This is a genomic window from Streptomyces sp. NPDC016851 (assembly GCF_055562795.1).
Map to the genome: position 1 here is coordinate 168294 of NZ_JBVHEP010000013.1, position 57671 is coordinate 225964.

Genomic DNA, 57671 nt, shown 5'->3' on the forward strand with positions numbered 1-57671 from the left:
CCCTCGACCTGCTTGGCGCCGAGCCCTCCCTTCAAGAGCGTCTTGCGAAGGTCGTCATCGCTGATCTCCACGGCCTCGACCGACCTGCCGGTGGACTCCGAGACGATCTCCGCCACCTGCGCGAAGGTGAGGTCGCAGGGCCCGTGGACAGCCTGTGTCCGCCGGCCTGACCAGCCTTCGTTGAGCAACCTGGCAGCGGCGACGTCTCCGATGTCGCGCGGGTCGACCCAGGGCATCGAGTAGTCGAGCGGGAACGTCGTGGCCAGGACGCCCTGTTTGAGCTGGTCGAGACTCAGCAGGAGATTCGAGAAGAAGTACCCGCAACGCAAATGGGTGACTGCGACCTCCAGCCTGTCGAGCTGCTCCTCGGTCCGGGCGAGTCCGTCGATCTCACCGACGCCGTGGCGCTTCTCGGCGCCCACGCTGCTCAGGAAGACCGTCCGGCCGATGCCGTTGTGCTGGATGGCACGTACGGCGTTGCCCCCCAGCGAGGCATACGCCTCGACCGGGTCCGGGTCAGGGGTCGGGGGGTTGACCCAGAACAGCGCGTCGACGCCTTTGGTGGCCTCTACGACCGCGTCGAGGTCACGCTGATCGCATGGCACGGCGCGGACCTTCCCGGAGACCTCCGGGCTCAGCTTGGAGGGGTCCCGGAGCAACAGCGTGGGCCGGACTCCTGCCTGGATCAGCAGCTCGGTGACGCGTGATCCCACCTTGCCGGTCGGTGTGGTGACGGCAATGTGCATGACGGTTCTCCTCTCCTCCACATTTGGAGCGGTCTTGACGCCGCTCGGCCGTAACGGCAGCGTCATCGCGCTCCACAACGGCCGGCCGCCCTGCATCGCTGCTCCGGAACGCACTGCCCGCGCGCCGACGCGATCGATCCCGCGTGGAGCTCACGATGGAATGCGTCACCGAACTTCTCGACGAACTCGGAGATGATGTCGTCCTGGTCCCTGCGCAGGTCCCGGCTCTCGCACAGCGAGTCGAGCGCCGAGCTCAGCTCGCGAGAGGTCCGCTGGGCGGCGTCGTAGGGCATGGTGGTGAACGCCACCAGCTGGTAGAGGGGCTTGTACAGCTCCGGGTACAGCTCGTGCAGCCGCCTCTCCAGCGCGCGGCGTTCGAGGAAGGACGAGTCGGCCACATGCGCCGAGAGTTCCTCCAGATTGCGCAGCGACAGTTCCGCCAGCGCGTGACCCGCCGGGACCCGCGATCGGCTGTACTCCTCGACGACGTCCTCCACCACGGCGGCACTCTCGTCGCGGGCCGCGGACCCTGCTCGCTCCAACAGCCCCGCCAGCGTGGCCGCGTCCTCGAAGCTGCAGTTGATGCCCTGCCCGAAGAACGGGACGACGACGTGCGCCGCGTCCCCGACCAGCACCGCACGCCCGTGATGGTAGGGAGCGCAGCTGACGATCCGGAGCCTGCCGGGTATGCGCGTCATCAGTTCCCGGCCGGCCTCGCTCATCCGGTCGAACACGTCGGGAAACTCCGTGGCGCAGTAGGCGCGGACCGCGTCGGGCGACGACAGGCCCGAGAACCGCCGCCGCGGACCGTCGTGTGCCAACGGCTTGAACAGGCTCGTGGTGAAGGTCCGGTCCCGATTCGGTTGGGCCTGCAGGAAATGGTCGCCCCGCGGCCACAGGTGCATGCCGGTCGGGTCGGCGTCCTGATACTCCATCGTGATCTCGGCGTAGCCGTGGTCGATGGTGTCCTGGGTCACCCACATGTCGTCGGGGTACGCGCGGGCGAGCGCTTCGCGCACCGCGCTGTTCGCCCCGTCGCAGCCCACCACCAGACCGGCGGTCACCCATGCGGTGCCGCCGCCGCGATCCTGCATCAGGGCGGCCGGACGCGCGGGGTCCACGTCGACGCACCTCTGCCCGTAGTGGATCCGGGCGCCCGCCCGCAGCGCCTGGTCCCGCAGGATGTCCTGAAGGATCCGGCGCGGGATGGACAGCAGGTGATGCGAGTCAGCAGTGCCGTAGGGCTGCGTGGAGATCGCGCCGTCACGGTGGTGGATGATCCGCTTGTCGAGCACCAGACCCTGCAGATAGAGACGACGTCTGGCCGACCGGGGCAGGCAGTCGAGCCCACGCGAGGTAAGGGTGAGGTTGAAGGAGTTGCCGGACCCCGGCTCGTCCAACGCCTCCTCGCGCTCGAAGACATCCACTTCCACGCCCTGCTGCCGCAGCAGTGTGGCCAGTGCGCAACCGACCGGGCCGGCACCGACAATCGCCACGGCGCGCCCGTCCCACTCAGGCATCCTGCTCCTCCAACGGTGCCGGGCTCGCCGACGGAACCACGCCGGCCGCACGGAAGTACTCGAACATGCGCTGAATCCATTTCGTATCCGCCGGTGGGAAGGGACATCCCACGTCGGCGAGGGCGCGACGGGATTTCCGGTCGTCGAACGAGATGTCGCCGAGGCGCATCACGCCCTCGCGCATGAGGGGCACCAACGGCCCAAGCCCCCGTTCCTGGCCGTCGGCCTCGACGCGTCGCTCCAGTGCGGCCATCCACTCGGCGGGCGGGACCGGACGCAGCACGTACCCCTCCGCGCGGATCGCCTCGAGGATCTCCGACCAGGCGAGCCCGTGCCGGTGGAACAGATGCCAGTTCTCGTTGTCCGCCTGGTCCTCGGACAACCGGACGATCGCCCTCGCCACGTGGTCCACGGGGAGCAGGTCGACGGCCGGCATCCCGGCGATGTCCTCCGGGTAGCAGCCGAGGACCGCGAATCCCCGCATCTGGAGCCAGAAGAAGTCGTCGTGCCGGCAGGCTCCGGTGCGGCTGTGCCCGCCGACGCGACCGACGCGGTGCACCGTGACCGGCAGGCCGAACTCCCGCGCCCGCAGCGCCAGGTGCTCGGCGACCCACTTGCTCTGCGAGTATCCGATCCCCAGCGACGCGGGGTCGCCGGGCACCGCATGCTCCTCGACCAGGCCCACCGTGGAGTCCGGTGGGAAGACGCCGAGGGTCGAGACCACCCGCAGGGGAGTGCGGTTGACCCCGCAGAATTCGAGCAGCCGCCGCATGCCGTCGACGTTCGTGTGTTTCACGGTGCGGTACGGGACGACGAAGTTGATGTGGGCGGCCGCGTGATAGACCTCGCTCACCCTGCGCGCCCAGGCCTCGTACTCCTCCCCGAGGCCGAGCCGGGGCCGGGACAGATCGCCGGGGCAGATCTCCACCTCGTCGATCCTGGAGGTGTCGAGCGCGAACTTCCGGAACGTCGCGCGGAGCCGCTCGCGCCCCTTCTCCTGGCTGGGAGCACGGATCAGGCAGGCAACGCGGTGGCCGGTGCGCTGCAGCTCATCGAGGAGATGGCTGCCGAGGAACCCGGTCGCACCGGTGAGCAGGACCGTGCCGTCCACCGGCCGGCGCCGCTCCCCCACGACGAGGTCTCGCAGGCGGGCCTCCTCGCGCAGGTCCGGCAGGCCGTCGGCCCGGCCGTTGCCAAGGCTGCGCACCATGCCGCGCACGGTCGGCGTACTCAGGAGCGCCGAGAGCGCGACGTCCGTGCCGAAACGCTCCTTGGCCAGCCGGTGCAGCCGGGCGGCGAGCAAGGAGTGCCCGCCCTGCTCGAAGAAGTCGAGGTCCGGTGCGGCGGGCCGGTGCCCCAGCACCTGGGTCCACAGCTCGGTCATCGCTTCCTCGGCATCGCTGAGGACCGCACCCGGCCCGGCCGCACCCCCGTCGCGGGAATCCGTCGGGGGGTCGGCTTTCAGCAACGCCTTCAGCGCCCGACGGTCGGTCTTCCCGTTCGGCGTCAGCGGCAAGACGCCGACGCGTGTGACCGTCCGAGGGATCATGTAGCCGGGCAGGACGGCACCGAGGCGCACCCGCCAGTCCGGCGGGAGCGGCGCGTCGCTCTGCGCGAACGCGTGCAGGACATGGTCACCACCCGCGGGAACGACGATCACCGCCGCCGCGTCCACGTCCAGCTCCCGCTCCAGCGCGGCCTCGACCTCACCCGGCTCGACGCGGTACCCGCGGATCTTGACCTGATCGTCCCCCCGCCCGTGGAAGTGCAGACGCCCGTCCGCCGCCAGCACGACAACGTCCCCGGTGCGGTACATCCGCTGCCCCGGGACGAACGGATCGGGGACCATGGCCCGGCTCGTCTTATCGGGCAGGCCGATGTACCCGGGCGAGACGACCGGTCCCGCCACGCACAGTTCCCCCTCGACTCCGAAAGGGGCACGCTGGGCCGCGTCGGCGTCACTGAGCACGTACGCGTCCACACCCGCGACCACCCGGCCGATCGACGGGAGGGTGGGCCACGTGTCGGGGTCCGCCGGGAGACGGTCCTCACTGCACAGGTGCGCCTCGGACGGGCCGTACGCGTTGATCAGCCGGGCCTCCGGGTTCCGCCGGAACATCTCGCGCAGGTCGTCGGTCACCACCAGGCGCTCGCCGGTGACGTACACCTCGCGCAGGTCCGGCAGGCGCCTCGCGGACGACCTCAGGACGGCGGCGAGCTCACGGAGGGCGACGTAGGGGAAGTACGCCCGCTCGACGCGCTGTCCGGCCATGAACGCGGCCAGCTGCTCGAAGTCGGTGCGCGCACCGGCCGGCGGGATGATGAGGGTGCCTCCGGTGCACAGGGTCCCGAAGACCTCCAGAGTGAACACGTCGAACGCCGGCGGCATGTACTGCAGGGTCCGCATTCGGCGGCCCGAGGAGAGGATCTCCTGGTTGCGGACCAGATTGGCCAGCGTGATCTCGGGCAGCGTGACGCCCTTGGGACGTCCCGTCGACCCGGAGGTGTAGACGATGTACGCCGCGTCCCCCGGCGTCTTCCGCTCCCCTGCGGGAACCGTTTTCTCCCGTCCGGCCCCGGGCATCTCGACGACCTCAAGGCCCTCAGGCAGCTCCACACCCGCCATGTCGATCCCGGCCGCGCGCACCAGGATCTTCGCGCCGCAGTCGTGCAGGGCGAACCTCAGCCGCTCCGGCGGATGGTCGGCGTCGAGCACGACGTAGCTGCCGCCGGCGCGGAGGATGCCGAGGATCGACACCACGAGGTCGGTACCCGGAGGCATCAGCACCGCGACGGGGGCACCGTCACGCACTCCCCGTTCCGCGAGTCCCGCCGCCACCGCCTCGGCCAGCCGTGCCAGCTCGGCGTAGTCCGTCCTCACGCCGTCCGTCACGACCGCCGGATCATCCGGTGTCGCCTCGGCGCTCGCGGTGAACAGCTCCGCCGTCAGCTCGGTGCCCAGCTCCGGCGCGCCGGCCCGACGGGCGCAGAACCGGGCGATCGCCCGCTCCTCCTCCTCACCGGTCCAGCGCAGGTCGTGGACCCGCGTGTCCGCGTCGTTCAGCACGCTCTCGACCAGCGTCCCCAGGCGCTGGGCCAGATACTCGGTGAAGCGCTCGCCGTCGTCCGCGGCCGTCGTGTGCTCGACGTTCAGCGTGTAGTGGTCCGGCGTCTCGTCCACCATGATCGCCAGATCGTATTTCGCTCCTCCTGGCACGTGCTCCCAGGTGTCCGCGCCCCACTCGCGCAGATCCAGTCGGCGGGAACCGGACGGCATCACGGTGATCATGGCGTTGAAGAGGTCGCCGGTACCGCCCACACCGGCGCCGGACGCACGCACGCCGCCCACCACCGTCTCCAGTGGGGTGTGCCGGTGCCGGAGGGCGTCGAGGATCTCCTTCTTCACGCCGCAGAGCACCTCGCGCGCGGTCATGCCGGCGCTCAGCCGGTGCCGGAGCACCACGGTGTTGGTGAGGTGCCCGAGGACCTCGGCTTCTTCGCTGTCCCGCAAGGTGACCGGGATACCGAGGAGGACGTCGTCCTGGCGAGTCTGCCGGTGCAGCAGCACGAAGCCGAGGGCGACGAAGAACATGCTGGTGGTGAGGGACTCGGCGCGGCAGAACTCGTCCACCCGCGCCGACAGCCCCTCGTCGAGGACGAGCTGTCGGGTCACGTGGCGCGCAGGGCCCTCACCCGGCAGGCCGATCGGCGGCGGGACCGGCGCGTTCGCCAGCTTGTCCCGCCAGTAGTCCGGTATCCCCTCGTTCGCCCACCGCTCGGACCAGCGTGCGTAGGACTCGACGGCCTGGCGCCGCGCCGGCACGAACGGCTCGTGACCCCCTGCCAGCGCGGTGTAGGCGGCTTCGAGCCGGCGAAGGTAGGGCTTGAAGGACATGCCGTCGAAAACGGTGTGGTGGATGTTGAACACCAGCGCACTGCGGCCCTGGGCTGCGAGGCGGAGGTGCCGCACCCGCGCGAGAGGCCCGGCGGACAGGTCGAAGGTGGTCCCCGCGACCTCCGCCACCTGCTCGGCCACCCAGTCGTCGGGGGCGGGACCGGCGTAGTCGCGCATGTCGACGAGCGGTTCGAGCTCCTCGTGCACGACCTGGCTCAGCTCACCGTCGGCGTTCATCTCGAATGTGGTGCGCAGCGCGGAGTGGGCCCGGTGCACGGCTCGTAGCGCCTCGAGGAGCACGGCATGGTCCAGCGACGTCTGCAGGCGCAGCAGCAGGGGCTGGTTGTACGCCGTGGGATCCGCGCCGTGGACGCTCGCGAACCACATGCCGGACTGGGCGGGCGAGGCGGGGAAGTGCGCTGCCCCGGTCGCCGGTCGCTTGCTCGGAGCGGTCATGTCATTCCCGGCCTCGCTTGGTGCGGATCAGATCGGCGACCCCCCGCACGGTTCCGGCCTCGACGATCTCGTCGGGTGCCAGGGCGGCTCCCACCACGTCCTCCAGCCGGGCGCCGAGGTCGATCAGGTGCAGCGATGTGACCCCGCTTTCGAGCAGACCGTCGTCCGGGCCGATCTCCTCGCCATCGCGCACGTCACGCAGTGTGGAGGCGACGACGGCGGCGAGCCGGTCCTGCGTCGCCTCGCCGCGGGATCGGCCGGTGGCGCGGGCCGCGAGCCGCGACGCGAGCTCCTTGCGGTCGATCTTGCCGTTCGCGTTGAGGGGGAAGGCGTCGAGGACGAGCACCGCCGACGGGACCATGTAGTCGGGCAGGCGCCCCCGCAGGTCCTTCAGCAGATCCCGCTCCACCAGGTCATGGCCGAGCGCGGGCACGCACCACAGCGCGAGCCGGTCCGCTGCCCCGTCGCTGGGCACGGCCTGCACCACCGCCCGCTCGACGCCGGGCACCGTCTCGGCGGCCAGCTCCACGTGCCGCGGCTCGACGCGGAACCCTCGGACCTTCACCATCTGGTCCGTGCGGCCGGCCAGCACCAGTTCGCCGTCCCCGGTCAGCTTGGCCAGGTCACCGGTGCGCAGCAGCCGTCGGCCCTCATGCCAGACGAACTTGCGCTCCGTGGACTCGGGATCACCGTGGTACCCCAGCGCGAGGCCGTCGCCCGCGATGCACAGCTCGCCTATCTCGCCGGGCGGGCATTCGTCGAGCGACTCCGTCCGCACCGACACATCGACTTTCGGCACCGGACGCCCGATCGGGATCTCGGCGGTGGAGAGATCCTCCGGAGTGACCCGGTGCAGTGCGGTCATCGCGGAGTTCTCCGTGCACCCGTAGGCGTTGAACAGGTCACCGTCGTCCATGACCGCAAGCGCACGCTCGACGTGCCGCGTGCAGGGGAAGTCACCGCTGACGATCACCGATCGGACCCGGGCGACGACCTCCGGATGGTGCTCGACGAGCAGGTTGAACAGATCCATGGAGAGGTTGAGCACCGAGATCCGTTCGCGTTCCACCATCCGCGCGAGAACGCCGAGCTGGGGCACGTCCTGCGGGGTGACGGTGAGCCGGCCGCCCCGCAGCAGGCAGATCCAGATGTCGGTGGTCGAGGCGGCGAAGGTCGGCTGCGCGAGTTGCAGGAACCGTTCCTCCGGCCTCGGCGTGAAACCGGAGAGGTGTCGGGAGAGCCGTGCGATGCCCCGATGGGGGACAACGACGCCCTTGGGGTCGCCGGTCGAGCCCGAGGAGAACAGGACGAACGCGGGCGCGTCCGCATTCACCCCGCACCGCACCGGTTCGCCGGACGCCGCCATGGCCGAGGAGAGCAGGTCGTCGAGCGGGACGCGTGCCCCGGTCCGGATGCCGTCGGCCGCTTCGGACCCCGTTATCGTCAGGGACGGCTCGGCGATGCGGCACATCCGTGCCTTGTGGTCGGCTGGGTGGCGGGGGTTGAACGGGAGCACCACGAGGCCGGCCTTGAGGACACCGAGGAAGACCTGGAAGGTCGCAAGGCCGCGGTCGAAGTGCACCCCGACACGGTCGCCGGGGGAGAGACCGCGGTCGCGCAGCACGCGCGCTATCCGATTGGTGTGGATGTCCAGTTCGGCGTACGTCAGTGTCGTCCCGCCGTCGGAGATCGCCTCGCGCTCGGCGTGCTCCCGCGCTGTCCGTTGGAAGGCGTCGATGATCGTCTCGGTGGTGGCCTCGACCGGGTCGGCATCGTCCGTCGCCACGGTCCGGAGCGGCGCGGCGGTCCCTGGGTGTGTCATCGCGTGAAGTCACCGTTCCCATTCTCGGAGGGATTCCTGCAAGCCCAGATGGACCAGGCTGACGCGGCCGAACGGCGTCGCCGGGTCAGCCAGATCCAGCGGCAGGTCGAAGTGGTCCCGGCCGGGTACCGTCCGCGCGGTCACCGGGACTCCGAAGGAGGCGAGGTAGGCCGCGTACGCGTCTTGCTGGCGCAGGTATGTCACTGTTTCGTGCTCGCCGACCGCGAGCAGGACCGCGGCGCACCGTGGGGCGGGCATCCCCAGCGGACTGCACTCGCGGGCGAGGTCGGGTGTCAGCCCGACAGCGTCGTTGACGTAGGTCCGCGGGATCTCGCTGAGGTCGTACAGACCGCTCATCAGGCATACGCTGCGGACGCGCGGGGCCGTGTGGTGCGCGAGCGCCGCCGCGAGCAGGTGCGCCCCCGCGCTGCTGCCTGCCGCATGGATCCGGTCCGGGTCGATCCCGTACCGCGGTCCGTTCTCGGCGAGCCAGGACAGGGCTGTCCGCACCGAAGCGATCATGTCGGGCACGGTACGGGCCGGTGCGAGGCCGTAGGACACCGCGACGTAGGCACACCCGTGCGCCACGGTGTGCTCGGCCGCGAAGCAGGCGTCCTCGATGCCGGACTCCTGCCAATGACCGCCGTGCACGAAGACCAGCGCCGGCGTCCCGGCCGCCTTCGTGGAGGGCGGGACGGCGGGAAACAGGTGACAGCGCTCGTCGGAAGCAGGACCGTACGGCTCCGCTTCCCGCACGTCCAGTCGCGCCCGGGCGAGGTCGCTCCGCGTCCGGTACCGCCGCAACGACCCGGCCGGGTCGCGTGCGACGGAGCTCGGCGCGTACTCCCGGTCGAGCGGGCTCGGCTGCTCATGCATCGGGCTTGCGCCCCTCGAGGACACCGTGCGGTGTCCAGCCCTCGTTGTAGATGCGCGTGATGTCCGTGAACCCGGCGGTGGCGAGCCACTCCTCGTGATCACGCCACGGGTAGATCGTCGACTCCTCGAACGGCAGCACGGTGAAGTACACGTTGTCCAGCGCGGTATACAGGGGGCCGGCGCCGTCGTCGTCGGCGAACGCGTTGAACACGACCACCCGGCCACCGGGGCGCAGCGCCTCGAAGGCCCGTGAGAGCAGCGTCATGTTCTGCTCCGGCGACCAGAGCACGAGCTGGTGGGCGAACAGCACGAGGTCGTACCCCTGGGGCATCGGCTCGGCGAACATGTCGCCGGCCACAACGTCGATCCGGTCACTGAGCCCGGCGGCCTCGACGTTGTCGCGGCCCAGCTCGACGGGGCCCTCCAGGTCGTCGAACACCGTCACCTTCAGATGCGGGTGGGCTCGCGTCAGGGCGATCGCGTCGACCGCGTCGCCGCCGCCGACGGCCAGGACATCGGTCACCTCGCTGTAGTCCACCTGATGCAGCAGCACCGGGTTCGACAGTTCCGACCAGGAGCGTATGCCGCGGTAGAACCGGTTCTCCAGCTCCGGGTTCTCCTCAAGCCTGGTGTAGAGATCGCGTCCCGAGCCGGGCAGGTGCTTGAGGCCCAGGTTCTTGCCCGTCCGCAGCGACTCGGCGTACTCCTGCGCGGGCAGGTAGGTCAGCCGCTGCTGGAAATCGATGATGCCGCGCAGGTGCGGCCACATGCCGTCGTCGATCGCGGCGCGGACCGTCTCGCTCGGCGCGTACCGGTCACCGGTGCGCTCGATGAGGCCGAGCGCCGTGGTGCCCATGAGCAGTGCGCGCGCGGACTTGGCGGGCAGCCCCAGACCCGTGGCGACCTCGTCGGCACTGGAGGGGCCGTTCAACGTCAGGTACTCGAACAACTGCAGTTCGGACGCCGCTCGTAGCTGCTGGAAAGCAGCGAACCCGAACAGCACCGGGACCAGCGAACTGAGGTCGGCCGGCTTCGTCATCACGCAGCTCCCCACAGACTGGCGTCGTTCCTTCATCCGATTCCTCCGACGGTCGTGTTCTGGCCACGTGCCGTGCCGCACCTAAAGTCGGGTACGGAAGGTCCACAGCTCCGGGAAGAACCGGTGCTCGTTGATCTTCCGGAGCCAGGCCGCACCGTCGCTGCCTCCCGTTCCGCTCTTGCCGCCGAGCATCCGCTCGACGACGAGCAGATGGGTGGCGCGCCAGTGCGAGAACTGGTAGGCGACCTCCAGCAGGCACTCCGCCAGCCGGTGCAGCTCGGGGTACCGGTGCGGATCCCGGTAGACCTCCAGCCAGACGTCCTCGACGAGTTGGTCCGGCTCGTGCTGTTGCTCCGGTGGCCTCTCCAGGCAGTGGGCGGGAATCGCGAACCCCTGCCGCGCCAGGTACCGCAGCGTGGCGTCGTACAGGGACGGTTTGGACAGCTCGTCACGCAGGGTCTCGGGGCCATCGGCGTACGCCGATGCCACATGGCCGGGCGGCCGGTTGCCCATCGCGAACTCCAGGCCGCGATAGGCGAACGACTGCATGCCGGAGGCGTCGTCGAGCACGTGCCGGAAGGCCACGAACTCATCGACCGACATGCCGTTCATCGATTCCCAGCAGGCCACGAGAACCCTCTGCGTACGGACCGCTCGCCTCAGCGCCACGCAGACACCGGCGACATCATCCTTGTCCAGCAGGTGCCTGGCCTGGTCGAGGTCGTCGGCCACCGCGCGGAACAGCAGCTCCTTGACATGGCCGATCAGGATGAAGTTCAGCTCGCCTCGGGCCCCGCTGCGCGGACGCTGAAGCTCGTGCAGCTCGTCCGCGCGGGTGTAGACGACGTACTCGGGTGCATGCGTCATTGCACTTCCTTCACTGTGTGGCCAAGTTCGCGGACCGCGCGCCGCACCTGCTCGTGCGTGACGTACAGCGGAGCGAAGGCGAAGCGGATCAGGTCGGGAGGCCGGGAGTCGACGAGCACACCGCGGTCGGCGAGCTCCTCCTCCACGCCCTCGGCGTCGGGGATCCGCAGCGCGAAGTGCCCGCCACGGCGGTCCGGGTCCCGCGGTGAGACGAGTCGCCCCATCAGGTCGGGACGGCTCGACTCAAGGCATTCCAGGAAGAGTTCGGCAAGCTCCTGGCTTCGTCGGCGCAGCTCGTGGATCCCCACGTCGATCAGCGGGTCGAGGGCGTGGTTCAGGGCGACGAGGCTGAGGACCGGGGGTGTACCCGTACGCCCCCGGTCGATGCCGGGAGCCGGCTCGAACGCGGGTCCCATGGCGAAGGGCCGGGTGTGCCCGTGCCACCCCGACAGCGGGAGGTCCACCGTCGAATGCAGGCGGGAGGCGACATAGAGGAAAGCCGGCGCTCCCGGGCCGCCGCCCACGTACTTGTAGCCGCATCCGACGGCGAAGTCGACGTCGTTGGCGTCCAGGTCGACCGGCAGCACGCCCGTCGCATGGCTGAGGTCCCACACCGCGACCGCTCCGACGGCGTGGCACAGCGCGGTGGTCGGCCCGATCTCGCGTCGCTCTCCCGTACGGAAGTCCACGGGCGCGGCGACCACAGCCGCCACCCGCGCACCGTTCGCACGCAGGAAGGAATCGAGGCCCTCTCCCGAGTCGACGACGAGTTCGCGCCCCAGAAGCCGGGCCACCGAGCCGGCGATGTACAGGTCGGTGGGGAAGGACGTGGCCTCAACGAGCAGCACGGGCCGCTCCTCGCGCAGCCGGCACGCGGCAACCAGCGCGTTGAACAGGGTCGTGGACGTCGTCTCCCCCGCGACCACGACTTGTCCGGGCGCCGCACCGAGCAGGGTCGCGAGCTTGTCTCCGATCGTCCGCGGCAGGTCGAACCAGCCCTCGCGGAACCATCCCTGCACCTGCTGGGGGGTCCATTGACCGCGCACGACGTTCTCCAACTCGCGGAGCAGACCCTCGCGCGGTGGACCCAGCGAGTTCCCGTTGAGGTGCACCTTGCCGTCGGTGGCGAACCCGCGTGCGCGGGCGCTGAACGGGCCGAGATCGTCAGCACGCCGTGCCTCGTCCCGCTGGAGGCGCCCGTGCGCAAGCGGCATGGCCGTCCCGAGCTCGGAATGTGCCGTCATGCCGCACCCGCCTTCCGCTCGCAGTCGATCCGGACCCGCGCCGTGACCCGTATTCGCGCCATGCCGTCCCGCACCGAGCCGGTGCAGCGCAGGACCGCCTCGGTACCGTGCCGCGTCACTTGGCGGACCGTCACCGGCCCACCACGGTCGTCGGAGGCGATCTGCAGCGCCGTGAGGCCCAGAGCGGAGGCCGCCGGGAGGCAACCGGGATCCTCGGGGAGGCCGAACCCAGGGGCGAAAACGCGTGCCAGCACCTCCCTGCGGTCCGGGTCCCATCGGAAGAGCGTGAGATCGGTGAGGCCCAGGTCCGCCATCCGCGCGGCGTTGGGAGCGGGCAGCGTCCGCGGATCGTCAAAGACGCGCAGCACGGTGAACCCCCTGCCGACCCCGCTGGCGCGGGGCGTGCCTTCGTAGGAGCTGAACACGGTGGGATCGGCCGGGATTTCGTGGTCCACGACCGGCCCGGTGAACGGCACTTCGACCTCGTGGCCATCGGTCCTCAGCCACTGGCACCCGGCGTCGTCCGTCCGGCCGACCTCACCCGGGTCGAGATACCCCCTGCCGACCAGGAGGGCGGCCACACCGGCCAGCGAGTGAGTGCCGAACGGCGTCTCGCCACCGGTGTTGAAGATCCGCGTCGCGAAGGTCCGCTCCGTCCGGGAACACGCGCTGACCAGCGCGCTCTCGCACGAGTCGTCGGTCGTGCGCGCATGCGCGGCGGCGTGCGCGACCGCGTCGGCGTCACACGGTCCGTCCGGGACGAGCACATCGAGCGCGCTGCCGCGTGAGGAGGCCGTGCCGAACATGTCCACCCTTGTCACGTGCATCGTTCGCCCCGCAACTGCCTGGCGGCGAAATCGACGATGACCTGCTCGTCGCCCTGGTAGGGCGGTTCGGGGCGGGGCCAGTGCACGACGAGGTCGGTGAAGCCGGCCTCCTCCAGCTCGCCGGCGGCGTCCTCGTAGGCGGCCACGGACCCGGTGATACCGCCCACCGACGCGTCGGCCACGAACAGCCGGCTCAGCGTGGCGGGGTCTCGTCCCTCGCGCTCGCACGCCGCGTCGACGCGGCTCAGCTGCTCCCGCAGGATCGGCATGACCTCTCGCAGCGGCCTCATGCCGAAGTCGGCGGGCGGGCCTGATGTGACCCAGTACTGCCCGAAGCGCGCGGCCAGCGTGATGCCCTTCGGCCCGGTCGCCGCCACCGCGAACGGCAGCCGCCGTCCGTCCTCGGCCCGTGGGCGGAAGTTCACCCCGGACGCCGTGTACCAGGCCGATGCCTCGTCCACGGTGCCGCGGACCAGCAGGGAGTCGAGCATGCGGATGAACGCGTCGAACCGGTCGGCACTCTCCTGCGGGCGCGGCGCCGCCCTTCCGAGAATGCTCGCGTCGTACCCGGGCGCACCGGCACCCAGCCCGCAGATCAGACGTCCTTCGCACACGTCATCGACACTCACGAGGTCCTTCGCGAGCACCACGGGGTGCCGGAAGTTCGGTGTGGCCACCAAGACGCCGAGTCCGATGGAGCGGGTGACCGTCGCCGCGGCGGTGAGCGTGGGAATCGCGCCGTACCACCGGCGATCGGCCAGCCAGCGCCACATCAGGTGGTCATAGGTCCAGGCGTGGTCGTACCCGAGCTGCTCCACGCCCTGCCACCGCTCGGCCGCCACCTTCCATTCGTGCTCGGGAAGCAGCACGATGCCGTGCCTCATGCGCCCGCCCCCTGGAGCTGCTGTTTGGCGACCCGTCGGGTCGCCTCGTCGAGAGTGCGGAGCACGCGGGGAACCAGTGTCATCGCGCGTCCGCCGGACGGCCCGGTGACGACGGGATGATGGTGCCCGTCGACATTCGGGTACAAGCCGTTGTGCGCCAGGTCCGCGCCCACGTCCGCGACGCGCGCGCGGAGAGGACGGATGAACTGAACGCGGCTGATCGGGCGACGCACCGTGAGAAAGAAGTTGTCGTACAGCTCCTCTTTCTCGCGGGACACGGTCGAACTCGCCGTCTGCGCGGATTGCTGAAGCAGTGAGCGCCCGTTCGGCACGAGATGGTCGGCGATGTAGTCGTGGGTGGCGGCATTCCTCGCCACGGCCTCGGTGAGGGATGCGCACAACGGGTCGTCCTGCCAGGGCAACTTGCGCCGGAAGATCTGGCGGACCGGCCGGTAATCCGGCGCCCAGGTGCCGCTGAAGGCCGGGTGCTGCAACGACATACGGCGCCGGATATGACTGTGGTAGTGAGCTCGGGGCACCGTTGACGAATAGAGCAGCATCGCACTGTACGCGTCCACGCAGACGGCCAGGGAATCCAGCTCCGGAGCGCTCGGCACGTTGTCGCGGTGGCACCCGATGATGTCGTACATCGCACGCCATAAGGCGAACGAGATCTGATGCCCTGTAATCCATCGGTACCAGAAGAGCCGCTCCGGATCGACCGGGTGCACACCGAAGACGCTGTATTCCGGGATGCCCGGCTCCACGCTGTCGTCGTCGAGGATCTCCTCGTTCGACGGCTCGAACCCCTGACCTGGCGCCGGCAAGAACAAGGGTCGCAACTGCAGCGCGGGGAGGTCGATCTGGCCCGGTCCTGTCAGCCGCCCGTGTACGTCGTTCATGTCGCTGCACCCGAAAAGTAGATGAACTCCAACTCAAGACCGCTGGGGTCCAGGACGTAGAGACTCTGCATCCCGTCCTCGTCGGTCACGATGTCCGACGGCGGCTCGTCCCGCCTCCACTGGATGTCGTGCCGCTCCCGGGCCTGCCACCAGCGCTTCCGGAGCTCGACGAGGTCCTCGTGGCGGTCTACGGTGATCCCGATGTGCTGGAACTGGTAGCCGAGCGGGTCGGGCCCTTCCCGGGTGTGCCCAGCCCGGTCGAAGACGTGCAGCCGCAGGTCCCCCACCTTCAGCTCGACGAGCTTCTCGATCCCCGGGAGACGCGAATGCGTGAGGGGCGAAAACGCGCTGAGCGACCATTCCACCGTCGCCTCCAGGAACTCCTCATACCACCTGGTCGTGGACTCCACATCATCGGTCTGAATGGCGACATGGTGAATTCTCGGCGCGATGGCAAACGCGTTCATCGGAGCCCTTTCGTCCCGGAGATTCGACCGGCGTATCGCTCAAGTACTGGAAAGTCTCCACAGCTGACGGCGTCACGGCAATCAGAGGATCCTCAAGACACTTACAAGTCGCTGTCAGGCGATATCGCCCCACGCCGTTCCGGGCGAATGTCTCGCTGACCTGCACAAAGCCATCGGGCGGCCGTCGCTCGGAAGGCACGCAAGCTGGCTGGTTCCGCACACGGGCACTGAGCACTGGACACCCGGGGCCGATCGCGCTGACCACTGGAAATAAGGCGCCACACGCGGCCGATATGCAACTTAAGGAAGCCCTGACAGTATCTTTAGAAGATTTTCAGATCTCCAGCGGCAAGCCACGCTACAATGGCTGACAAGGAACAAATTCCACCGAGGCAGTTACCGGGGAATCCGATGTTCTTGATGATAATTCCGAGGCCGATATGCCACCGTATTGATTTCTGGGACTGCTCAGGAACCGAACCGATATCTCAGGTCAGGAGACGAGGCAATGACCCGCTTGGATTCCGCCGGGAGCGCCGCAACCACGGGATACGACCCGGCCGAGCGGTTCGGAGCCGTCCCTGCGCTGGACGGCGAGCTCTTGACCGACGGGGCGACCCGGCAGGCCTACGCCACCGACCTGGGCAACATCACCACGAACACACCCTGTGCCGTGCTCCGGCCCCGCTCGGCAGGGGATGTCGCGAAGATGATCCGCTTCTGCCGTGCACACGGGATCACGGTCTCTGTCCGGGGGCGCGCGAGCACGACCCTCGGCCAGACCCTCTCCGACGGCCTGCTCATCGACACGCGCTCCCTGGACCGGATCCACTCGATCGGTCCTGATGTCGCCGAAGTCGATGCGGGCGTGGCCTGGAAGGACCTGGTCAACGCCGCGTTCGGGAGCACCCCGCGACGGACGCCGCCGGTGATCACCGCATACACCTCGCTGAGCGTGGGAGGCACGCTCTCGGTCGGCGGTCTCGGCGGGCTCGTCGGCGCGCTGCGCACCGGGCTCCAGGGCGACCACGTGCGCGAACTCGAGGTCGTGACCGGAGCCGGCGACATCGAGCGCTGCTCCGCCGACCACAAGACCGATCTGTTCGACGCGGTCCTCGGCGGCCTCGGCCAGTGCGGTGTGATCACCAAGGCCGAAGTCGAACTCGTGCCGGCGAAGGAGCGTGCCCGGACCTACCTGTTGGGCTACACCGACAACGCCGCGTTCTTCAGCGACATGCGCACACTCGTCGAACGGCCGTGCATCGACCACGTCTACGCGACGCTCCAGCCGCCGGGAGCCGAGACGACCCACCAGCTGTACGCGACCGTCCTCTACGACCCCGCCGATCCGCCGCGCGACGAGGAGGCCCTCACCGGGCTGACCGCCACGCCGAGCATCGACGACACCACCTACCCCGACTACGTCTTCACGATCGACCGCTTCGTCAGCCAACTGCGGGACACCGTCGAATGGGACCGGCTCACCAAGCCGTGGTACGACGTGTGGCTGCCCGGCAACGCCATGGAGAACTACGTCGCCGAGGTGCACCCGACACTCACCGAGCGCGACATCGGGCCGTACGGGATCAGCCTCATCTACCCGCAGCGGCGCTCGCACCTGACGAGGCCGCACCCACCGCGGCCGGAGCCGGACGGCTCGCCGTGGGTGTACGTCCTCGACGTCAACACCACCGCCCCTTCCCCTGAGACGGATCCGGGCTTCGTCGAGGAGATGCTCGACCGCAACGACCGTTGGTTCGCCCGGGCCCGCGACCACTACGGCGCGGTGCTCTACCCGATCGGCTCGATGCGGTTCACAGCGCAGGACTGGCGCACGCACTTCGGTGACACGTGGCCCGCCTTTCACGCGGCGAAGGACCGCTACGACCCCGATGCCCTTCTCGGCACGGGGCTGGGCATCTTCCCCAAGGGCTTGCCCGGAAAGAGCTGAACCGGCCGAGGCCGTTGCTTCGCGGCCTCCACGTCAATCGAAGCAGTTGGGAGTAGCTGCATGCTGCCGTCCAAGCCGGAACTCCACGGTTCCGTCGGTGCCGTCGCCAGCACCCATTGGCTCGCGTCGTCCGCGGCCATGGGCATCCTCACCAGCGGCGGCAACGCCTTCGACGCCGCTGCCGCTGCCGGATTCGTCCTTCAGGTGGTGGAACCCCACTTCAACGGCCCCGGCGGTGACGTGTCCCTCGTGGTGCACCGGGCCGGGCGCGACGACGTCCAGGAGATCTGCGGCCAGGGCCCGATGCCCCGGGCCGCGAGCATCGACGCGTTCGGCCGGCTCGGCTTGAGCAGCATCCCGGGCTCCGGGCTCCTGCCCGCTTGCGTGCCGGGCGCGTTCGGTGGATGGATGAGGCTGCTGCGCGAGTTCGGGACCATGCGACTGGCCGACGTCCTCGCACCAGCGATCGGCTACGCGGAGAAGGGCTTTCCCCTGCTTCCCGAGACCGCGCTGGCCATCTCCACGCTCGCCCCACTGTTCCGCGAGGAGTGGCCCGGATCCGGCGAGACCTACCTGACCAGCGGCCCCTCCCCCGCCGCCGGCAGCCGGTTCCGCAACCCCACGCTCGCCCGCACCTACCAGCGTCTGCTCAAGACCGCCGAGTCCGCCTCCTCGGACCGCGAAGCCCAGATCGAGGCCGCCCATCACGCCTTCTACCAGGGCTTCGTGGCGCAGGAGATCTCCGACTTCCTCGCATCCGGGCCCATGCTCGACGCGACCGGCGGACGCAACAGCGGGCTGCTCACGGGCGAGGACCTCGCCGGCTGGGAGCCGACCGTAGCGAACGCGCCGAGCCGTGCGTACGGCCCGTACCGGGTCTTCAAGCCCGGTCCCTGGTCACAGGGCCCGGTGTTCCTCCAGCAACTCGCGCTGCTGGAGGGATTCGACCTGCGGGAGATGGGGCAGGGCAGCGCCGACTACCTGCACACCACGGTGGAGTGCACGAAGCTCGCGATGTCCGACCGGGAGGCGTGGTACGGCGACCCCGCCTTCACCGACGTACCGCTCGACACCCTGCTCAGCGAGGACTACACCCTGCGACGACGCGCCATGGTCGGGAACTTGGCCGCGCTGACCCTCCGGCCGGGGGCCCCCGACGGCCGCACACCGTTCATCCCGCCCCTGCCCACACAGGACGACGCCGAGCCCGACTCGGAGCTCATGTCCCAACTGCGCAACGGGCTTCCGACGATTCTCCGGGCCACGACCGCGAAGGCCGACACGTGCACGGTCACCGTGGCCGACCAGCACGGCAACATGGTGGCGGCGACGCCCAGCGGCGGATGGATGAAGAGCTCGCCGGCCATCGGCAGCCTCGGTTTCCCGCTCGGCACCCGCGGTCAGTCCATGTACCTCGTGGAGGGGCACCCGAATTCGCTGGAGCCCGGCAAGCGGCCGCGGACGACCCTCAGCCCCACCCTCGTGCTCCGGGAGGGACGTCCCTTCCTCGCCTTCGGCACACCGGGCGGCGACCGGCAGGACCAGTGGACGCTGCAGTTCTTCCTCAACGCGGTCGAGTTCGGGCTCGACCTCCAGCAGTCGACCGAGACCACCGCATTCCACACCGACCAGGTCCCCGCGTCGTTCACGCCGCACGCGTACCGCCCCGGGGTGCTGGTCATCGAGGAGACCTGCGATCCGCAAACGGTCGAAGCGCTCAGCAGGCGCGGCCACGAAGTGGAACTCGTGCCCGCCTACTCGCTCGGACGGATCTGCACGGCCGGGTTCACCCCGGACGGGGAGTTCGTCCGTGCGGCCGCCAGCCCACGCGGCAGGCACGCCTACGCCGTGAGCACCTAGCTACCGACACCGACCGACCCGTGAGAGGACGAGGGCCCGTGACACTCACCAAGAGCACGCCGCCGATCGTCGAACTGCAGGACGCGGAACAGCGGAGGGAATGGCAGAAGTTCACGCTGTCCGACCTGCCCGAGATGATCAGCGCCATGCACGTCTGCCACGCGGTGCAGGCGCTGTCCGCCACCCCCCTGCTGGAGCGGCTGCGCAGCGGACCACGACAGCCCGGAAATGGCCTGCTGGCCGGGCTCGACCCGGATATCGGAACCGGCTTCCTGCGCTACCTCACCGGGCGGGGCATCCTCGAAATGCGGGGTGAGGAGTACTTCCTGACCCAGCTCGGGGAGTGCCTCACCACCGATGTCTCACTGGCCAGGCTCGGGGTCTACGTCGAGGCCTACGGCCAAGTCACCAGCCGAATCGGCGAGTTGCTCACCGGTGAGGCCATCTACGGCAAGGACGTCGTCCGCGACGGCGGGGCGCTCGGAGCACACTGTGCCACGCTGTTCTCCTTCTTCCACACCCCCACCGTGCTGCGGGCCATCCAGGGACGGAACGTCAGGCGCATGCTCGACGTCGGCTGCGGCGGCGGGCAACTGATCGTGGACGCCTGCCTGCGCGATGCGTCGCTGACCGGCATCGGCATCGACAACTCCCCGGACGCCATCGCCTGGGCGAACGACCTGGCCAGGCGATCCGGAGTGGCCGACCGGGTCGAGTTCGTCGTCGGGGACGCCTTCGCGCCCGACACCTGGCCGGCCGTCTGCGCCGAGGCCGACGGCCTGTGCATGATGAGCGCACTCCACGAGCACTTCCGGCACGGCGAGCAGGCCGTCGTGGACCTGCTGGACGAGATCTCGACGAGGTTCCCCCATCTGAAGACCCTGCTGATCGGGGAGCCGGAGCTGCGCTTCGACGGCCGGGAGAACGACGACGACTTCTTCCTGATCCACGTGCTGAGCGGACAGGGACTCCCCCGCGACCGGTCCGCCTGGTTCGACGTCTTCGAAAAGTCCCGCCTTGAGTGCCGCCAGGTCTACACACGGCCCGACGCCGGCCCCCGGATCTGCTTCTACGACCTCGTGGCGCCACCGAGCTGAGGCCGACGCCGCAGCCAACCACCGCGGGCGGGACGGGGCGACGCGGCCGCGGCGGTGGCCCTTGCCGGCCCCCTGCGCGCACGCCCCCGGATCAACACTCACACCCTCTGGAGGGATCCAGACGTGACCACAGCAACGACGTCGAGCTCGATACCCGAGAGCGACGTGGAACTCTTCTCCACCGCGGCACTGACGGACCCCTACCCTCACTACGCGGCGTTGCGCGGCCTGGGGCCCGCCGTCTATCTGAGCGAGTACGACCTCTACGGTCTCTTCCGCTACGAACACGTCCGCCCGGCGCTCGTCGACTGGGAGCGGTTCAGCTCGGCCGAGGGCATCGCGATGAACCCGACCGCGAACGAAGCCATGGAAGGGTCGCTCCTGGGCATGGACCCGCCGCGGCAGCGCAAGGTCCGCACGGTCTTCGCCGACGCCCTCCGGCCGCAGTACGTCCGCAAGGTCGCCGACGGCCTTGAGCAACTCGCGGGTCAGCTCGTCGACGGCCTCGTGCGGCGAGAGGAGTTCGACGGTGTCAGGGACTTCGCGCGTACGCTGCCGGTGGGCATCGTGCTCGACCTCATCGGGTTCCCCCGCGACGAACAACGCGAGGAGATCCTCGACTGGGCCCTCAGCGCGTTCAACGCCATGGGCCCCTACAGCGACCACCAGGCCTCATCGCTGCCCGACGTACAGGCGCTCGCGCAGTACCTCACCGCCAAGGCGACGCCCGGGAAACTGCTCCCCGACAGCTTCGGCCAGATCGTCTGGGAAGCCGTCGACCGCGGCGATATCACCGAGAACGAGGCGTTGATGACCATGAGCGCCTACGCGTGCGCCGGAATGGACACGACCATCGCTGGTATCGCCAGCACCCTGTGGCTGCTGGCGCGGAACCCGGACGAGTGGGCCAAGGTCCGCCAGGACCCCGCAACCGTCCCCGGAGCGTTCCTCGAAGGCCTGCGCATGGAGGCGCCGATACAGTCCTTCACGCGTGTGACCACGTGCGACGTGGACCTCGACGGCGTGACGATCCCCGCGGGGTCCAGGGTGGTGCTCTCCTACGGCTCGGCCAACCGGGACGAGCGCCACTACCCCGACCCCGACCGCTTCCGCGTGCGCCGTAATCCATCGGACAGCGTTGCCTTCGGCTTCGGCGTCCACAACTGCCCCGGGCGGGTGCTGGCCACGATGGAAGCGCACGCCCTGTTCAACGCGCTCGCCGCACGGGCCGAGAAGATCGACCTCGCCGGTGAGCCCGTCCGCACCCCGAACAACATCATCCGGGGCCTGGAACTCCTGCCGTTGCGCGTCACCTGACGCCGGCGATGTCCGGCGGGCGTTTCGTCTGCCACCGAAAACCTCCGAGTTCATTGCGCGTACGTCAGAGGAGAACACGATGTGCGGAACCACCGGCTGGATCGACTACTACCGCGATCTCACCACCGAGGGCCCGGTCCTGCAGAAGATGGTGGACACCCTGGCCCCGCGCGGGCCGGACGGCGAGGGCATATGGCTGAGCAGCCACGTGGCCCTGGGCCACCGGCGCAAGGGGGTGATGGACCCCCGCAACGGCGCCCAACCCATGGTCACGCCGGAGACGACACCCGACGGAAGGCCGCTGGCCGCGATCAGCTACACGGGCGAGGTGTTCAACTTTCTCGATCTCCGCGAGGAACTCAAGGGGCTCGGTCACCCGTTCCTGACCCGCTGCGACACCGAGGTGGTGCTCCGGGCCTACCTTGAGTGGGGACCGGACTTCGTGCAGCGGCTGAACGGAATGTTCGCCTTCGCGATCTGGGACGGTCGTACCGACGAGGTACTGCTGTACCGGGACCGCCTGGGCATGAAACCGCTCTTCTACTACCCGACCGGCAACGGCTTGCTCTTCGGATCCGAGCCCAAGGCGATCCTCGCCCACCCGGAGAGCAAGGCGGTACTGTCGCTGGACGGGCTGCGAGATCTCCTCTCCTTCCTCCGAGTTCCGGGCCAGACACCCCTGAAGGGCATGTACGAGGTACGGCCCGGCCATCTTCTCCGGGTCCGCAAGGGGCACCGCTCGGAAGAGAAGTACTGGGAACTGCAGTCCCGGGAGCACACCGACGACCAGCCGACGACCATCCGGACGGTACGTGAGCTGCTGGAAGACATCGTCACCCGGCAGATGGTGGCGGACGTCCCGCTGTGCACCCTGCTCTCCGGAGGGCTGGACTCCAGCGCGCTGACCGCCCTGGGACAGCACATCGTCGACCCCGCCGGGAAGCAGCGTCTCCGGAGCTTCTCCGTGGACTTCGTCGGCCAGGTCGAGAACTTCGTGCCGGAGCCGCAACGCGCGGACCCGGACGCGCCCTTCGTGGCAGAGCTGGCACGGCACGCCGGAACCGACCACCGGGAGATCGTCCTGGACACTCCCGATCTCGCCGCCTCGCACGTACTGAGCGCGACGTGGAAGGCCCTGGAACTGCCCTACGGCATCGGGGACCACGGCCCCTCGATCTACCTGCTGTTCCGGGCGATCCGCGACGAGTGCTCCGTCGTTTTGTCGGGCGAGGGCGCCGACGAGTCTTTCGGCGGACTGTTGTGGTTCCACGACGAGCGGGCTGTGCAGGCGGACACCTTCCCGTGGCACGCACTCGGCGAGAAGACCGTCGAGGAGCAGTCCACCGCGTTCCTCAACCGCGACCTGGTCAAGGAGCTGAGGCTTACGGAGTACATCGCCGATCAGTACCGGACGGCCCTCGCCGAGGTTCCGCATCTGCCGGGCGAGACCGGAATGGAGCGGCGGATGCGGACCGCGACCTATCTGAACCTGACCCGGTTCATGCCCATCTGCCTGGACCGCAAGGACCGGCTCAGCATGGCCAACGGCGTCGAGGAGCGCCTCCCGTTCCTCGACCACCGCCTGGTCGAGTACGTCTTCAACGTGCCCTGGTCGCTGAGGACCTTCGACGGTCGCGAGAAGAGTCTGCTGCGCGCGGCGACCAGGGACCTCCTCCCCCGCTCGATCGTCGAGCGCCGCAAAGCCCCGTACCCGTCCACCCTGGACGCAGGCTACGACCGCGCGATACGCCGGAAACTGAAGAGCATCGTCGCGGAACCGAACTCCCCGGCGCTGCCGCTGTTCGACCGGGACCTGGTGCACGAGGCGCTCGGCGCGCCGTGCGACGAGCCGTCGTCGATGGCGAAGCGGGCGCTCCAGGACGAAACCCCCGTGCGGCTCAACTTCTGGCTGGAGTCCTGCGACGTGAGCCTCGACCTGACGGGTTGAGCCCCCGGACCACGGGTTCTCCCCTCGCCCGAGGACCATCCGGCCAAGCATCATCCGACAAGCAAGGAGTGCTGATGAGCACGTCGGACTCCCACCCGGCCACGGTGGGCTGGTTCGAGATCACTGCCACCGACCCGTCCCGCAGCCAGCAGTTCTACCAGGAGCTCTTCGGCTGGAGTTTCCACTCGTTCGGCAGCGACGACTCGTACCGTACGATCACCGCACCCGGTGCCGCAACGAGCATGGGGGCGCTGCGCGGCGGCGGCCGGGACACGCTGTGCATCAGCGTCGTGTGCTCCGACGCGGCAGCGGAGGTCCGCCGCCTGGAGCCGCTCGGCGCCGCGCTCGCCGAGCCCCCCGAGCGCACACCTGCGGGCGACATCCACGCGGTGGTCATCGATGTGCGAGGGAACCGGCTCGGGCTGTTCGAGCCCGCCGCGCGGCGCGATCCGGCCGCCGCGCGCGACGCCGCCCCCGTGCTGAACGCCACGGCCTTCTTCGAGATCGGGACCACCGACCTCGCCGCGACGCAGGAGTTCTACGAGAAGGCGTTCGGCTGGACCACCGAACGCGACACGGCGGCCGAAGGCGTGGCGTACTACGGCGTTCTGCCGCCCGGGGCCACCGGTGAGATCGGCGGTGTTCTCGACGGCACGGCCGACTACGCGATCCCCGGGGTACGCGTCGCCGACGTCCCGGCTCTGCTGAAGCGCGCCGAGGCGGCCGGAGCACGCCGGGTGATGGGCCCCCTCTCGGATGCGAACGGGGTGGTGGTCGGACAGTTCCTCGATCCCTTCGGCAACCGGTGGAGCACGTTCACCCTGCCGACGGCCGAGTGAAGCCGGCTCATGGAAGAGACATAGTCATGCCTTTTGCCGTGTACGTGCTGGGTGTCGCGATCTTCACCCTCAACACCACCGAGATCATGGTGGCCGGGCTGATCCCAGGGATCTCGTCCGAGTTCGGCGTCTCCGTCGCGGCGGTCGGGTACCTGATCTCGATCTTCGCCGTGGGAATGGTCGTCGGCGGCCCGTCCCTGACCATCGCGATGCGCAAGCTGCCGCCGAAGCGGTCACTGATCTGGCTGCTCGTCGTCTTCGTCATCGGCCAGACGATCGCGGCGATCGCCCCGGACTACTGGGTGCTCGCGGTGGCACGCGTGGTGACGGCGCTGGCCGCGTCCGCCTTCTTCGGCGTGGCCGCCGCGGTCTGCGTGCAGCTCGTCGGCGCCGAGCGCCGCGGACGGGCGATGTCGGTCCTCTACGGCGGCCTCACCATCGCCCAAGTCGTCAGCCTGCCCGCCGCGTCACTCATCGAGCAGCACCTCGGGTGGCGGGCGAGCTTCTGGATCGTCGGCGCCCTGGCCCTCGTGTGCATCGTCGCGGTCGTGCTGAAGGTGCCAGGCCGCGAGGAGGCCCAGACCCTCGACCTGCCGACGGAGATCCAGGCTCTGCGCAGCGGACGGCTGTGGGGCGCGTATGCGACCAACGCCCTCGTCATCGGGGCGGCCGTGACCGGCTTCACCTACCTGTCGCCGATCTTCACCGATGCCGGCGGCTTCTCGCGGTCGACCGTTCCCGTGCTGTTCGCCTTGTACGGGCTGGCCACCGTGGTGGGCAACGCCGTCGTGGGGCGGTACGCGGACCGCTACACTAGGCCGGTCCTCGTCGGCGGGCTCACCGCGCTGACCCTCGTGCTGGCCGGCTTCGCGCTGACGCTCACCCACCAGGTGCCGGTGATCGTCGCCACCGTCCTTCTCGGCCTGATCGGGCTGCCTCTCAACCCGGCGATGGCCACTCGCGTCATGGCGTTGTCCAACAACGGCGCCCTGGTGAACTCCCTCAACGGGTCCGCGATCAACGTGGGCGTGGCCATCGGCCCCTGGCTCGGCGGCCTCGGGATCAGCGCCGGGCACGGTCTGTCCGCGCCGCTGTGGAGCGGCGCGGTCATGGCCTTCCTCGGGCTGCTCACCCTCATCCCCGATTTCCTCAAGCGCACCGGGGCTCCTCACGAAGGACGCCAGGAAGTCCGCGTGACGCCATGAGCCGCATGCCGTCCACCCCCATGCCCCGGCGACCCCGACGAAAGGGACGACAGTGTCCTGGCCGACTCAGCACGACACAAGGACCGCCTTCGACAAAGGTCTCCCGCCACTCGACGGCATCGATCACGTCGTCATCGTGGGTGCGGGTCTGGCCGGCCTCGGCGCCGCTCACGAGCTGACCAAGCGGGGCATCCGCGTCACGGTGCTGGAGGCGTCCGGCCATCCGGGTGGCCGGACCAGGACCCTGCGCGCCTCGTTCGCCGACGGTCTCCAAGCCGAGGCCGGCGCCATGACGGTGACGAACCAGTGCGACGACTACACCGTGCACTATCTGCGCGAGATGGGCGTCGAGACGGAACCGAGCGACCTCGTCGGCACGGACTTCTCGTACTACCGCAACGGCACGCGGATCCGGCCGGATCAGACGGCGGAACACGCCGCCCTCCTGGGCCTGCACCCGGACGAGCGGGAGCTGACCGTCGAGGAGATGGTGGCCAGGTACGTCACGCAGCCGAACAAGGACATCGGCCCGGAGGTCCTGGCCCCGGTCTGGAGCCCGTCGCCGCGGCTGCTGGAGCTCGACCAACTCTCGGTGCGCGAGGTGCTCGAGGCCCGGGGCGCCTCCGCCGCCGCGATCAGCCTGATCGAGCCGTACTTCCTGGAGATGCGCGGGAACGAGCTGGGAACCGCGTCGGCCATGTCGTGGGCACGCTACGAGTCGGGCCCCTGGTCCCTGTCAGCCCCCGGTGCCGACTGGCGCAAGATCAAGGGCGGTACGGACATGCTGGCCCGGGCCCTGGCCGACAGGGTCGCGGATCATGTCTTCTACCGGGCCCCTGTGGTGCGGATCGCGCAGGACGACCACGAGGCGCGGGTGACCTTCCTCGACCGCAACCGGCTCCAGACGCTCACCGCGGACCGCGTCATCGTCACCGCGCCCTTCGCGGGCATACGCCACATCAACCTGGGGATGGCCCGCCTGTCCCCGGAGAAGCACGCGGCCATGCGCCGGATGCGGTACGTGTCGGCCACCCGCGTCTTCCTTCAGATGCGCAGGCAGTTCTGGCCGGAGAAACAGCTGATGCTGTCCACCGACGGCCCGGTCCGCACCGTGCGTGACGCCATGCCGCGGCGGCCGGCGGGACGGAAGATTGTCGAGTGCTGGTTCAGTGGTTGGTCCGCTCAGGCGGTGGCGAGCATGGGCCCGGAGGAGCGCGTCGATTTCGCGCTCGACGAGGTCGAGCCGCTTCTCCCCGGCACGCGCGCGAACTTCGAACTCGGCACGTCCTTCTCCTGGGACAACGAACGCTACATAGGAGGCGCGTACGTGCTTCCGGAGCTGGGCCACCACGCGTTGATGGAGCACGCACGGCGCCCGGAGGGACGGATCCACTTCGCCGGCGAGCACACCTCCTACGAGCCCAATGGAGGGTCCATGAACTACGCGCTGGAGTCCGCCGTCCGGGTTCTCCTCGAACTGTCGGGCTCGTGATGTCGTGCGCCGAAGGGACGGCAGGCCGGTCACTGACGGCCGAGGCGGGCGCCGAACTGCCGCAACAGGTCGCGGAATTCCGCGGGCTCCTCGACGCGGAAGTCGACGTCGAGGAAGGCGAGACGCGGCAGGAGCCACTGCCAGGATTCGAGCATGAGGACGGCCTGGGTCCCGCCTCCTGCGGCCGCCGTGAGGTCGATGTCCTCATGCGCGAACGCGTCCGCCACCTCCGTCATGGGGGCGTCGATCGTCACCACCACACGCTGCCGGTTTCTGTTGATGCTCTGGCGGAGGTAGTCGACGCCGGTCCCCGCGGGCAGCGTGCGCGGTGCGAACGTCCTGGTCTGCGCCTGGAGTTCACAGAGGCGGTCGATGCGGAACACGCGCCAGTCCTCCTTGTCGGTGTCCCATCCCAGCAGGTACCACCTCATGAGCAGGTGGATCTGGCGATAGGGCTCGACCCTGCGCGAGGTGGCCGTCCCGTTCGCGCCGACGTAGCGGAAGGTCACCACGCGGGCGTGCGTGATCGCTTCGGCGAGCGTGCTCATCGTCTCCGCGCTGATGCTCGGTGTCGGCGTCGGTGTCGTCTCCAGGCTGGTGCGCAGCGCGGCCACGCGGGGGCGCAGTCGCTTGGGCAGGTACTGATCGACTTTGCCGTACGCACGGATCGCCGCGTCGTCGACGCTGCCCCCACGCGCGTTGCCGGTCGCGCCGAGGGCGGCCAGGCCCAGCAGGGTCGCGATCGCCTCGTCGTCGTCGAGCAGCAGCGGGGGCATGGTCCGCCCGGCCGTGAGCCGGTAGTAGCCGCCCGGGCCCGGCTGCGTCTCGACCGGGTATCCGTAGCCGCGGAGCCGGTTGATGTCACGCCGCAGGGTGCGCGGGGGGACGTCCAGCCGGGCCGCCAGCTCCTCGCCCGTGAACGTCTTGCCCGACTGCAGCACGACCAGCAGAGCGAGGATGCGTTGCAGGACGTCGGCCATGAACGCATCGTCGCAGACAGTCGCGGCCACTTTCCGTCCACATCTCACGTTACGGTCCTGAATATGTCCAACCGAGAGATCCGGATCACGCGAGCCCGTACCCACAACCTGCAAGACCTCGACGTGGCCGTGCCCCGCTCACAAGTCGTGGTCTTCGTCGGCGTGTCGGGCTCGGGCAAGTCGTCGCTGGTGTTCGACACGATCGCAGCGGAGGCGGGCTACCAACTGCACGAGACGTTCCCGCCCTACATCCGCAACCGGCTGCCGAAGTGGACCCGCCCCGAGGTCGGCGAGATCCAGGGGCTCTCCCCGGTGGTGGTGATCGACCAGCGGCGTCTGGGCGGTAACGCCCGCTCCACGGTCGGCACGATCACGGACACCTGGACCTACCTCCGGCTGCTGTTCTCCCGGGTGAGCACACCGCACGTCGGCGAGTCCAGCCACTTCTCCTTCAACGACCCGGCCGGCATGTGCCCCACCTGCTCGGGCATCGGCGAGGTCGTAGCCAGCTCCGTCGACCGCTTCATCGACCCGGACAGGTCGCTGCGCGAGGGCGCCGTCCTGCTGCCCGGGTTCGCCGTCGACGGTTACTGGTACAAGAACTTCGCCGACATCGGCGTCTTCGACGTCGACAAGCCGCTGCGCCACTGGAGCCGGACCGAACGGGACGCGCTGCTGTACGGCATCGGGTCCGCCGGGTCGCTGGCGAACCGGCTTCCCAAGGGCTACCAGGGCATCGTCGAGCGGTTCGAGCGCATCTACCTGCGTACCTCCGACGACATGAACGACCGCAAGAAGGAAACCCTCGCCAAATTCACCCGTTCCGAGGTGTGCCCGGACTGCTGCGGGGACCGTCTCAACAAGGAGAGCCGGGCGGCCAAGGTGCTCGGCCACACCATCGGCGAGATGGCGCGGTTGGAGGTCGATGAGCTCGCGGAGCTGGTGCAGGGCGTGACCGACGCAACCGTGGCACCGGTGGTGGCCGCGCTGACGGAACGGCTCCAGGCGATGATCACCATCGGGCTCGGCTATCTCCACCTCGGCCGCGCCACCACGACGCTCTCGGGTGGCGAGTCCCAGCGGATCAAGACCGTCAAGCACCTGGGCAGCAGCCTCACCGAGATGCTCTACGTATTCGACGAACCCACCGTCGGGCTGCACGCCCACGACATCTCCTCCATGACCGAGCTGCTCAAGCAGCTCCGGGACAAGGGCAACAGCGTCCTCGTGGTCGAGCACGACCCCGCCGTCATGGCCATCGCCGACCAGATCATCGAGGTCGGGCCCCTCGCGGGCGCGCACGGCGGAACGCTCGTCTACCAGGGCAGCTTCCGTGGCCTCCGCAAGGCCGGCACCGCCACGGCGGCGGCGCTGTCAGAGCGCCGGCCCATCAAGGACGATCCGCGGACGCCGCGGGGACACATCACCGTGGCCAACGCCACGCGCAACAACCTCAAGAACCTGACCGTGGACATTCCAACGGGCGTGACAACCGTGCTCACCGGCGTGGCCGGCTCCGGGAAGTCCAGTCTCGCGAGCGAACTCGTCGCCCAGCACGACGCGGTCGTGATCGACCAGAAGCAGGTCAGCACCAACCGCCGCTCGACCCCCATCACCTACACCGGGATCGCGGCCCCCATCCGTAAGGTTTTCGCACGCCACAACCAGGTCCCAGCCGGCCTGTTCAGCGCCAACTCCGAGGGCGCCTGCCCCGAGTGCAAGGGCCTCGGGATCGTCTCCACCGACCTGGCGTTCATGGAGGATCAGGAAACGGTCTGCGAAACCTGCCAGGGGCGCCGGTTCACGCCCGAGGTCCTGGAGTACCGGGTCGACGGGCTGTCCATCGCCGACATCGACGACCTCACGGTCGCCGATGCCATCGACCGGCTCTCCGATCGCACGATCACGAAGGCGCTGCGCCACCTCGACGAGGTCGGCCTGGGCTACCTCCGGCTCGGCCAGCCCCTCACGTCTCTCTCCGGAGGTGAGTGCCAGCGCGTGAAGATCGCCAAGGAGCTCCGGGACTCCACCGACCCGACCCTCTACATCCTCGACGAGCCCACTACCGGCCTGCACCTACGTGACATCGACACCCTGCTGAGCCACCTCGACAGCCTGGTGGACCACGGTCACACCGTTGTACTGATCGAGCACAACCTCGATGTCATCCGACAGGCCGACTGGATCATCGACCTCGGCCCCGGCCCCGGGAAGCACGGCGGGGAGATCCTCTATCAGGGGCCCGTCGCCGGCATCACCTCCACGGCCACCGCCGAAGCGCTGCACGAAACCGCCTGATCCCGCCGCCATGGCACCGCCCGGGAAGAACGCACGGCCCCAGAAAAGGTCTTCTACTCACTCATCCTCAACTCACCCGATACCGTCTCATTGCAGAACCTGAAGCCGATCCCGCGCACCGTGACGATCCACTGCGCAGAACCGAGCTTCTTGCGGATGCTGCTGAGGTGCGTGTCTATCGTCCGGCTGGCCAGCGACGTCACTTCCGGGTCCGTGTTGTCGTAGGCCCACACGCGCCGCAGCAGCTCGGACCGGGTGAAGATCTTCCCCGGCTCGCCCGCGAGAAGATGGAGCATCTCGAACTCCGTGCGGGTCAGCGCGATGAGTTCGCCACCGACCCGGACCTCACGCAGATTGGGATCGATCTCCAGTTGGTCAGCGACCACCAGCGGTTGGGGCCTGGTCCGTACTCTGCGCAACAGCGCTTCAAGACGCGCCATGAGCTCGCGACTGGGATAAGGCTTCGTAATGCAGTCGTCACACCCTATTTCCAGGGCGAGCACCCGGTCGAACTCGTCCTTGGAGAAACCGACCATCGGGACGTGGCTGACCTCACGGATCCTCTTGCACAGTGTGAGTCCGTCGAAATCCTTGAGGTCGAGATCAATGAGAACGACGTCGAAGTCGTGGGCGGTAGCCATTGCTTGTGCACCCGTCCCGGCCGCTTCGGTCCCGAAACCGTGGCGCTCAAGATCCTTGATCATCACCTCTGCGCCTTCGCAATCCGCAACGACCAGTAATCTGGCTTCTTGGTCGACCAACACTTCCTCCTGACTCGTCAATGCGATCATGACACGACCGACTCTCCGAGATCGCCTTCGCGGCACAAGGACACGTACCCCGCCCAGCGGATTTCGAACAACGACAGCCAGTGGAGGCACATGAACGGCATCGGAAGATTGGTCGATCACGGACACACTTCCGCCACGAGATGCGCAATAGCGGTACGAACGTGCGCTCTCCAAAAGCATATTCTCGCGACGCAAAGACGGTTGCTTCTCCAACGGGGCCAGCGATAAACTATTACTGGACTCATGATGGATGATTCAGAATGAGGTCACCTTGAACAACGAGGCGTCAACGTCATGTCGGCAGAGTGGTCCTGACCACGCCCTGAGCCCGGGACGGAGTGCCGGCGCTGGAGTGCGAACGCGGCGTGTTCCAGGTCGGCGGCCTTGCGCAGCGCGCCTGCGCGGTGGTCGCAGCACGCGCACTCCCCGGCAACGTCCTGAGGGTGGCAGCAACCGGATCCACAGCCGAGCGTGACGAGTGGCCGCCGGACCCGTACGGAAATCGACCTCGGCACCCCGCCTTGGCGTTATAAGCCACGGTTGACCGAAGGCAGGTTTGGGCCTTGTCGTGGCAACACTGTCACGATTTGGAAGAATTCGAGGCCACGTCCGCACATCCATGATGCGCCCTCGAGAGGAAACCCACGGACCAGGCCGACTCGGCAGCAGGGAGAACTTCCGGTACCCATTGACAGGTCAGAGTCGCGGCAGAGGAGAAGAAAGTCACGGCACGACCACACCACCCTCTGGTGCATTTTATTGCTTTACACCTCAGGCCAAACATATTTTTCTTGAGGTTAGCTCCTCCCCCTCTGCCAGGTCAATCTTCAATCAAGATGTTGGCTTGGATTATTCGTCTGCACTCAACCAACGCAGCTTGTCCAGCCGGCGCAGAACCTCAACGACGCCCGCCATGAAAGGCGGCCTGACCCGGATCAGCCTGATGAAGGCCGCCTGGGGGCACCCCTGTGACGCGACCGATGTCGAGCGCCGCGCACCATCACCGGCGGCGCCGACGACCCGATCCCCGTCGATTCCCGGCCGCGTCGACCAGAACTTTGCGAGATCCAGGTACTGGAAGCACCTGTGACCACCTTCGACCTCGAAGGCCGCACCCGCCCGGATGATGACCGCTCCAAAAACGGAGTTCTGCCATGAGCCGCACCGCCCTCCCGACGCCCGTCCGCCAAGTGGCTCAGATCCACGTCGACGGCACGTGGAAGACCGCCACCGGCACCGAGACCGTCACCCTGCTGGACCCGGCCACGGAACAGCCGCTGGGCAGCACCGTCCTCGGCAGCGCCGTCGATGTGAATGCCGCCGTCACCTCGGCGCGCCGGGCGTTCGACCTCGGGCCTTGGGGCCGCAGCACCCCGGCCGAGCGAGCGGATGTCCTGGATCGCTTCGCCGATGCCCTGGAACAGCACGCCGACGAGATGAGCCGTCTGGTCACCCGGGAGATGGGGATGCCGCTGGGATTCTCCCTGATGAACAACGTCGATGCCCCGGCGATGGTGCTCCGCTACTACGCGGGCCTGTCCCGTGGGCTGGAGCAGGAGGAGACCCGCGTCCCCGTCGGGCCCGGCAACCGGACCGTCGTACGGCGTGAGCCGATCGGTGTGGCGGCTGTCATCCCGCCCTGGAACTACCCGGTGTTTCTCGCCATCACCAAGATCGCACCGGCGTTGGCGGCCGGCTGCACCGTCGTCTTCAAGCCCTCGGTGGAGACCTCGCTGAGCGGCGCCCTGCTGGTCCGGATCGCGCAGGAGGCCGGGCTGCCGGCCGGCGTCCTCTGCTTCGTGCCCGGCGGCGCCGCCACCGGCGCCGAGCTCGTCCGGCACCCCGGGATCGAGAAAGTCGCCTTCACGGGCGCCACCTCCACCGGCCGCCTCATCGGTGCCGAGTGCGGCGAACGCCTCATCCCGGCCAACCTCGAACTCGGCGGCAAATCCGCTGCGATCGTCCTCGACGACGCCGACCTGGAACACACCCTGCAGGGGCTGGGGTTCCTGTCGTTCCTCAACACCGGCCAAACCTGCTTCGCGATGACCCGCGTCGTCGCCACGCCCGGCCGCTACGACCAGATACTCGACGGTCTCGCCGAGATCACGCGTCAACAGGTGATCGGTGACCCTCTGGACCCGGCGACCACGAGCGGACCGCTGGTGAGCGCCCGCCAGCGCGAGAAGGTGGAACAGTACGTGGCTTTGGGCGTCGCGGAGGGGGCCAGGCTGGTGACCGGGGGCCGCCGCCCGGACACCCCGGTCACGGGCTGGTTCTACGAGCCGACCGTCTTCGCCGAGGTCGGCAACGGGATGCGGATCGCCCGGGAAGAGATCTTCGGCCCGGTGGTGTGCGTGCTGCGAGCCGCCGACGAGGACGAAGCCGTGGCCATCGCCAACGACAGCCCCTACGGCCTCGCCGGGACTGTGTGGACAGCCGACCCCGAACACGGCCTGGACATCGGCCGCCGAGTACGGGCGGGCACCGTCGGAGTCAACGGATACCCACCCGACATCTCCGCCCCCTGGGGCGGCATGAAGGACAGCGGCGGCGGCCGCGAGTACGGCCCGGAGGGCCTTGAGTCCTATCGCGTCGTCAAGTCCCTCTACATCTGACGCCCCAATCCGAAGGATCTGGGTGAGCGGGTCCTCGGTGCCGGTCGGGTCCAAGGCAGGCCTGCCCGGCATCCACGAGCGTGCGGTTCCTGCCGCCGGCCGCCAGATGTGGGCTCGCCCCCGCTCAGGCCGGCAGGACGTCCTCGCCCGCCGTCACGGGCACGACCTCGTCGGCCGGCGGCGCCTCGGCCTTCACCGGCGTCCCGAAGTCCGACAGTGTCATCGTCGTCATGGCCTTCACACCGCCGAAGCAGGACAGCCGGGCCTGGACGGCGCGCCCCTCCCCGTCGACCCACACGTCCGCGAAGACAGGCATGACGTCGCCCAGCTTCTTACGCACGTCGTCCAGCCCCTTTTTCGTCTCCGCCGTCATCCGGAGCGTCGCGGTCGCGTGGTCGATCGTGCCCCGGTAGTGCACCGCAGGGGCGCCGTTCACCTGCTCCTCGCCCTCGCTCGACACCTGCCGCATCGCCTTCAGCTGGCGGAGCAGGTGCTCGGGGTCGTTCAGCGGCGCCCGCAGGAAATAGCGAGTCAGAGCCTCGCTCCGGACGGCCGAGGCCCACTCGCTCCCACCCACCGCCCGCGAGCCCCGCACATAGACGGGCCTTTGTCCGGGCCACCGGAACAGGCGGTGCAGAGCAGGAGGACAGCGGCGGAGACGAGGGAGGCGCGGCGCATGGGCTCTCCGAGGAATCGTCACTTCGGCAGGGTGGAGCCCGACAGGGCCGGTAGATCTTCGCACGAAACCGGTGACGGGGCCCGGGGTTTCGGCCGTGACGCCCCGACAGTGGCGAGGGCGCGGCAGGCGAGCAGGACCCGCCCCGATGCGGATGGTGGGCGGGCCCTGCTCGTGCGGACCATTGTCGGGATCTGGTGCCGGTGGGGCCACGAGTGTGATCCGCCGGTGTGCGCGCGGCGCGCACACCCCGTGCGCGCCGCGTGCCTCCGAGCACCCGGTACTGTCCCCTGGCGCCGCCGGGTGCCGCAGGGCGCTGCCCCGTGTGTGACCCCGGGTTATGCCCGTCGGCCTGCGGAGACGATACTGGCAGCAGCCCCTGCCCCCGTTCACAGTTGGACCCATGCCGACTTCCCCCACCGTCCGCCCCATGACTCCCGCCACGGTGTGGCTGGCTCGCGGCCGCCATGCCGAAGGCGCCGCGGAAGACGTGCTCCGGCGCTCGCTGGAGCAGCGCAAGCGAAGTCGGGCCATCGACGACTTCCTCGAGTTGCCCGAAGCCGGAAGTGAAGCCGGGACCGAGGCCGACCCCGAGGCCGACCCCGAGGCCCGTACCGATGCCGGGACCGAGGACGCCCCGGCGGAGCGGGTCTTCGAGGCCCGCTGGCGGGTGGAGGAGACGGTGACCGTGCGGGCCCGGATCGGCGTGACGCCCGGGCCGGACGGCGGGCAGGAGTGGATCCTGGTCGCGGAGGCCGAGCGGCCGTGGAACAACGACTGGCCGTCGCCCGCCGCGCTGTTCTGGCCGGAGGAGCCGGACCTCGCCTGGGACCGGGACGGCGCCGCGGAGCTGTCCCTGCGGAAGATCAACCCACTCCCCCACGACGACAAGGACACGCGCCGCCTGTTCAGGAACGCGGTGCGCGGCGGGTGGCACATCCACGTGGTCGTCCACGAGGCGATGACCACCGACGAGAGGGGCCGGTTGCCGGTGGCGCGGTGGCTCCCGCCGAGCCTGCGGCACCGTGTGGTGGAGCACCGCGCCGCTCCCCAGCAGCACCGGGGCCTCAACTGGGCCCTGCGCGACCTGGGGGTCCAGGTGCCGCGCGGCGGTGCCGCGGTGCTGCCCGGCACCCCGGCGCCGGAGGGCTACGTCGCCGAGGACTTCTCCGTCCGCGCGGTCTTCCTGGACGGCTCGGAGCCCACCGACCTCGTCGACGCGGTGACGCGGTACGCCGCGCTCCCGAGACCGCTGCCCGAAGGAGCCGAGGACGCCCTCACCGCGCTGCGGGAGGACTGGCACCTGCTGACGCTCCAGGAGGAGCTGGAGCGCCAGCGCGGGCTGGTGGCCATGTACGCCGAGGCGCTGGAGGCCATGACGAAGTCACGTGACCTGTACCGGGAGGCCGCCGAACGCGCCCACGAGGCCCTGGCCGCCTACCAGGAGTCCGCCGAGACCGCTCCCGCGCGCCGGCAGCCCTCCGACACCCCCACGGCGTCTCCGCTGCAGCAGCTCACACGCACGTTCGAACGCCTCAAGACCAGGTCCCAGCGTCCCGTGGCTTCGCCCGGCGACGAGCAATGACGAGCATCAGGAAGCCGAGCCTTCTGGGCCCGGGTTGCGGGTGAGCAGGTCGGCGACCCGAGCGATCATCTGGCTCTCCTCGCCGTTGCGGGCGGTCGTCGGGTGGTAGGCGAGCACGAAGCGGCGCCGCTGGTCACGTGTGGAGAACGCGGCGTTCTTGTAGCCGTACGTCTCGCCGGTCTTGCCCCAGAGAGTCACGCCGTTGACGGTGGCCTGCTGCAGGCCGGTGGTGTAGCGGGCCGGGGAGCCGTCCAGCATGCGCACGTCGTCCGGTGGCAGGGTGAACATCAGCTGAAGCAGCTCGGGCGGGAGCAGTGCGCCGGAGAACAGCGCGGCGAGCAGCCGATCGACGTCGCTCGCGGTGGAGATCATGTCGCCCTCGCCGCGGGCGGACGACTGGTCGTAGGTGGTGATGTCGCGCAGGCTGCCGTCGGGCATCCGCAGGTAGCCGTGCACGTGCCGGCCGTGGATGCGCGGGTCGTCGCCGGGCACGACGGTGCCCGCCAGGCCCAGTGGACGCAGGATGCGGGCCGTGACGGCCTTCCCGTAGGGCCGGCCGGTCACCTCGTCGACGATCAGTGCGGCCAGGACGTAGTTGATGCCCCGGTACTCCTGCCGGGTGCCCGGAGGGAACTTCAGCGGCCCGTGCGTCGCCGTCGCCACCCACTCCTGCGGCGTCCAGTGGTCGAAGCGGTGGCGGAACACCTCCTCGGCGGTGTCCGGCTCCGGGATGCCGACGTGGTCGGGCAGTCCGCTGGTGTGGTTCAGCAGGTGCGCCACCGTGACCGCCGCGAAGCGGGCCGGCAGCAGCCCCGGCAGGAGGCGCCGCACCGGCGCGTCCAGGTCGACCCGGCCCTCCGCCACCAGCTGCAGCACCACCGTGGCGACGAAAACCTTGGTGATGCTGCCGATCCGGACCTTGTCACGTGCTGTCACGGGCCGCCGCGTGCTGATGTCGGCCACGCCCGAGGTGCCGCACCAGCGGCCGGTCGTGCCGCCTACGCGCAGCTGGGCCGCGGTCGACGGCGGGTGCTCCAGGTCGTCGATCGCCGCCTGCAGGGCCATGGGGTCCAGCGGTGGGAGCTGGGCGGACGAGGCATGGGCGCGGGGCGCGGGCAGAGCCGCGGTGGCGGCCAGCGCGGCCGTCCCCAACAGGGTGGCGCCCGCAAAGGCCCTTCGTGACATGCGCGGTGAGGTCATGCCCCTCACGCTGTCAGCGGGCAGGCGCCCGAGCATCGGGGTCGGTCCCGGAGCGATCCCCGAGCGCACCCTGACCCGTCCCCGCACACACGGACGGCCCGGACGGCCTTCCTGGTATCCGCCCATCCGGTACCCGCCCCAGGTGCCTTCCTCACGGGGCGCACGTGTCAGTCGTGGTCTGGTGGATACGCGGTTCCCTACGGCAGTACGGCCCGTCCGGGAAGGTCCTCCACGCCATGGGCAACGACCAGCACCACTCGGAGACGACGCTCCGCGTCAACGGCAAACCCCACACCCTCACCGTCGACCACCGGCGGGTCCTGCTGGACCTCCTGCGGGAGGACCTGGATCTCACAGGCGCCAAGAAGGGCTGCGACCACGGCCAGTGCGGTGCCTGCACGGTCCTGGTGGACGGGCGGCGCGTCAACAGCTGTCTGCTGTTCGCGGTCGCCCTGGACGGCTGTGAGGTCACGACCGTCGAGGGGCTGTCCGGCGACGGGGAGGGACCGCACCCGCTGCAACGGGCCTTCCTGGAGCGCGACGCCTTCCAGTGCGGCTACTGCACCCCGGGCCAGATCTGCTCCGCGGCCGGCATGCTCGCCGAGGCGGCGGCCGGTCACCCCTCGCACGTCACCGACCCGGCGACGCCCTCGGCCGAGCCGGTGCCGCTGGACCGGGCGGAGATCCGGGAGCGGCTGAGCGGCAACCTGTGCCGGTGTGGTGCGTATCCGCGGATCGCCGAGGCAGTGGAGGACGTGATCCCGTGAAGGAGTTCGCCTACGTCCGCGCCGGGAGCGTCGAGGAGGCGACCTCCGCGTACGCCTCCCACGCCGGTGCCCGTTACCTCGGCGGCGGCACCAACCTGGTCGATCTGATGAAGCTCGGCGTCGAGCGGCCCGCCGCCCTCGTCGACGTCACCCGGCTGCCGCTGGACGCGGTGGAGGAACTACCGGACGGCGCGCTGCGGATCGGGGCGACGGTCCGCAACAGCGATCTCGCGGCCCATCCGCTGGTGCGCGACCGGTACCCGGCGCTGTCGCAGGCGGTGCTCGCGGGGGCGTCGGGACAGTTGCGCAACGCGGCGACGACCGGCGGCAACCTGCTTCAGCGGACCCGGTGCCCGTACTTCCAGGATCTTTCGAAGCCGTGCAACAAGCGGGAGCCGGGCAGCGGCTGCGGCGCCCGGGACGGCGTCCACCGTGATCACGCGGTGCTCGGCCACTCCGAGCGCTGCATCGCCACCCATCCGTCGGACATGGCGGTGGCGCTGGCCGCACTGGACGGGCGTGTCGAGCTGTCCGGTCCCGAGGGCGCCCGGAGTGTCGCGGCGGCGGACTTCCACCGGCTGCCCGGGGACCGGCCGGAGCAGGACACCGAGATCCGGCCCGGCGAGCTCGTCACCGGTGTGGTGCTGCCCGCCGCGACGGCCGGGCTGCCGTCGGCGTACCGCAAGGCCCGCGACCGGGCCTCGTACGCCTTCGCGCTCGCGTCCGTCGCGGCCGTGCTGCGGGTGTCGGACGGTGTGGTCGGCCAGGTGGGGCTCGCGTTCGGGGCGCTGGCGCACCGGCCGTGGCGGGCCCGGCGGGCGGAGGAGGCGCTGCTGGGCGCGGCTCCGACCGCCGCCGCGTTCGAGCATGCCGTCGACCTGGAACTGTCCGCGGCGCAGCCGCTGCGCGACAACGCCTACAAGGTGCCGCTGGCCCGGGGGATCGCCCTGGACGTGCTGTCCCGGCTCGCGGACACGGCGCCGGCGAGGAGGACTTCATGACCGGCAGCGTGGGAGCCCCCGCCGAGCGCCGGGAGGGACGGGAGAAGGTCAGCGGCACCGCCCGCTACGCCGCCGAGTACCACTACCCCGGCCTGGCCCAGGCCTGGCCCGTGCCGGCGGCGGTGGCCCGGGGCCGGGTGACCGGCGTCGACACGGCGGCCGCCCTGGCCGTGCCCGGCGTGCTCGCCGTCCTCACCCACGAGAACGCGCCGCGGCTCGCCGAGCCGGACGACGCCACGCTCGCCGTGCTCCAGAACCCCCGGGTTCCGCACCGCGGCTGGTTCGTGGCCCTGGTGGTGGCCGAGACCCTGGAGGCGGCGCGGGCCGGTGCCGCCGCGGTCCGGGTCGACTACGCCGCCGAGGAACACGACGTGACCCTCACCGCGTCGCACCCGGGTGTGTACGTCCCCGACGACGCCAACGCCGAATATCCGGCCGTCCGCGAACGGGGCGACCCCGACGGGGCGTTCGGGTCCTCGGCCGTCCGGGTCGATGTCGCCTACCGGGTGCCGCCGTTGCACAACCACCCCATGGAGCCGCACGCCAGCACCGCCCGCTGGGACGACGGCCGGCTCACCGTGCACACCTCCAGCCAGGGCGCCGGTGCCGTGCGGGGCGTGCTCGCCGGGCTGTTCGGCGTTTCCGAGGAGCGGGTCGTCGTGACCGCCGAGCACGTCGGCGGCGGCTTCGGTTCCAAGGGCACGCCACGACCGGACGTGGTGCTCGCCGCGATGGCGGCGCGGCAGACCGGCCGGGCGGTCACGGTGGCGCTGCCCCGCCGGTATCTGCCCGCCGTCGTCGGGCACCGTGCGCCCACCCTGCACCGGCTGCGGCTCGGCGCCGACGCCGACGGACGTCTGACCTCCCTCGTGCACGAGGTCACGACGCACACCTCCCGGATCAAGGAGTTCGTGGAGCAGGCGGCGGTCCCGGCGAGGGTGATGTACGCATCGCCCCACAGCCGTACGGAGCACCGGGTCGCGGCGCTGGACGTGCCCTCGCCGTCGTGGATGCGGGCGCCTGGCGAGGCGCCGGGCATGTACGCGCTGGAGTCCGCCATGGACGAACTCGCCGCCGAACTGGGCATGGACCCGGTCGAGCTGCGTGTCCGCAACGAACCGGACGTCGAACCCGACAGCGGCAGGCCGTTCAGCAGCAGGCACCTGGTGGAGTGTCTGCGCGAGGGCGCCCGCCGCTTCGGGTGGGCCGGGCGCGATCCCCGGCCGGGCTCCCGCCGGGACGGGCCCCTGCTGCTGGGCACGGGCGTGGCGGCGGCGACGTATCCCGTCATGGTGTCGCCCGCCACGGCGTCGGCCCACGCACTGCCCGACGGCACGTTCCTGGTGCGGATCAACGCCACGGACATCGGTACGGGTGCCCGGACCGTGCTCGCGCAGATCGGCGCCGACGCCCTCGGCGTGCCGCTGGAGCGGGTGCGGATCGAGGTCGGCAGCACCGAACTCCCGGCGGCGCCGCTGGCCGGCGGCTCGTCCGGCACGGCCTCCTGGGGTTGGGCGGTCCACGAGGCCGGTGCCCGGCTGGCGCGGCGGCTGGCCGAGCATCCGGGGCCGCTGCCCGAGCAGGGCCTCGACGCCCGCGCGGACACGACGGGCTCGGCGGACGCCGAGAGCGACTGGGCGCGGCACGCCTTCGGGGCGCACTTCGCCGAGGTTGCCGTGGACACGGTCACGGGTGAGGTCCGGGTCGGCCGGCTGCTCGGGGTGTACGCCGCGGGGCGCATCCTCAACGCCCGTACGGCACGCTCCCAGTTCGTCGGCGGCATGACGATGGGCCTGGGCATGGCGCTGACCGAGGGCAGCACGATGGACGCCGCGTTCGGTGACTTCACGGAGTCGGACCTGGCGTCGTACCACGTGCCGGCGCACGCCGACGTGGCCGAGATCGAGGCGCACTGGCTGGACGAGGACGATCCCCGTCTCAACCCCATGGGCAGCAAGGGGATCGGGGAGATCGGCATCGTCGGGACGGCCGCGGCGATCGGCAACGCGGTCCACCACGCCACCGGCGTCCGCTTCCGCGAACTCCCGCTGACGCCCGACCGGGTACTGGCCGGACTGCTCGACGGCCGGACGCCGAACGACGCCCGGACCGGCTCCGCAGGGGGCGGATCCGGTCCGGTGCGGGGCGTCTAGGGTCTGTTCGTCACACGCCTTGGCGTCACTCGGCCGTCTGGCGTGCCTCGGGCGTCGGTGCGGGCGCCCACTGCCGGCCCGCGAGGGGCGCCACCATACGGAAGACCAGCGCGACGAGGGCCAGCAGTGCCGCGCAGACGGCGGACGCGGCGGCGAGCCACGGCGGGGCGAGGGCGAGGTCCACGGCCCGGGACAGGGACGCGGAGGGGAACGAATTCCCGTACGCCTGGGCTGCGGCCAGCACCGTGGGCACCACCACCGCGCCGGCCAGCACCACCGCGACGGGGCGCAGCGCCAGCAGCAGGGCCAGGACCGTGCACAGCACCGACAGGCCGAGGCCGAACGCGTGCAGGCGCAGGGACGCTCCGCCGCGTTGCAGCGGGAAGTGGGCCACCGCGCACAGGGCCAGCGCCAGGGCGGCGAGCCAGCCCGACCACGACACGGACCTGGCGAGCCGGTCCGTCGCACGGACGCGGTCCGCAGGCGAGTCGTCGAGCGTCCGGCGCGTGTCACGGGTCACGCGGGTCTCGGGGGCCGAGGCCGGGCGTGCCGCACGGCGCTTGCCGGGACGGCCGGGCTTGTCGGGTTTCCCGGTCGCGTCGTCCGGACGCGACGTCCCGGCCGGCAGGCGCCCGTTGCGGTCCAGACGCTCGAGGCCCAGGCGGTCGATCAGCTCGACCAGCTCCCCGACGGACCGGCGGGTGGCGGCTGCCCGGAGGGCCTCCTCGCGGACGTGCGGCATCTGCGGCTCCTTGTGCAGGAGGGTGACCAGCCGGGTCACCTCCTCCACCGGACGGTGGGCGGCCGCGGCCCGGATGGCTTCGTCAGCGCAGTCGGCGTCGCGTGGGGGCTTCGTCAGCAGGGCGATCAGCCGGGAGACGTCCTCCACGGGCCGGTCCACTCCGGCCGTGCGGAGCGCGTCGACCTTCGCCTCCGCGTGGTCGGGTGACTCCTCCAGCGAGGTGATGAGGGCGACGACCTCCTCCAGGGGCCGGTCCGCCACGGCGGCGTGCACCAGGTCGCTGACGGCGTCGCCGTACGGCACCGCGGCGCCCTGCGCGGTGCCGGGCCGGAGCTCCACCGGGTTGTCGTCGAGGGAGCGGATGACGAACGGCCGCGCGCCCGCCTGGTCCGTCTCGTCCTGGCCGGACGCAGCGGGCTCGGCGGGCTCTGCGGGGTCGCCCGGCTCGGGTTCGGGAGACCGTGCGGCCTCGTCCGGGCCGGAGGCGGCGGGCCGGGCGGGCTGGGCCGGTGCCTGGTCCGTCCGGTCCGGGGCGTGAGTGACAGGCCGTGCCTCGGCCGGATCCGGCCAGTCCTGTGCGGGCGGGCCGGGGTGCGCCTGCGCGGGGTCCGTCCAGTCCTGGCCCGGCTCGGCCGCCGGGTTGGTGCCGGAGGGAGCGGACTGCCGGGGCGCGTCGCCCGGGGCCGGGGCGGCAGACCAGTCGGTCGCCGTGCGCGAGCCGGGGGCGGCGGGCCGGGGTGCCGGGTCCGCCTGGTCCAGGCCGGGGGCAGCAGCCTGTGCCTGCGCCTCGCCCGGCCGGCCGGAGCCGGGGGCGGCAGCGCGCGCGTGCGCCCGGTCCGGCTGGTCCCAGCCGGTCGCGGCGGGCGGGCCGAAGCTCATGTCCGCCTCGTCCGGGACCGGGGCGGCAGGGCGGTCCTGGGCGGCGGGGCGGGCGCCCGTACCCGGGTGGGCGCCGGGGGCGCCGGGTTCGGGCGGCCGGTCGGTGGAACCGTACGTCTCGTGCGAACCGGCGGCGGGCTGCGTGCTCGTCTGCTCCACCTGGTGCGTGCCGGTGGCGACGGTGGTCTCGGCGGACGGCTGGGCGGACCCGTTCGGCTCGTTCGGTATGGCAGGTTCGTTCGAGCGGGGTGATGAAGAGCAGGTGGTCATACTCGCCTCCATGGGGAAGAGTGCGGCCGCTCCTGCGCCCCCCGTCGTGTGACGAGCGACGTTACGCTGACCATTACTAGGCGCCCCCGTCACACCGTGCCACTCGGGTGAGCCACCGGGATGACCACCGCACCTGCGGCGGTACGGAAAATCCGCCGACGCGCCGACATGTCGGGCCACGGCCGCAATACAGCCGCCGGAAACGGGAATCCAGGAAGGGACACCCCGTGTCGCGGACGCCAGGAGGAGGGCAGCCCGTGGATACGACCACAACGGTGATCACCCTGGCCGCGGTTGTCGCGGCCGTCGTCCTCGTCTTCGCCGTCGGCATTCTCGTGCGACTGGTCAGGACCCGGCGCGAGTTGCGTCGCGCGGGGCTGCCCACGGGTCCGCGCTGGGTCTTCTGGGGCGCGGTTCTCTATTTGGTGCTGCCCGTCGACGTGCTGCCCGATCCGGTGTACCTGGACGACATCGGCGTCCTGCTGCTCGCTCTGCGCACCGTCCGCGGCTCCCTCGGCGAGCGGGAGCGCGAGTCGGCACACCGGCCGGACCGCCAACCGGCCCGATGACTACGGAAAGTAAGGAAACCAACCACCCGTTCGATTCGTATAAGTCTCTGGGAGCCGAAACGAGTCGGCGGACCGGGTGGCCGTGACCCTGGATCCGGCTCGATCGGCGCAGCACCGACGAGGGAGAGACGATGCAACCGTTCGCGCTCAACTACGCGCGCCCGGCAGTGGAGTTGGAAGCTGCCATTCCGTACGTGTACGACGCCGGACAGCAGTTGAACGTGCTCCACGACGGCCGGGTGGCCGCCTCCGACTTCGCTCTGTTGAGGGAGGTCGGCACCACGACGTCCACCGCCGGCTCCAAGACGCACTTCGACGACTGACCGCGGGCCGCCGAAGATGACGGTATTGATCCTCACCTGCGAGGAGGACGTGACCGCGGACATGGTGGTCGTCCACCTGAACGCGGCCGGGATTCCGGTGGTCCGCGTCGACCCCGCCGATCTGACCGGCGGTGTCTCGCTGTCCGGGGAGTACGTCCACGGCCGTTTCCGCGGCCACCTGTCCGCCGGGGGGCGGCTGGTGAGCATCGGCGGGCTGCGATCGGTATGGGTCCGCCGGCCGGGCACCCCCGCGGTACGGGCGGCCCAGCCGTCCGCGTGGCTGACCGAGGAGGCCGCCCAGGCTCTCTACGGGATGCTGCGGGGCTCGGACGCGCGCTGGATGAACCACCCCGACGCGGCCCGCCGGGCCCGGCACAAGCCCTGGCAGCTGCGCCTCGCCCAGCGGTGCGGCCTGCCCGTGCCGGCGACGCTGATCACGACCTTCCCGCGCGCCGCCCGCGAGTTCTCCGAGCGCTACCCGGACCTGGTGGTCAAGCCGGTCTCGGGCGCGCATCCGCAGGACCCGCCCCGGGCCGTGCCGACCAGCCGGGTCGCGCCGGACACTGACTTCTCCGCCGTCGCGTTCGGGCCGACGCTGTTCCAGCGGCGGATCTCCAAGCGGGCCGACATCCGTCTCACCGTGGTGGGCGACCGGATGCTGGCCGCCCGCAAGGCAGCGGCCCCGGACGCGGATCCCGACGAGGTGGACGTGCGGTTCGCCGCGCCCGGCGAGCCGTGGCAGCCCACCGACGTGCCGTCGTGCATCGCGCCGGGCGTCCGGACCTATCTACGGGAGGCCGAACTGGCGTACGGGGCCTTCGACTTCGCCGAGGACGCCGACGGGACCTGGTGGTTCCTGGAGTGCAATCAGTCGGGACAGTTCGGGTTCGTCGAGGTGGAGACGGGCCAGCCGATCGCCCGCACCATCGCCGAGTGGCTGGCCCGCCCCGTCCCCGAGGGCCCGTCGCGCGTCAACAGCGCGAACAGGACGGCCTGTTGAGCACCGGACCGGCCGTCCACCGGTCCTGGTTCACTGCGGCCGCGGCCCGGGCAGCATGGCCGTACGCTGCCATCCGGTGCCCGGGGAGTGCGGGCGGTCGTAGCCGGGGGACTGTGCGGGCCGCATGACCAGCTCCAGTTCCCTGCTCACGCGTTCGGCCTCGCGGCGAACCTGTGTGGGCACATCGCCGCACTCCGCGATGAGTCGGTCGTAAATGGGGGAATCCTGGAACACCCGTCAACGCGCCTTTCTGCTCGTCGGCCCCGAGCGGGGGCGAGAGAGCCGAGTGTAGGCGGACAGGTGTGCCGGAGTGTGAATTACCCGGGTGGACTTGACGCAGACCGGACATCCGTGACATGTGCCCGGACGGGGCTCAGGCTCCCGTCGTGGAGCCCGGCCGGACGATCATCAGGACGGTGACCGTCGCCCACAGAAGGTTGAAGATGCCGGTGAACATGGCCAGTTGAACGGTGCTTCGGTGCTCGACGGTCTGTTCGCCGTTCAGTTGACCGAGGAGTTCCTCCTGGCGGGGCAGGACGAAGGCGACCAGGATGCCCGCCGCGGCGGCGGTCAGCGCGATGGACGTCACAAGCCATCCGCTGCCCAGGACACCCATCGCGGCACCGGTGGCGAACCCGAGGAGCGGGACGGTCAGTCCGATACCGGCGTAGACGCGGCAGATACGGTGCAGCAGCGCGACCGCGCTCACCGCCGACGGGTCGGGCGCGTGACCGCCCGCGGGGACGGCGCGGCGCGCCGCGGGCGGGAACATGCTGGCCGCAACGGTCACGGGACCGATGGCGACGATGGCGGCCAGTACGTGCAGGGACAGCAGGATCTTGGTCACCGGGGCTCTTTCCGTGGTGCGATCGACGGTGGTGAGCCCACGTTAAGGAGCCCGGAGATGATCTCCCATGGGCTGGAACGACAGCTTCCAACGGATTCCCGCCAACTCGTGTGACCTGCTCTCTTGCGCCGTGGTCCGGCGCTCGAGCGGTTCGTGCGCCTGGCGGGAATGCGCCTAGGGTGGCGGTCATGCACTCCGTGGCGATCCTGGTTCTCGACCGAGTGGTGCCGTTCGACATGGCGGCGCCCCAGCAGACGTTCGCCTGGACCCACATGCCGGACGGGCGGCCGGCCTACCGGGTCCGGTTGTGCGCCGAGACGTCTGAGGTGCGTGCGGACGGCGGTTTCACCCTGCGCATCGACAGGGGTCTTGAGGCGCTGGCGGAGGCCGACACGATCATCGTGCCGGGCTGCTCCCCCGAGGCCCCGCCACCGTCCGCCCAGGTCCTGGCGGCTCTGCGGCAGGCCGCCGAGGCCGGTACCCGGATCGCGTCCGTGTGCGTGGGCGCCTTCGTGCTGGCGGAGGCCGGGCTGCTGGACGGGCTGCGCGCCACGACGCACTGGGTGGCCGCGGGCGAACTGGCCCGCCGTTTCCCCCGGGTCGAGGTGGAACCGGACGTGCTGTACGTCGACAACGGGCAGATCCTCACCTCGGCCGGTGCGGCCGCCGCGCTGGATCTGTGTCTGCACATGATCCGGCGGGATCTGGGGTCGGCCGTCGCGGCGAACATCGCCCGGATGTCGGTCATGCCGCTGGAACGGGAGGGCGGGCAGGCCCAGTTCATCGTGCACGAGCACCCGCCGGTACCCCGGGGGTCGGCGCTGGAGCCGCTGCTGGAGTGGATCGAGGACAACCTCGCGCACGAGGTGACGCTGAGCGCGCTGGCGGAGCGTGCCGGGATGAGCGAGCGGACGTTCAGCCGCCGCTTCCGCGAGCAGACCGGGACCACGCCGTTGCAGTGGCTGCTGCGGGCGCGGGTGCGGCGCGCCCAGTACCTGCTGGAGAACACCGACCACTCCGTGGAACGGATCGCGCGGCAGGCGGGGTTCGGCTCGCCGACGGCGTTCCGGGAGCGGTTCCGCAAGGTGGTGGGCACGACACCGTACGCGTATCGCACGGCGTTCCACGGGAAGACGAACGGGACGGCGAACGGGAAGCCGAACGCCCCGGCGGCCCGTTCCCAGGCCGCCGGGGCGCTGCCCGGTTCATGACCGGGCCCTACGAGATGTCAGCCGACCAGCGTCAGCCCGTTCTCCCCGTCCGCGTCCGCTTCCTCGGACCGCTCCTTGGTGAGCAGCAGGGCGTCGGCCTTGGCGATGGCGTCCGTGATGTCGGACGTTCCCATCATCACGCACAGCGTGTAGCTGACGTCCTCAAGCTCGCGTGCCGCCGTCGGCACGTGCCTCTCCGCCTGAGCGATCCTCAGCGACGCGTACCGCGTCAGCAACTCCCTGACGACCTTCCGGTCCGGTACGAGCACGTAGCGCCCCTCTCTCTGTTTTCGCTGCGTATGCCCGAACCACGCGGAAACATTCACACGTTTTTCTCACCAGGGGCGGATGTGACGAAAAACTGATCGTCTCTGATCTCGGGTCGGGGTCCGCTCAGGCCGCGTCCAGCTCCGCCCGTTCCTCCGGCGTCAGGGAGAGGTCGGCCGCGGCGAGCGAGTCGCGGATGGTCTCGGGGCGGCTGGCCCCCGGGATGGGGACCACCACGGGCGACTTGGCGAGCATCCATGCCAGGCACACCCGCTGCGGGCTCACCCCGTGGGTCTCGGCGACACAGGCGAACGCCGCGTGACCCGAGCCGAGTCCGCCGGCCCGGGAGATCCCGCCGAGGGGGCTCCACGGCAGGAACGCGATGCCGAGTTCGTCGCACAGGTCCAGTTCCGGCTCGCTGGAGCGGAAGGCCGGGGAGAACTGGTTCTGCACGGAGACCAGACGGCCGCCGAGGATGTCATTGGCCTGCCGGATCTGCTCGGGGTTCGCGTTGGAGATGCCGGCCATGCGGATCTTGCCCTCGTCCAGCAGGTCCCGGATCGCGCCGACGGACTCGGCGTAGGGGACGCGCGGGTCGGGGCGGTGGAACTGGTAGAGCCCGATGGCCTCGACGCCGAGCCGGCGCAGGGACGCCTCGCAGGCCTCCTTGAGGTGGCGGGGGCTGCCGTCCAGCGTCCAGTTGCCGTCGCCGGGGCGCAGATGGCCGCCCTTGGTGGCGACCAGGACGTCGCCGCCGCGGTCGTGGGAGGCGAGGGCCTTGGCTATCAGGGTCTCGTTGTGACCGACCTCGTCGGCGTCCCGGTGGTAGGCGTCCGCGGTGTCGATCAGGGTCACGCCGGCGTCGAGCGCGGCGTGGATGGTGGCGAGGGAGCGTTCCTCGTCGGGTCGTCCCTCGATGGACATGGGCATCGCGCCCAGGCCGATCGCGCTGACGTCGACATCACCGATGCGGCGGGTGTGCATGTGCTCGTGACCTCTTCCGGCTGTCGCTGAGGCTGTCTGGCGATGGTGCACTCCAGCCTGGACACCGAACGCCCCGAAGGTCCAATAGAAGAAGGAGAACGCATTCAGCACTCGGGCAGCTGAATCGCGCCCGCCCCTCGGCGGCCGGGCCGGCGGTCCCTTGTCACGCGGGGATGAAAGCCCGCACCGGAGGACTCAATTCCCCCACACAGACCGGCGATCGGCCCGGCACTCCCCCGTCCCGCTGCCATATTCGAGAACCGCTTCGGAGGTGGTTGTGAGCACAGAGGTGACAGCATCCGGTCCGGGGGAAACGGCGGCGCACGTGCCCGGGAGCACCGCGGAGCGCGTCGCAGGCCTGGAACGCCGCCGGGAGCAGGCGGTGGCCCCGGGCGGACCGCGCAGACGCGGGGAGTTCTCGGCCCGGGAGCGCATCGATCGGCTCGTGGACAAGGACTCCTTCACGGAGACCGGCCTATTCGTCCGGGCCCGGCCCGCAGCGGAGGGCGGCGGCCGCCGTCCCTACGGCGACGGGGTGGTCACCGGGTACGGCACGGTCGACGGCCGCCCGGTGTGTGTGTTCGCCCAGGACTCCACGGTGTTCGGCGGCAGCATGGGCGAGGCCTTCGGCGAGAAGACCGTCGCGCTGATGGAGCTGGCCCTGAAGACCGGCTGCCCGGTGATCGGGCTCAACGACTCCGGCGGGGCCCGTATCCAGGAGGGCGTCGCCTCGCTCGCCCTCTACGCCGAGCTGGTGCGCCGCAACGTCAAGGCGTCGGGGGTGATCCCGCAGATCTCGGTCGTCCTGGGGCCGTGCGCGGGAGGCGCCGCCTACTCGCCGGCGATCACCGACTTCACGGTGATGGTGGACGGCGCCTCGCACATGTTCGTCACCGGCCCGGACGTCATCGAGACGGTCACCGGCGAGCGCACCACGGCCGAGGAACTGGGCGGCGCCCGCACCAGCAACACCGTCAACGGCAACGCCCACTTCCTGGCCGCCGACGAGGAGGACGCCCTCGACACCGTGCGCGACCTGCTGTCGTACCTCCCGGCCAACAATCTGGAACGGCCCCCGGAGTACGCCCCCGGGCATGCGCCGCCCGGCGCCGGCCTCGACGAGGTCGTCCCGGACCGGCTGGGCGAGGCGTACGACATGCGGGCGATCCTGCACGCGGTCGTCGACGACGGCGAACTCCTCCAGGTGCAGGAGCTGTTCGCGCCGAACATCATCTGCGCCCTGGCCCGGATCGAGGGCCGCTCGGTGGGCGTCGTCGCCAACCAGCCGCTGCACGCCGCCGGGGTGCTGGACATCGACGCCTCGGAGAAGGCGGCGCGGTTCGTGCGGTTCTGCGACGCGTTCGGCATCCCGCTGCTGACCTTCGCCGACGTGCCCGGGTATCTGTCCGGGGTACGGCAGGAGCAGGCCGGCATCATCCGGCGCGGAGCGAAACTGCTGTACGCCTATGCCGAGGCCACCGTCCCCAAGGTCACGGTCGTCGTGCGCAAGGCGTACGGCGGCGGATACGCGGTGATGGGCTCCAAGCACCTGGGCGCCGACGTGAACCTCGCCTGGCCCACCGCCCGCATCGCCGTCATGGGCGCCGAGGGGGCCGTGGGCGTCCTGCACCGGCGGGAGCTCGCCGCGGCCGACGACCCCGAGGCGCTGCGCGCCCGCCTGCTCACCGCGTACGAGCGCACCCACGGCACGCCCTACCTCGCCGCCGAGCGCGGCTATGTCGACGCCGTCATCGCGCCGCGCGAGACCCGGGAGCAGGTCTGCCGCGCGCTGCGCGCCCTGCGCGGCAAACGCGCGCCGATGCCGGAACGCCGGCACGGCAACATCCCCCTCTAGCCGCTTCCCTCTCCCCCTCTAGCCGCCCCCTCTCTCCCTTTGCGACCCCTAGGCCGATCCGCGCCGTGAGGAGCCCCGCCTGATGGACAGCCGCCGCCCCCCGCTCGCGCCCGTGTGCCCGACGCTGCCGGAGTACGTCCGGCACTGGGCCGAAGACACCCCGGACCGCAGGGCGTTCACCTTCGTCGAGCACCCGGCACCGCACTCGCGCGGCGTCCACCGCACCCTGACCTGGCGCCGTCTGGACGTACGGGTGCGGGCGCTGGCCGCGCGGCTCGCCGGCCAGGCCGGTCCGGGAGACCGGGTCGCGCTGCTGTGCCCGCAGGGCACGGAGTACGTGACCGCCTTCCTCGCGGCCCTGGCCGCCGGACTGGTCGCCGTGCCGCTGTATCCGCCGGGTCTGCCCGGGCACGCGGACCGGCTCGCGGGTGTCCTGGCCGACGCGCTTCCCTCGGTCGTCGTGACCACGAGCCCCCACCGGGACGAGGTGCGTGACTTCCTCGGCCCCGACGGTCCGCGGATCGTGGTGGCGGACCAGGTGTCCGACGACGCCGCCGGGGACTGGCGGCCCGTCCCGCCGGACGCCGGGGCGATCGCCTACCTCCAGTACACCTCCGGTTCGACCCGGGCCCCGGCCGGTGTGGAGATCAGCCACGGCAACGTCGTCGCCAACGCCCGCCAGGCACTCGCCGCCTACGGTGCCGACACCCGCCCGGTGACGTGCGTGGGCTGGCTGCCGCTCTACCACGACATGGGGCTGGTGCTCAGCGTCGCGGCCCCGGTGGCACGAGGGGCGCTGTCGGTGCTGATGGACCCGGCCGCCTTCCTGCACGAGCCGGTGCGCTGGCTGCGGCTGCTCACCGCGCACCCGGACGCGGTGAGCGCCGCGCCCAACTTCGCCTACGACTACTGCGCCGCGAGCGTCTCCGACGACCAGAAGGAGGGGCTGCGGCTGGACCGGGTGACGGCGCTGATCAACGGCAGCGAGCCGGTCCGCCCGGGCACGGCCGACCGTTTCCACGCGGCGTTCGCCGGTCAGGGCCTGGCACCGGAGACCCACTGCCCGTCGTACGGCCTGGCCGAGGCCACCGTGTTCGTCTGCGCGGCCCGGCCGGGTGAGCCGATCGGCCGGTTCGCGCTCGACCGTGACGCCCTGGCCGCCGGGAAGGCCCTGCCGGCCCGGGCGGACGATCCCCGGGCGGTGCTGCTGGCGGGGTGTGGCACCCCGGCGGGCCAGCGGGTCCGTATCGCCGACCCGGTGACGCGGGCCCTGCTGTCGGAGGGCGAGGTCGGCGAGATCTGGGTGCAGGGGCCGAACGTCGGCCGGGGCTACTGGAACCGGGGTGCGGCGGACGTCTTCGGCGCCGAGTTCGCGGACGCCGAAGCCGCTCCGGGCGGCTGGCTGCGGACGGGCGATCTGGGGACGGTGCTGGAGGGACAGCTGGTCGTCACGGGGCGGTTGAAGGACCTGATCATCGTCGACGGCCGCAACCACTATCCGCAGGACGTCGAGGCGACGGCCCAGGACGCGGATCCGGCGGTGCGCCGGGACCGGCTCGCGGCGTTCGCCGTGCCGGGCGGCGCCGGTGAGCGGGTGGTGATCGTGGCGGAGCACGCGCGGACCGTGCGGCTCGCCGAGCTCGACGTGCCGGCCGTGGCGCGGGCCGTGCGGGGTGCCGTCTCCGCCCGGCACGGGCTGCGGCTCGCCGACGTTGTCCTGGTGCCGCCGGGCACGGTGCCGCGTACCTCCAGCGGGAAGGTGTCTCGGGCCCTGACCCGGGCCCGGTACCTGGAGGGCGCGTACGGCGGGCAGGCCGGTGTGACGACGGCGGGTGCCGCGGGATGAGCCCTGTCGACGAGGGCGCGCTGCGCCGGTTGATCGCCGAACGCGTTGCCGTCTGGTACGGCGCTTCACCCGAGAACGTTCCGATGGACCGGCCGCTCGCCGACCTCGGCATGTCCTCGCGGGACGCCGTCGCCCTGGCCGGCGAACTGTCCCGGGCGACGGGCCGGGAGCTGCCGACGACGCTGCTGTGGGAGACGCCCACCGGTCAGGCGCTGGTGGCGCGGTTGTGCGGCACGGAGGCCTCGGGAAGCCCGGGGGCGCTCGAGGCGGTACCGGCCCCGCGCACCGGACTGCCGGGTGTGACGGCCGAGCCGGTCGCCGTCGTCGGGGTCGGCTGCCGGCTGCCGGGCGGGGTGCACGGCCCGGACGGCTACTGGCGGCTGCTGAGCGAGGGCGTCGACGCGATCCGGCGCGTCCCGGAGGACCGCTGGCGCGACTTCACCGCCTTCCCGCCCGCCGACGCGCATCCGTACGGCGGCTATCTCGACGACATCGCCGGGTTCGACGCGGACTTCTTCCGCATCACGCCGCGCGAGGCGGCGGTGATGGACCCTCAGCAGCGGATCCTGCTGGAGGTCGTCCACGAGGCGCTCGACCACGCCGCCGTGCCGGCCGGGTCCCTGGCGGGCACCGCCACCGGGGTGTTCGTCGGGGTGTCGGCCCCCGAGTACGGGCAGCTCACGGGGGCTGACCCGGACGCCGTCGATCCCTGGGCGCCGGCCGGGGGCGCCCTGAGCGTCACCGCCGGGCGGCTCGCCTACGTCCTGGACACGCGGGGGCCGAGCCTGGCCGTCGACACGGCCTGCTCGTCCTCGCTGGTCGCCGTGCACCACGCCTGCGTCAGCCTGCGCACGGGCGAGAGTGACCTCGCGATCGCCGCCGGGGTCAACGTGCTGCTGTCGCCTGCCGTCACCGTCGCCTTCCGCAGAGCGGGCGCGCTCGCACCGGACGGGCGGTGCAAACCCTTCTCGGCGGCGGCCGACGGCATCGGGCGCGGCGAGGGGTGCGCGGCCGTGATCCTGAAGCGGCTCTCCGACGCCGAGCGGGACGGCGACCGCGTGCTGGCCGTCGTCCGGGCCACCGCCGTCAACTCCGACGGCCGCTCGAACGGCCTGATGGCGCCCAACCCGGCCGCCCAGCAGGCGCTGCTGGAGAGCGCGTACGCGCGGGCGGGGCTCGCCGCGGCGCAGGTCGACTACGTGGAGGCGCACGGCACCGGCACCCCGCTGGGCGACCCGATCGAGGCGGGCGCGCTGGGCACGGTGCTCGGCGCGGGCCGCGACCCGGACCAGCCGCTGCTGGTGGGTTCCGTCAAGGGCAACCTGGGGCATCTGGAGTCCGCCGCGGGCGTCGCGGGCCTGGTGAAGACCGTCCTGGCCCTGCACCACGACAGCATCCCGCCGTCCCTGCACTGCGCGCAGGGCACGTCCCTCGCCGACGAGCGGCTGAGGGTGGTGACCGAGCCGGAGCCCTGGCCCCGCTACGGCGGCACCGCCCTCGCGGGCGTCTCCGGGTTCGGGTTCGGCGGCACCAACGCGCACGTGGTGCTGGAGGAGGGACCTCCCGGCCTGGTCCCCGTACGGCCGGCCGAGGAGCCCGCCGCCCGCCTGCATGTGCTGTCCGACCTCGACGCCGGGCGCGTCCGCGACACGGCGGGCAGGCTCGCCGGCTGGCTGCGCGAGAGCACCGCGCACCCCGCGGACGTGGCCCGGACCCTGGCCGGGCGCACCGGCCGCGGCCCCGTACGTGCCGCCGTGGTCGCCCGGGATCGCGCCGAACTCGCCGATGCGCTGGGCGCGTTGGCGGCGGAGCGTCCGGACGCACGGGTGGTGACCGGGGAGCGCGACCGGGTGGGGCGCGGCCCGGTGTGGGTCTTCTCCGGCTACGGCAGCCAGTGGCCGGGCATGGGTCGCAGGCTGCTGGCCGAGGAACCCGCCTTCGCCGCCGCCGTGGAGAAACTCGACCCGCAACTCGCCCCGGAGTGCGGCCTGTCCCTGTACGACCACCTGTCCTCCGGGGACGGTCTCGACCGCCTGGACGTCGCCCAGCCCGTGCTGTTCGGCCTTCAGCTGGCCCTGGCCGAGCTGTGGCGTGCGTACGGGGTCGAGCCCACCGCCGTGATCGGCCATTCCATGGGCGAGGTCGCGGCGGCGGTGTGCGCCGGCGCGCTGGACGTGGCGGACGGCGCGCGTGTCATCGCCGTACGGGCCCGGCTGCTGAGCGGGCTGAGCGGCGGCGCGATGGCCGTGGTGGACCTGGACGACACCGAACTGGAGTCCCTGGAGCGGGACTTCCCGGGTGTGCACGTCGCCGTGCACTCCTCTCCCCGGCAGAAGGTCGTCACGGGTGAGGAGGCCGCGGTGGCAGGGCTCGTGCGCCGGCTGGAGGGGCAGGGGCGGGCGGCCCGCGCCATGCGGGTCGTGGGCGCCGGGCACTCGCCCCAGGTGGACCCGCTGCTGCCGGAACTCGCCGAGGCGCTGTCCGGCATCCGGGGCCGGCGGCCGCGTGTCCCGGTGTACTCCACCGTCCTCGACGATCCGCGCGGCGACTGCGTGTTCGACTCAGCTCACTGGGTGGCGAACCTCAGACGGCCCGTCCGCCTGGACCGGGCGCTCGCAGCGGCCGCGGCCGACGGCCACACGGCGTTCGTCGAGGTCTCGCCCCACCCGGTGCTGACCGGGGCCGTCGCCGACACCGTGCCCGATGCCCTCGCCCTGGCCACCCTGCGCCGGGACGCCGACGGGGCGGAGGCGTTCGCCGGGCAGATGGGCGCCCTGTACGTGGGGGGCCAGCGGCTGGCTGTGCCGCCGGGCCGGGTCGTCGACCTGCCGGTGCCCCGGTGGCGGCACGTACGGCACTGGTGGACGGACGGCCGGGCCCGCACCGAGCCGGTTTCACCGGAGCCGGCGGAGCCTGACGCCGAGGGGGCGGAGCCCTCGTCGGTCCTGGCCCGGCTGACCCACCACATCGCCGCCGTCACCGGCCACCCGCCCACCCGTGTCACTCCGGGCACCGCCCTGGCCGATCTGGGCCTGGACTCGCTGATGGCCGTCCGGGTCCGCACGGCCGTGGAGCGCGAGTTCGGCGTCGAACTGCCCCTGCGCGACCTGTTCTCCGCCGCCACGGTCGAGGACGCGGCCGCCCGGATCCGGCAGTCCCTCCCCCGCGAGGACACCCCGCTGCGCCCGCTGAGCGCCACGGGTTCCCGGCCCCCGCTGTTCCTCGTCCACGCGGCCGGCGGCCCGGTCACCGTCTACCGGACGCTCGCCGAACGGCTCGGCCAGGACCGGCCGGTGTACGGGCTGGAGCGGATCGAGGAGGCCCGGACCGTGCCGGAGAAGGCGCGGCGCTACGCCGAGGCGATCGCCGCCGCCCACCCCGACGGGCCCTGCCTGCTGGGCGGTTGGTCCTTCGGCGGTTTCGTCGCCCAGGAGACCGCGCGGCAGCTGACCGCCGCCGGGCGGGACGTGCCGCTGGTCGTGCTCCTCGATTCCGTACGCCCCCTCCCCCGGCCCGGTCTGACGCGCACCGACCGGATCCGGGCGCATTTCGAGGGCTTCGCCGGCCACGTCGCCGACGCCTACGGGGTGCGCCTGGAACTGCCGTACGACGAGCTCGTGGCCATGGACGACGACCGGGAGCGCATCGACACCGTGCTGCGGGCGCTGCGCGAGGCCGCCGACGTGCCGCCCGCGGCGCTGGAGCACCAGCGCGCCTCCTACCTGGACATGGGCATCGGGGAGTCGCACCGGCCCGGCGGGTACGACGGGCCGGTCGTGCTCTACCGCGCCACCGAGCCCGCGCCCCACACCGTGCGCGACCCGGCGTACGAGCGGGACGACGAGGCGCTGGGCTGGGACGAGGTGTGCCCGCGCCTGGAGGTCGTGCCGGTGCCCGGTCACCATCTGTCGCTGCTCGATCCGCCGCACGTCGACGAGATCGCCGCCCACCTGAGCCGGGTGCTCGCCGAACGGGCCCCCTGAACCGCCGACCGAGGAGCCGCCATGCCCGATCTGCCACCGAAGCCCGCTGCCGGAGTGTCCCGGCGCACTGTCGCCAGAGCGACGGCCGCCGCCAGCCTCGCCGCCTTGTTCGGGGCCGCGGGTGGCACGGCCCGTGCCGCGGCCGCCACCCGGCTCGGGCCGCGCACGCTGGACGTGTCTGTGCCCTCCGCCGCGCTCGGCCGCAGCGCGCCGGTCCGGCTGATCCTGCCGTCGGACTTCGGTGCGCGGCCGGAGCGGACGTATCCCGTGCTCTACCTGCTCCACGGCGCCCATGACGACTACACGTCCTGGACCCGGGAGACCGACATCGAGGCCTTCACCGAGGGCCGCGACCTGATCGTGGCGATGCCGGACGCGGGCCCCACCGGCATCCCCAGCGTCTGGCGCGGCGGCCCCGACTACGAGACGTTCCAGGTGAAGGAGGTGCCGGCGCTGCTCGCCCGGGACTACCGGGCCTCCGGCGTACGGGCGGTCGCCGGGGTCTCCACGGGTGGCTACGGCGCGATGGCGCACGCGGCCCGCCACCCCGGGGCGTTCAAGGCCGCGGCCTCGTTCAGCGGCATCCTCGACACCACCGCGCCCGGCGTGCCCCCCATCGTGGACGCCATCGTGGCCCGCGAGAACCTGCCGGCCGCGTCCCTGTGGGGCCATCCGCTGCTGAACCTGCTGACCTGGCGGGACTTCAACCCACGGGCCCGCGCCACAGGGCTGCGCGGCACCGCCCTGTACCTCTCGCAGGGCAGCGGAGTGGGCGGCGGCAGCGGCGGCGATCCGCTACCCGGGCTGCTGGAGAGCGCCCTGTGGCCCTCCGCGCAAGGCTTCGCCGGCACGCTCGCCCGCCTCGGCATCCGGGCCACCACGCACCTGTACTCGGGAGGAGGACACGACTGGCCCTACTGGAAACGGGAGTTCACCGCCTCGTGGCCGATGCTCGCCCAGGCGCTGGGCGTGCCGGAGTGACGGGGGTGCCGTCGGGGCACGGAACGGAGCGCAGGGGTCGTCCGTCCAACACAGGACTTCCCTCTCGTCCCAGCGGTTACAGTCCGCGGGCGAGCCGCTTCCGGTCGAAAGGAGTGTCCGTGATGGCTGTGCCTGCCCAGCACGGCGTGCCGGACCGCCCCGGTATGCCCCCGATGCCGCCCGAGCTGGCGGAGCTGCTGCGCGCCCAGCTGGCGGCCGTCGCCGACCAGGTGGAGGACGAGGTCCGCCGTCAGGTTCCCGAGTACGCGCGGCCCGCCGACGGGGCGTACGGCAGGAACCTGCGGGCCGGGGTGGTGCAGGCGCTGACCCTGTTCGTCGACCACATCGCCGACCCGCGCGACGACGGGGGCGCGATCGCGGCGACGTACTACGAACTGGGTCGCGGCGAGGCCCTGGAGGGCCGCAGCCTGGACGCGTTGCAGTCCGCGCTGCGGGTCGGGGGGCTGCACGCCTGGCGGCTGATGGGCAGGACGGCGGAGGAACTCGGCCTGGACTCCACGGTCGTCGCGGCGCTCGGCGAGCTGGCGTTCCGGACCGTCCACGAGGTCGCCCAGGCGGCAGCGGCCGGTT

The 57671-nt window shown here is 71.0% G+C and carries 44 protein-coding genes (2 of these 44 cut by a window edge); 23 read left to right on the forward strand and 21 right to left on the reverse strand.

Going from position 1 to position 57671, the window contains the following annotated elements; all coding sequences use genetic code 11:
• The 12 genes from ACZ3I3_RS22240 to ACZ3I3_RS22295 form a co-directional block, all read right to left on the reverse strand.
• Positions 1-746: the 5' portion of an NmrA family NAD(P)-binding protein gene (locus ACZ3I3_RS22240; RefSeq protein ID WP_467367589.1), read on the reverse strand. It extends 127 nt beyond the left edge of the window; 746 of the gene's 873 nt are visible here — the first part of the coding sequence; it begins with the start codon at positions 744-746; the stop codon falls past the left edge of the window.
• Positions 747-808: 62 nt separating this feature from the next.
• On the reverse strand, positions 809-2266 hold the full coding sequence (locus ACZ3I3_RS22245; protein WP_467367591.1) for an FAD-dependent oxidoreductase: 1458 nt from the start codon (positions 2264-2266) through the stop codon (positions 809-811).
• The gene (locus tag ACZ3I3_RS22250) at positions 2259-6617 is read right to left on the reverse strand and encodes a non-ribosomal peptide synthetase (RefSeq protein WP_467367593.1); all 4359 of its coding nucleotides are present in this window, start codon (positions 6615-6617) and stop codon (positions 2259-2261) included. The genes ACZ3I3_RS22245 and ACZ3I3_RS22250 overlap by 8 nt, the downstream gene beginning before the upstream one ends.
• Before the next feature lies 1 nt (position 6618).
• Complete coding sequence (locus tag ACZ3I3_RS22255) at positions 6619-8439, reverse strand: non-ribosomal peptide synthetase (protein ID WP_467367595.1); 1821 nt, start codon at positions 8437-8439, stop codon at positions 6619-6621.
• Between the two features lie 9 nt (positions 8440-8448).
• Positions 8449-9315, reverse strand: coding sequence for an alpha/beta hydrolase (locus ACZ3I3_RS22260; protein ID WP_467367597.1), 867 nt, complete (start codon positions 9313-9315; stop codon positions 8449-8451).
• Positions 9308-10354, reverse strand: a complete 1047-nt coding sequence (locus ACZ3I3_RS22265; RefSeq protein ID WP_467367599.1) for a methyltransferase — start codon at positions 10352-10354, stop codon at positions 9308-9310. Before ACZ3I3_RS22265 ends, ACZ3I3_RS22260 begins: the two co-directional genes overlap by 8 nt.
• 81 nt (positions 10355-10435) lie before the next feature.
• Complete coding sequence (locus ACZ3I3_RS22270; RefSeq protein WP_467367601.1) at positions 10436-11221, reverse strand: tryptophan 2,3-dioxygenase; 786 nt, start codon at positions 11219-11221, stop codon at positions 10436-10438.
• Positions 11218-12465: an aminotransferase class V-fold PLP-dependent enzyme gene (locus ACZ3I3_RS22275; RefSeq protein ID WP_467367602.1), complete on the reverse strand. Its 1248-nt coding sequence runs from the start codon at positions 12463-12465 to the stop codon at positions 11218-11220. The genes ACZ3I3_RS22270 and ACZ3I3_RS22275 overlap by 4 nt, the downstream gene beginning before the upstream one ends.
• Positions 12462-13292 carry a hypothetical protein gene (locus ACZ3I3_RS22280; protein ID WP_467367604.1) on the reverse strand — a complete coding sequence of 277 codons (831 nt, stop codon included), beginning with the start codon at positions 13290-13292 and terminating at the stop codon, positions 12462-12464. The genes ACZ3I3_RS22275 and ACZ3I3_RS22280 overlap by 4 nt, the downstream gene beginning before the upstream one ends.
• Positions 13283-14176, reverse strand: coding sequence for an LLM class flavin-dependent oxidoreductase (locus tag ACZ3I3_RS22285; RefSeq protein ID WP_467367605.1), 894 nt, complete (start codon positions 14174-14176; stop codon positions 13283-13285). Before ACZ3I3_RS22285 ends, ACZ3I3_RS22280 begins: the two co-directional genes overlap by 10 nt.
• Positions 14173-15078 carry a hypothetical protein gene (locus ACZ3I3_RS22290; protein ID WP_467367606.1) on the reverse strand — a complete coding sequence of 302 codons (906 nt, stop codon included), beginning with the start codon at positions 15076-15078 and terminating at the stop codon, positions 14173-14175. The genes ACZ3I3_RS22285 and ACZ3I3_RS22290 overlap by 4 nt, the downstream gene beginning before the upstream one ends.
• Positions 15075-15545: a VOC family protein gene (locus ACZ3I3_RS22295; RefSeq protein WP_467367607.1), complete on the reverse strand. Its 471-nt coding sequence runs from the start codon at positions 15543-15545 to the stop codon at positions 15075-15077. Before ACZ3I3_RS22295 ends, ACZ3I3_RS22290 begins: the two co-directional genes overlap by 4 nt.
• 508 nt (positions 15546-16053) lie before the next feature.
• On the opposite strand from ACZ3I3_RS22295, the gene ACZ3I3_RS22300 reads away from it, so the two are divergent.
• From ACZ3I3_RS22300 to ACZ3I3_RS22335, 8 genes are all read left to right on the forward strand, one after another.
• The gene (locus ACZ3I3_RS22300; protein ID WP_467367608.1) at positions 16054-17496 is read left to right on the forward strand and encodes an FAD-binding protein; all 1443 of its coding nucleotides are present in this window, start codon (positions 16054-16056) and stop codon (positions 17494-17496) included.
• Positions 17497-17556: 60 nt separating this feature from the next.
• Positions 17557-19356, forward strand: coding sequence for a gamma-glutamyltransferase family protein (locus tag ACZ3I3_RS22305; RefSeq protein ID WP_467367609.1), 1800 nt, complete (start codon positions 17557-17559; stop codon positions 19354-19356).
• A gap of 38 nt (positions 19357-19394) precedes the next feature.
• Positions 19395-20453 (forward strand): methyltransferase domain-containing protein, encoded by a 1059-nt coding sequence (locus ACZ3I3_RS22310; protein WP_467367610.1) that lies wholly within the window; start codon positions 19395-19397, stop codon positions 20451-20453.
• A gap of 123 nt (positions 20454-20576) precedes the next feature.
• Entirely contained in the window at positions 20577-21770 is a 1194-nt protein-coding gene (locus tag ACZ3I3_RS22315) for a cytochrome P450 (RefSeq protein ID WP_467367612.1), read from the forward strand.
• A gap of 79 nt (positions 21771-21849) precedes the next feature.
• Complete coding sequence (gene asnB, locus ACZ3I3_RS22320) at positions 21850-23718, forward strand: asparagine synthase (glutamine-hydrolyzing) (protein ID WP_467367614.1); 1869 nt, start codon at positions 21850-21852, stop codon at positions 23716-23718.
• Positions 23719-23792: 74 nt separating this feature from the next.
• Complete coding sequence (locus tag ACZ3I3_RS22325; protein WP_467367616.1) at positions 23793-24557, forward strand: VOC family protein; 765 nt, start codon at positions 23793-23795, stop codon at positions 24555-24557.
• 26 nt (positions 24558-24583) lie between these two features.
• Positions 24584-25762 carry an MFS transporter gene (locus ACZ3I3_RS22330; RefSeq protein ID WP_467367618.1) on the forward strand — a complete coding sequence of 393 codons (1179 nt, stop codon included), beginning with the start codon at positions 24584-24586 and terminating at the stop codon, positions 25760-25762.
• 52 nt (positions 25763-25814) lie between these two features.
• Positions 25815-27254 carry a flavin monoamine oxidase family protein gene (locus ACZ3I3_RS22335; RefSeq protein WP_467367620.1) on the forward strand — a complete coding sequence of 480 codons (1440 nt, stop codon included), beginning with the start codon at positions 25815-25817 and terminating at the stop codon, positions 27252-27254.
• 29 nt (positions 27255-27283) lie between these two features.
• Here ACZ3I3_RS22335 and ACZ3I3_RS22340 read toward each other — a convergent pair whose 3' ends face one another.
• Positions 27284-28234: a helix-turn-helix transcriptional regulator gene (locus ACZ3I3_RS22340; protein WP_467367622.1), complete on the reverse strand. Its 951-nt coding sequence runs from the start codon at positions 28232-28234 to the stop codon at positions 27284-27286.
• A gap of 63 nt (positions 28235-28297) precedes the next feature.
• Here ACZ3I3_RS22340 and ACZ3I3_RS22345 point away from each other — a divergent pair, with 63 nt between their 5' ends.
• Positions 28298-30532, forward strand: a complete 2235-nt coding sequence (locus tag ACZ3I3_RS22345; protein WP_467367624.1) for an ATP-binding cassette domain-containing protein — start codon at positions 28298-28300, stop codon at positions 30530-30532.
• Positions 30533-30585: 53 nt separating this feature from the next.
• Here ACZ3I3_RS22345 and ACZ3I3_RS22350 read toward each other — a convergent pair whose 3' ends face one another.
• A complete protein-coding gene (locus ACZ3I3_RS22350) occupies positions 30586-31323 on the reverse strand; it encodes a response regulator transcription factor (RefSeq protein WP_467367625.1) in 738 nt (245 codons plus the stop codon).
• Positions 31324-32477: 1154 nt separating this feature from the next.
• Between ACZ3I3_RS22350 and ACZ3I3_RS22355 the strand changes: the two genes are divergently transcribed.
• Positions 32478-33941, forward strand: a complete 1464-nt coding sequence (locus ACZ3I3_RS22355) for an aldehyde dehydrogenase (RefSeq protein WP_467367626.1) — start codon at positions 32478-32480, stop codon at positions 33939-33941.
• A gap of 124 nt (positions 33942-34065) precedes the next feature.
• Here the strand turns inward: ACZ3I3_RS22355 and ACZ3I3_RS22360 are convergent, their stop codons facing one another.
• The gene (locus ACZ3I3_RS22360; RefSeq protein WP_467367628.1) at positions 34066-34518 is read right to left on the reverse strand and encodes an SCO4651 family lipoprotein; all 453 of its coding nucleotides are present in this window, start codon (positions 34516-34518) and stop codon (positions 34066-34068) included.
• Positions 34519-35020: 502 nt separating this feature from the next.
• Between ACZ3I3_RS22360 and ACZ3I3_RS22365 the strand changes: the two genes are divergently transcribed.
• Positions 35021-36202: a hypothetical protein gene (locus ACZ3I3_RS22365; protein ID WP_467367630.1), complete on the forward strand. Its 1182-nt coding sequence runs from the start codon at positions 35021-35023 to the stop codon at positions 36200-36202.
• 6 nt (positions 36203-36208) lie between these two features.
• On the opposite strand, the gene ACZ3I3_RS22370 is transcribed toward ACZ3I3_RS22365, so the two are convergent.
• On the reverse strand, positions 36209-37402 hold the full coding sequence (locus ACZ3I3_RS22370) for a serine hydrolase domain-containing protein (protein ID WP_467367632.1): 1194 nt from the start codon (positions 37400-37402) through the stop codon (positions 36209-36211).
• A gap of 236 nt (positions 37403-37638) precedes the next feature.
• On the opposite strand from ACZ3I3_RS22370, the gene ACZ3I3_RS22375 reads away from it, so the two are divergent.
• From ACZ3I3_RS22375 to ACZ3I3_RS22385, 3 genes are read left to right on the forward strand one after another with little or no spacing between them, the layout of a single operon-like run.
• Positions 37639-38169, forward strand: a complete 531-nt coding sequence (locus ACZ3I3_RS22375; RefSeq protein ID WP_467367673.1) for a (2Fe-2S)-binding protein — start codon at positions 37639-37641, stop codon at positions 38167-38169.
• Entirely contained in the window at positions 38166-39170 is a 1005-nt protein-coding gene (locus ACZ3I3_RS22380; RefSeq protein ID WP_467367634.1) for an FAD binding domain-containing protein, read from the forward strand. The genes ACZ3I3_RS22375 and ACZ3I3_RS22380 overlap by 4 nt, the downstream gene beginning before the upstream one ends.
• The gene (locus ACZ3I3_RS22385; protein WP_467367636.1) at positions 39167-41323 is read left to right on the forward strand and encodes a xanthine dehydrogenase family protein molybdopterin-binding subunit; all 2157 of its coding nucleotides are present in this window, start codon (positions 39167-39169) and stop codon (positions 41321-41323) included. The genes ACZ3I3_RS22380 and ACZ3I3_RS22385 overlap by 4 nt, the downstream gene beginning before the upstream one ends.
• 25 nt (positions 41324-41348) lie before the next feature.
• Here the strand turns inward: ACZ3I3_RS22385 and ACZ3I3_RS22390 are convergent, their stop codons facing one another.
• A complete protein-coding gene (locus ACZ3I3_RS22390; RefSeq protein WP_467367638.1) occupies positions 41349-43214 on the reverse strand; it encodes a hypothetical protein in 1866 nt (621 codons plus the stop codon).
• A 257-nt stretch (positions 43215-43471) separates the two neighbouring features.
• On the opposite strand from ACZ3I3_RS22390, the gene ACZ3I3_RS22395 reads away from it, so the two are divergent.
• From ACZ3I3_RS22395 to tgmB, 3 genes are all read left to right on the forward strand, one after another.
• Positions 43472-43783, forward strand: a complete 312-nt coding sequence (locus tag ACZ3I3_RS22395; protein WP_467367640.1) for a YkvA family protein — start codon at positions 43472-43474, stop codon at positions 43781-43783.
• 131 nt (positions 43784-43914) lie between these two features.
• Positions 43915-44106, forward strand: coding sequence for a putative ATP-grasp-modified RiPP (gene tgmA / locus ACZ3I3_RS22400; protein ID WP_037669517.1), 192 nt, complete (start codon positions 43915-43917; stop codon positions 44104-44106).
• 16 nt (positions 44107-44122) lie between these two features.
• On the forward strand, positions 44123-45106 hold the full coding sequence (tgmB, locus tag ACZ3I3_RS22405; protein ID WP_467367642.1) for an ATP-grasp ribosomal peptide maturase: 984 nt from the start codon (positions 44123-44125) through the stop codon (positions 45104-45106).
• 30 nt (positions 45107-45136) lie between these two features.
• Here tgmB and ACZ3I3_RS22410 read toward each other — a convergent pair whose 3' ends face one another.
• The gene (locus tag ACZ3I3_RS22410; protein WP_086604202.1) at positions 45137-45340 is read right to left on the reverse strand and encodes a hypothetical protein; all 204 of its coding nucleotides are present in this window, start codon (positions 45338-45340) and stop codon (positions 45137-45139) included.
• 139 nt (positions 45341-45479) lie between these two features.
• Positions 45480-45953 carry a hypothetical protein gene (locus tag ACZ3I3_RS22415; RefSeq protein ID WP_467367644.1) on the reverse strand — a complete coding sequence of 158 codons (474 nt, stop codon included), beginning with the start codon at positions 45951-45953 and terminating at the stop codon, positions 45480-45482.
• 188 nt (positions 45954-46141) lie between these two features.
• Between ACZ3I3_RS22415 and ACZ3I3_RS22420 the strand changes: the two genes are divergently transcribed.
• Positions 46142-47164, forward strand: a complete 1023-nt coding sequence (locus tag ACZ3I3_RS22420) for a GlxA family transcriptional regulator (protein ID WP_467367646.1) — start codon at positions 46142-46144, stop codon at positions 47162-47164.
• A gap of 17 nt (positions 47165-47181) precedes the next feature.
• Here ACZ3I3_RS22420 and ACZ3I3_RS22425 read toward each other — a convergent pair whose 3' ends face one another.
• Positions 47182-47433, reverse strand: coding sequence for a DUF5133 domain-containing protein (locus ACZ3I3_RS22425; RefSeq protein ID WP_356924921.1), 252 nt, complete (start codon positions 47431-47433; stop codon positions 47182-47184).
• A gap of 124 nt (positions 47434-47557) precedes the next feature.
• Complete coding sequence (locus ACZ3I3_RS22430; RefSeq protein WP_467367648.1) at positions 47558-48415, reverse strand: aldo/keto reductase; 858 nt, start codon at positions 48413-48415, stop codon at positions 47558-47560.
• A 325-nt stretch (positions 48416-48740) separates the two neighbouring features.
• Here ACZ3I3_RS22430 and ACZ3I3_RS22435 point away from each other — a divergent pair, with 325 nt between their 5' ends.
• The 5 genes from ACZ3I3_RS22435 to ACZ3I3_RS22455 form a co-directional block, all read left to right on the forward strand.
• Positions 48741-50270: an acyl-CoA carboxylase subunit beta gene (locus tag ACZ3I3_RS22435; protein WP_467367651.1), complete on the forward strand. Its 1530-nt coding sequence runs from the start codon at positions 48741-48743 to the stop codon at positions 50268-50270.
• Positions 50271-50352: 82 nt separating this feature from the next.
• A complete protein-coding gene (locus tag ACZ3I3_RS22440) occupies positions 50353-52116 on the forward strand; it encodes a fatty acyl-AMP ligase (protein WP_467367653.1) in 1764 nt (587 codons plus the stop codon).
• On the forward strand, positions 52113-56099 hold the full coding sequence (locus ACZ3I3_RS22445; protein ID WP_467367655.1) for an acyltransferase domain-containing protein: 3987 nt from the start codon (positions 52113-52115) through the stop codon (positions 56097-56099). Before ACZ3I3_RS22440 ends, ACZ3I3_RS22445 begins: the two co-directional genes overlap by 4 nt.
• A gap of 21 nt (positions 56100-56120) precedes the next feature.
• Positions 56121-57080 (forward strand): alpha/beta hydrolase, encoded by a 960-nt coding sequence (locus tag ACZ3I3_RS22450; RefSeq protein WP_467367657.1) that lies wholly within the window; start codon positions 56121-56123, stop codon positions 57078-57080.
• 122 nt (positions 57081-57202) lie between these two features.
• On the forward strand, positions 57203-57671 hold the 5' portion of the coding sequence (locus ACZ3I3_RS22455) for a PucR family transcriptional regulator (protein WP_467367659.1). 749 nt of this gene lie beyond the right edge of the window; 469 of the gene's 1218 nt are visible here — the first part of the coding sequence; it begins with the start codon at positions 57203-57205; its stop codon lies beyond the right edge, outside the window.

Bases quoted from the DNA above. Each gene is read 5' to 3' on its own strand.
- ACZ3I3_RS22285 (WP_467367605.1), bottom strand. From the start codon at position 14,176: ATGAGGCACGGCATCGTGCTGCTTCCCGAGCACGAATGGAAGGTGGCG.
- ACZ3I3_RS22390 (WP_467367638.1), bottom strand. From the start codon at position 43,214: ATGACCACCTGCTCTTCATCACCCCGCTCGAACGAACCTGCCATACCG.
- ACZ3I3_RS22325 (WP_467367616.1), top strand. From the start codon at position 23,793: ATGAGCACGTCGGACTCCCACCCGGCCACGGTGGGCTGGTTCGAGATC.
- ACZ3I3_RS22340 (WP_467367622.1), bottom strand. From the start codon at position 28,234: ATGGCCGACGTCCTGCAACGCATCCTCGCTCTGCTGGTCGTGCTGCAG.
- ACZ3I3_RS22300 (WP_467367608.1), top strand. From the start codon at position 16,054: ATGACCCGCTTGGATTCCGCCGGGAGCGCCGCAACCACGGGATACGAC.
- ACZ3I3_RS22280 (WP_467367604.1), bottom strand. From the start codon at position 13,292: ATGCACGTGACAAGGGTGGACATGTTCGGCACGGCCTCCTCACGCGGC.
- ACZ3I3_RS22270 (WP_467367601.1), bottom strand. From the start codon at position 11,221: ATGACGCATGCACCCGAGTACGTCGTCTACACCCGCGCGGACGAGCTG.
- ACZ3I3_RS22290 (WP_467367606.1), bottom strand. From the start codon at position 15,078: ATGAACGACGTACACGGGCGGCTGACAGGACCGGGCCAGATCGACCTC.
- ACZ3I3_RS22345 (WP_467367624.1), top strand. From the start codon at position 28,298: ATGTCCAACCGAGAGATCCGGATCACGCGAGCCCGTACCCACAACCTG.
- ACZ3I3_RS22250 (WP_467367593.1), bottom strand. From the start codon at position 6,617: ATGACCGCTCCGAGCAAGCGACCGGCGACCGGGGCAGCGCACTTCCCC.
- ACZ3I3_RS22305 (WP_467367609.1), top strand. From the start codon at position 17,557: ATGCTGCCGTCCAAGCCGGAACTCCACGGTTCCGTCGGTGCCGTCGCC.
- ACZ3I3_RS22440 (WP_467367653.1), top strand. From the start codon at position 50,353: ATGGACAGCCGCCGCCCCCCGCTCGCGCCCGTGTGCCCGACGCTGCCG.
- ACZ3I3_RS22420 (WP_467367646.1), top strand. From the start codon at position 46,142: ATGCACTCCGTGGCGATCCTGGTTCTCGACCGAGTGGTGCCGTTCGAC.
- ACZ3I3_RS22255 (WP_467367595.1), bottom strand. From the start codon at position 8,439: ATGACACACCCAGGGACCGCCGCGCCGCTCCGGACCGTGGCGACGGAC.
- ACZ3I3_RS22275 (WP_467367602.1), bottom strand. From the start codon at position 12,465: ATGACGGCACATTCCGAGCTCGGGACGGCCATGCCGCTTGCGCACGGG.
- ACZ3I3_RS22265 (WP_467367599.1), bottom strand. From the start codon at position 10,354: ATGACGAAGCCGGCCGACCTCAGTTCGCTGGTCCCGGTGCTGTTCGGG.
- ACZ3I3_RS22350 (WP_467367625.1), bottom strand. From the start codon at position 31,323: ATGATCGCATTGACGAGTCAGGAGGAAGTGTTGGTCGACCAAGAAGCC.
- ACZ3I3_RS22385 (WP_467367636.1), top strand. From the start codon at position 39,167: ATGACCGGCAGCGTGGGAGCCCCCGCCGAGCGCCGGGAGGGACGGGAG.
- ACZ3I3_RS22355 (WP_467367626.1), top strand. From the start codon at position 32,478: ATGAGCCGCACCGCCCTCCCGACGCCCGTCCGCCAAGTGGCTCAGATC.
- asnB (WP_467367614.1), top strand. From the start codon at position 21,850: ATGTGCGGAACCACCGGCTGGATCGACTACTACCGCGATCTCACCACC.
- ACZ3I3_RS22370 (WP_467367632.1), bottom strand. From the start codon at position 37,402: ATGACCTCACCGCGCATGTCACGAAGGGCCTTTGCGGGCGCCACCCTG.
- ACZ3I3_RS22450 (WP_467367657.1), top strand. From the start codon at position 56,121: ATGCCCGATCTGCCACCGAAGCCCGCTGCCGGAGTGTCCCGGCGCACT.
- ACZ3I3_RS22430 (WP_467367648.1), bottom strand. From the start codon at position 48,415: ATGCACACCCGCCGCATCGGTGATGTCGACGTCAGCGCGATCGGCCTG.
- ACZ3I3_RS22375 (WP_467367673.1), top strand. From the start codon at position 37,639: ATGGGCAACGACCAGCACCACTCGGAGACGACGCTCCGCGTCAACGGC.
- ACZ3I3_RS22260 (WP_467367597.1), bottom strand. From the start codon at position 9,315: ATGCATGAGCAGCCGAGCCCGCTCGACCGGGAGTACGCGCCGAGCTCC.
- ACZ3I3_RS22245 (WP_467367591.1), bottom strand. From the start codon at position 2,266: ATGCCTGAGTGGGACGGGCGCGCCGTGGCGATTGTCGGTGCCGGCCCG.
- tgmA (WP_037669517.1), top strand. From the start codon at position 43,915: ATGCAACCGTTCGCGCTCAACTACGCGCGCCCGGCAGTGGAGTTGGAA.
- ACZ3I3_RS22295 (WP_467367607.1), bottom strand. From the start codon at position 15,545: ATGAACGCGTTTGCCATCGCGCCGAGAATTCACCATGTCGCCATTCAG.
- ACZ3I3_RS22365 (WP_467367630.1), top strand. From the start codon at position 35,021: ATGCCGACTTCCCCCACCGTCCGCCCCATGACTCCCGCCACGGTGTGG.
- tgmB (WP_467367642.1), top strand. From the start codon at position 44,123: ATGACGGTATTGATCCTCACCTGCGAGGAGGACGTGACCGCGGACATG.
- ACZ3I3_RS22445 (WP_467367655.1), top strand. From the start codon at position 52,113: ATGAGCCCTGTCGACGAGGGCGCGCTGCGCCGGTTGATCGCCGAACGC.
- ACZ3I3_RS22330 (WP_467367618.1), top strand. From the start codon at position 24,584: ATGCCTTTTGCCGTGTACGTGCTGGGTGTCGCGATCTTCACCCTCAAC.